Source organism: Micromonospora sp. KLBMP9576 (genome assembly GCF_050941805.1).
In the GTDB taxonomy this organism is placed as follows: domain Bacteria; phylum Actinomycetota; class Actinomycetes; order Mycobacteriales; family Micromonosporaceae; genus Micromonospora.
This window is the reverse complement of the sequence record NZ_CP194567.1, coordinates 6,137,501-6,195,171: the sequence shown is the minus strand read 5'-3', so window position 1 is coordinate 6,195,171 and position 57,671 is coordinate 6,137,501. Positions and strand designations below refer to the sequence as shown.

The window sequence follows — 57,671 nt, the reverse complement described above, 5'->3', positions numbered from 1 at the left end:
GCCTCCACCACCGCGTGCACCATCGCCGGTCTGCCTCGGCTGGCCCGGCGCAGGTGGCGGCTGAACGAGGGGTGGGGCCGCGCCTTCACCAGGTCGGTGACGACGCCGTCGATCTCCGGGCGGGAGAGGGGCCGCAGCGTGCGGACCCGGGCGAGGCCGTCCGCGCAGAGCCGCTCCAGCAGCGGACGGCCGGCGGCGGCCGGGGTCCGCACGGCGCAGATCAGGTACGCGGTGGATCGCGGCAGCAGGCGTACCGTCCGGTCGAGCACCGCGAGCGAACCCTCGTCGATCCACTGTGCGTCGTCGACGAGGACGCACAGGCCGGGATGTGCCGCCATGCCGGCGGCGAGCACCGCCACCTGCCGGTCGAGGCCCGGGCGACCGTCGCCTGCCGGATGGGGCGTGGCGAGGGCGCGGGAAAGCGGAAACCCGCCCGGCAGCGCGCTGATCTCTCCCGCGAGGCGGCTGGCCAGATGGAACGGCAGCCCGATCTCCGGCGGGGAGAGGCGCACCCCGACGACCGGCGTGCCCCGCTCCTCGGCCCTGGCACGCAGCCGGGCCAGCGCCGTGCTGCGCCCGATGCCGGCGGGTCCGGCGAGCACCGTGACCGGCACCGCCGGCACCCCGGGCAGCGGGACCGCCGGCGCTTCCACGGCCGCCGTCACCGGCCGACACCCCCGGTCGGCGGAAGCACGAGGTCCTCGACGGTCAGCCGGGTCAGCTCGGCGGCGCTGACGTTGGGCATGGTCGAGAGCCGCGACGCCTGCCGGTCCGCCATCCGCTCGAAGACCTTGCGGGCCTCGCGGCCGTTGCCGAACGTACCGTCCTTGGGGATCTCGTCGAAGTGCGCGAGCAGCGCCGCCGCCGCCGGTTCGTCGATGCGGTAGTCGTGGCGCTCGCAGTGGTTCTCCACGATGGTCACCAGCTCCGCCGGGCTGTAGTTGGCGAAGGTGATGGTCCGGCTGAAGCGGGACTCCAGGCCGGGGTTGGCGGCCAGGAAGCGTTCCATGTCGGCGGAGTAGCCGGCGGCGATCACCACGACGTCGTCGCGGTGGTCCTCCATCAGTTTCACCAGCGTGTCGATGGCCTCCCGCCCGAAATCCGGGCCGGTCCCGCCCCGGCTGCTGCTCAGCGTGTACGCCTCGTCGATGAAGAGCACCCCGCCGAGCGCGGACTTGAACGCCTCGGTGGTCTTGATCGCGGTGCCGCCGATGATCTGCGCGACGAGGTCGGCGCGGGCCACCTCGATGAGGTGGCCCTTGCGCAGCACCCCGAGCTCGGCCAGGATCGCCCCGTACAGCCGGGCCACAGTCGTCTTGCCGGTGCCGGGTGCGCCGGCGAAGACCAGGTGCCGGGCCATCGGCGGGGCGGAGAGCCCGGCCTCCTTGCGGCGCTGGGCCATCTTGTTGAGGTTGACCAGCGAGGTGACCTCCTGCTTGACGTCGTGCAGCCCCACCAGCGAGTGCAGTTCGCGCAGCGGGTCCGAGCCACGGGCGACGGCGATCCCCTGCCCACCGGACTGTGCGGCGGCGGGGGAGGGCTCGGGCGCGGCGGTGGCCACCACGCCGTACGCGTCGGGGAGGGCGTTGCGGGTGCTGGTCAGCCCCTCGACGCGGACCAGCGCGCCCGGTGTCGTCTGCCGCAGGCCGGCGCCCCGGTTCTCCCGTACGGTGCAGCCGCTGATCCGTACCGCCTCGCCCGTGTGCAGCTCGATCCCGTCACCGCCGTTGCCGGAGAACTCCGAGTCGGTGACGGTGCCGGAGGCCTCCGCGTCGAAGCGGCAGCCGGCCGCCTCGGCGTGGTGCACCCGGCAGCCGGCGAGGGAGATCTCCGCGCCGGCGACGGCGCGTACCCCCTCGGCGCCGGCGTGCGCGATCTCGCAGTCGGTGAGCGACACCATGCCGTCGCCGACGTGTACGCCGACACCTCCGCTGCCGTTCAGGCTGAGCCCGCTCAACGACGGCCGGGCCCCACCGCCGACCGACACGCCCACCGCCGCGCAGCGTTCGATGGTGACGTTCTCGAACCGCCCGCGTGCGCCGTCGAGCGCCTCGATCGCGGCCCCGTCGCAGCCGGCCACCTCCAGGCGACGGAAGAACGGGTCGGCGCCGCCGTCGAGGCGCACCCCGGCGCCGGTGCAGTCGGTCACCGTGAGGTCGGTGAACTCCGGTGTGCTCCGGTCGCCGACGCTCACGCCGGTGCCCGCGATCCGGTCGGCGGCGCACGCCTCCAGCCTGCCGCCGGCGCGGCCGGCGAACCGGTACCCGGAGCGGCGCGCGCCGCTCACCCGGCAGCGCCGCAGGGTGGGGGCGCACCGCTCGCCGGTGAACACCCCGTCGGCCCCGCTGCCGTCGACCGTGCACTCCTCGAGTGTCGCGGTCCCGGTGGTGGCCAGGTACACGCCGACGCCGTTGGTGTCGGTCACGGCGAGCCGGCGCACGGTGACCTGCGCCTGCTGCTCGGCGGCGAGCGCCGGCTTGCCGGCCTTGCTGATCTCGGTGTCCTCGATGGTGATCCGGCCGTGGCCGTTGAGGCAGATGCCGTTGCCCTTGGCCTGCCGGACGACGCACCTGCGGACCTGCAGCACCCCGTGCTCGGCCACGACCACTCCGGAGGTGCCTATCTCCTGGATGCGGCAGTCGTCGAGCACGCTGCCGGCCGCCGAGGTGACCACGACGCCGGCGCCCACCGTGTTGCGTACCTGGCTGGACCGCATGGTCAACGAGCCCGTGTCGCGGACGAAGACGGCCGCCCACGCCGCCGCGCCGAGTTCACACTCGGTGACGCTGAGCTGGCCGCTGACGAGGGCGAGGGCCGGGCTGTCCGGGTCGGTCGCCTCGATCGTCAGGCCGGACACGGCGGCGGACTCGGCGGCCAGGAAGAGCGGTACGCCGGTGGGCGGGGCGAGCGTCACCGTGCCCGGACCGTCCACGGCGGTGATCGTGACGATCTTGGTCAGTACGAGGTTCTCCGGGTAGTTCCCAGGGCGTACTGCGATCACCGCGCCGTCCGGGGCGGCGCTGATCGCCTCGGTCAGCGTCCGGTAGCCGGCACCCCCGGACTGGGTCACGGTGATCCTGTGCTGGTTCACGCTGGTGTTACCTTTCGAGTCGGGTGGGTCAGGAAGCCATGCCGAGCCCGGCCGGGGTGAATGGTGCTGCTCCGGCCGGCGAGGTGCCGGTCGGCGTTCCCGCCAGCGGTTGCCCGGACAGGCTCGCCGCGGCGAGTTCCACCCGGGAGCGGCAGCCGGTGCGGGCGAAGAGCCGGGTCAGGTGGTTCTCCACGGTCTTCTCGCTGACCCGTAACGCGACCGAGATCTGGCGATTCGTCCGGCCGTCCCGGATCAGCTCGATCACCCGCTGCTCCACCGGGGGTATCCCGGTGCGGTGCGGTGGCCGGGCACGCGGCACGGGCAGGCCGCGTTCCCGCATCAGCGCGGCGACCCGCGACCGCAGGAACGGGGCGGGCACGGCGCCGCAGGCCTCGTAGGCCTGACGCAGCCACGGCTGGGGCTCGGCCACCACCGCGCCGATCGCGAGGTACGTCTCGACCAGGGCGGGCCGGTGCCCACGCTCCCGGGTCAGCGCCACACCCGCGCGCGCCGCGACCGGGTCCCGACGCACCAGCGCGCGTACGAGCAGGCTGGTCTCTCGGGTGATCCACGGCTCGGCCCGGGAGCGGAGCGACTCGGCCCCGGTGAGCAGCCGGCCGGCCAGCACCGTGTCGCCGGCCCGCACGGCGAGCCCGGCCAGCCTCGGCAGGAGCTGCTCGACGCCGATCCGCCCGCTGCCGTCGGGCAGCCGGTCGAAGGCACGCCCGCCGTCGCGCAACGCACCCCGCACGTCCCCACCGGGGCGATCCGCCAGGCCGCACGCCACCCACGCCCGCAGCGCCCTGGTCGCCGGCCGCACCGGCACCGCCGCCAGGGCGGCGGCGGCCCGGCGGGTGTCGCCGAGCAGGGCGTGCGCCTCCGCCGCGAAGAGCCGGGCCAGGTCGGGCAGGACACCGTCGGGCCGGTCGGCGCCGCCAGCGGCGGCCGGCAGGACGACCTCCACCTCCACCTCCCGGGCCGCCGAGAGCACCGCGGGCAGGTCACCCGCCGCGAAGCTGTCCACCAGGCGCCGGTACGCCGCGAGCGGCCCGCGTGCCGGCGGACCGTAGCGGGGGCCGAGCACCAACTCGAACGCGGTGACGAGGTCGCCGACGGAGCCCGCCGCCAGCAACGCGTCGTCCAGCGGGCCCGCCGGTCGCCCCGGCCCGCCCCGCACCGACCACCGGACGGCGGCCAGCTCGGTCGGGTCGAGCAGCGGGTCACCGGCGGTACGACGCCCGCAATGCGCGGCGGGGGGATGGGCCTCGCCGAACCACCAGGCGTACGGATCGGCGGAGTCGGACCCCGGCGCCGGCACCCCGGTGTGGATCGCCGCGAACGCCCCGACCACGGCGAACTCCGGTGGGGCGGCCCGATCCGGTGGCACGGACGCGACCGCCTCGGCGAGTTCCCCGTACCGGCCGGCGCGGACCAGCAGGCGCAGCAGCCGTGCCCCGATCCGCTCGCGCTCGGGGCCGGCGCCGGCGTGCCACAGCGCTGCCCGCAGCCACCGGATCGTCCGTTCCGGCCCCGCGGCCTCGGACCGCCCGAGAGCCTCGGCGGCACCGGACGGCGAGGTGGTCGTCGCCGCGCCCTCGGCGTCCGGGGTCCGGCGCTCGGCCATCGCGGCGAGCCAGGCGGCGTGCCGGGGGTCGGGGGGCATCGCGCGGCCGGCCAGGGAGAGGTGGTCGGCGAGCGCCACGCTGTCCACGGCACCACCGAGACCGACGCGGCGCAGCAGCGCCGCCGCGAGGGCGCGGTGCAGCCGGGTGGTACCGCCCGGCCCGGCGTCCTCGACGATCCGCGCGGCGAGCGCGGCGCAGCGCGGGTGGAGCCGGCCGGCGTCGTCGACGACCAGCACGCCCGACTCGACGAGCCGGTCGGCTGCCCGCCCGTAGTCGTCGAGCCGGTCCCGGGTGGCCTCGGCGAGCACCGAGAGGTCCTCCACCGCCAGCGGCGCCACCGCCACGGCCGTGGCCAGGAAGAGCCCCGGCGCGCCGAGCGCACGGGCCCGGCCGACGAGCGGGTGGCCGGCGGGGAGCGCGATCGGGGTCCCCGCGCCGGTCAGGCACAGGTTCCCCCCGAGCACCGTCAGCCGACCCGCCCGCTCCAGGTCGGCCATGGTGGACAGGAGGGTACCGGGATCGCCGGACAACGGCCCGAGCGCCGCGCGCAGGGCCGGCAGCACCGCGCCGTCCGGCGGCGCGCCGCAGACCCGGGTCAGCATCGCCTCGACCGCGTCGTCCGGCAACGGCGGCAGGTCGACCACCAGGTCGGCGCGGGCCGCGAGTTGGAGGGCGGCCGGATGTGACCCGTCCCGGCAGGTCGCGACGACGAGGCAGCCGGGACGGGCGGCGGCACCGGCCGCGAGCGCCGGGGCGGCGAGGTCGTCCAGGTCGTCGAGGAGCAGGACCGCCGGCCCGGTGCGGCAGACGAGGTCGAAGGCGGCGCCGAGTTCCAGCACGAGTCGCGTCGCCGCGCCGGGACCGCCCGGAGCCTGCCCGAGCGCCCCGAGCGGACCGGCCAGCCGCGGCTCGCCGATCTCCTCGAACCGGTCCCGTACGGCGTCGGCCAGGCAGCGGAACCCGTACGGGTCGCCGGCACCCACGCCGCTGGCCCGGATCACCTGCACGCCGGCCCTGCGCCAACTGCGGGCGGCGGCCTCCAGCAGCGCCGACTTGCCGATCCCGGCCGGCCCGCGCACCAGCACCAGCCGGCCCCGCTCGGCGGTGTCGCACTGGGCGTCGTGCAGCGCCGCCAGCTCTGCCCGCCGTCCCGAGAAGGTGGTGCGCCGCCGCATCCGATCCCGCAGGTCCACGCCGCTCCCCAATCGCCCGTTCCGCCTCCACGACGAATCGGTCAGCCACGGCGTTCAGGTCGGCGTGCCGGAACCCGCGAGCGCCGCTCACGTATCCGTCGCACGGCGGGTGGAAGGGGTCAGAGCTGCCGGTACTTCCCGCTTTTCTTGATGACCAAGTCGCCGTTCGGGTGTACGTCGATGGTGTCGTCGGGGGCGTAGACGTCGACGTTCCAGTAGGGCCTGCTCCCGTCGGCGCGGGTGATCCCCCGGAGGGTCTCGGCGAACGGTTGTGCCACCTCGTTTCCACGTCGGGCGCCGAACTTGCAGGCGACCAGGACGATCGGGCCGTTGGGGTTGGCTGCCCGGGCGGCCTGGAACGCCTCGCTGTCATCCAGGATCTTGGCGAACACCTCGCCCCGGACCGCCACCGACATGGGCTTTCCGTCGCTGCCTTTTGTGGGGATCCGGACGCCTGCCCCCCTCGGGCTGCCGTGGGCGATGACGAAGACCGGCCTGACGCCCGGGCCCCACGGGGCGGGGGACCCGGCGGGGCGGTTCTTCTCGTTGAGCGCCCGGGAGAAGTTCGCCGGCGTCTGACTCGCGCCCCAGTTGCTGTGCCGCGCCTGGTCCCCGGGCTTTGACGGGAAGCTGACCCCGATGATCTGTTGGGTCTGACTCGGCCGCCCGGAGACCGTGAGACCGGGGAGGTTCGCCGTGATCGTGTGGGAGACCACGTCGGCGGAGTCGATCTGCCCGGCCCGGGAGTTTGAACTGTAGGCGTCGTAGTCGATGATCTCCTGGCTGTTGACTCCGCCCTCGTCGACCCATCGGAGCCTCGGGTTCGTGCCATCGCCGGACGTGCCGGGCTGCGTGGTGGGCCTGAGATCCTGAAGTTCGGTCCCGTCTCCGGTCTCGCCGGGCGCCGGCCGGCTCGTCGTGACCGGCCGCGCAGCGGGGCTGATGGTGCCGGCGTCGTGCTCGCTGGCGTCGCTTCCGGGGTCGGGCGGCGATCCGGCATCGTGCGCAGGGGCGGGTGCCGGTCCGGTGGCATCGTCCGCAGAGGCGGGTGTCGGCTCGCTGTGCCACCAGTACGACCCCCGCGGCGGCAGCACCGGCTTCTTCGGCACCTCGAACTCAAAATTGCGGATCAGGTCGGAACCAAGAGGCTCCCGGGCGGCCTGTCCCGGGCGCACGCGAACGAATCCGCCCTGGTCGGCTGCCGGCCCGGCGCCGTCGGGGTTCCGCGGCACGCCGAGGACGCGACCGCTGGGGGTCGTGTGGACGCTTCCGGTGGCAGCGACCACCGGCTTTCCGATCTCGTCGGAGATCTGTTGCGCGGCCGACGGCGCGTTGTCCGGACCTGGCCGTGCGACGTTCGAGCCGACGATCACGAGTACGCCAGCATTGCCGAACTGCTCGGCCAGGGGATTCTGCGATTTGAACAGGTCCCTGAACTGGGCGACCGTCATTTTCTCGCCCTCGTGCAGGAAGCGAAGGTCTCCATTGATGTCGAGCTCGGTCTTGACGTGCAAGACCTCAACGGGCCCTTCAGCTGGTGCCAGCGACCGGGTGAGCTTCGGGAAGGACATGGCCGCGTGCAGTTCCTCGGTCTGCTGCGCAAGCCGGCCACCGGGCTGGCGTTGGTCCGCCTCGGCGGTGGCGGCGTCCGCCTTCTTGTGGCTGGGCAGGTAGCGGCCGGCCGGGGTCGAGATGCCCTGCGGGTGGAATAGCCCGAGCCGGGCACTCGTCTGTGGGGAGAGCGCGAGAACGTAGAGATTCGGAACCTCGAAGCCCCGCTCGGTCGTGCGAGCGCCCTTCCACCGCAGTAGACCGCGGCGCCGGTGGGCCTCCGCCTCCACCACGACCTTCGCGTCGAACGCGACCCGCAGCCAGGGCGCTGTGCTCAGATAGCCGGTCGTCGGCCACTGCGACTTGAGTACCTGGGTCGACTGTTCGCTCGTGCTCTGGCTGGCTGCCACAGACCCGCCCGGATAGATGCCGAAGCCGAGCGTCAAATCCTGGCTGTCGGTTTCCCGGTACCGCTGTGACTGCTTGTGCTCCGTGGTGTGCGGTGCGCTGTATTCGTGCCAGCCGCTGAGGTCGTTGAGCACTCGCGGTTTGGTCAGTTCTACCCGGATCTTCGTCTTTCCTCGCCTGTCGGACATCGTGCCGCCGTCTGCGGCCAGGTTCATGTGCAACCCGTCGCTGACCAAGGAGTCCAGATTCCGCACGAAGACGGGATAGCTGATCATCTGCTCGAACGCGTCCCTGCTCCGCTGACCCATCGCGAACAGGCGACGCACCGAACTGCTCGGTCGTTGCACGCGCGGGTCCGGGCCCGGATTCCGCGACAGGAGCCTGGCGGGCCACCGGCTGATTCGTGGCCCGAGATCCGCGAACCATTGCGAGAAGGAACGGGACCAGTTGGCCGACTCGCCACTCAGCCAGCTCATTGCTTTCGCGCGGAGCTCGCTGAGCTGCTCCGGCTGCAAGCCGTAGGTGAAGGCGGCCCGCTCGCGCAGGTCCGCCGCGGTGATCAGCGGATTCGGGTCAGACGCAAAACCTTCCAGGTTCTTGCGGGTCATCTCCCGCACCGTGCGATCCGTGGGTGGCGTCGTCACATCTGCTCGGGCGAGGCTCTGTGGTACGACCACGTACTCGTCGACATCCCTGGTCACCGGCTTCATTGGCTTTTTCCTGCCGGTGCTCCACAGCACCAACAGGCGGAGCGGCGGCAGATATCGGGTGAGCGGGGAGGGCTCACGGACCAGGTGGCTTTCGGCGACGAACTCGCTTGTGGTGCGATATTGGGCGAGGGCGCCTGACTCGAAGAAGGTGTCTCGCAGGCCGTCGTTGACGGCGAGCGCCTGCCCCTCGGTGTCCGCGACGCCCCGCTTGAATTTCACTCCGGGACCGACGGCAGTGCCGGCCGTGCTCAAGGGGGTCTCGCCCGACGCGGCCGCGGACAACTCCTTCGCCCGTGTCTGATCGACAGAAGCCGACGTGGTCTTCGCCCCGAATGCGTACCGCGCATAGTTGGCCTTTGGGAAGACCTTTTCCCGCTGGTAGCCAGCTTGGCTCTTGTCCCGGTTGAGTGAGAGATTGATGACCAGGGTCTCGTGATAGAACGGCCGCGACCGGGTCGACACCAGCTTTATTCCTCCGATGACGGTGTCGCCGACGGAGGCGATCGTGTTGAGGTCGAGGGCTGCCTCCAGTCGCGCCCCTGGCTGATCAGGGACTTCCCCCCGCGTAAAGCGCTTCTTGCGCCAACTGGCGGGCATGGCCGCGGTCACCGCCTCAAGTGCGGGATTCGACTCTCCCGTCGTGCTGGGCATTTTGTTGGCGTGGGTGTCAGTTTTTCCACGCAGGTCGGATATCGCACTGCCGACAGGGGCCTCGGTCAGTCTCTCCTCGAATTTGTGCTCCAATCCGGAGCCTGCTTCGGGTTCCGCCGGGCGGTAGAATCCGAGCCCACCCGCGACCTTGGAAAAGGTCTCCTTCACGTGGTGGGATGAGCTGCCAAGAATGTTCTTACGCCGGGAGGAGACGTGAACCCGCCAGATCACGTCCGACGTCATGGGCTGATAGGGTTGAGTGATCTGCGTGAGGTGGCCGGTCTGGGCACTGAGGCTCTGGCCCGTGCCGCGGCGCCGATCCCAGGCGCCACCCACGTCGCCCTCAAAATTTGCCGAGTGGTCACCGAACGTGGGGCCCACAGAAACTGCCCCACCGGCGCCCGTCGACTTTGTCTTTCCTGCGCTGTAGGAGATGCCAGGGCCGCCCTCGTTCACCTTCATCTTCATGAACTCGGCGGGATCGCCTTCTTCCCGGCGCCGCAGCGGGAAGGCCTCCAGTCTCACCTCGTAGTGGGTGTCGAAGAACAGCCCCTTCACCGTATCGACATGCTCCACGCTGGACGCACCACGCACGAACGCCGCACTGAGTTGTGAGACGTCGGTGGCGACGCTCGCCAGCCGGGTGGCCCGAACCGTTGTCATCTTCTTTCTGCGGAGTGCGCCGATGATCCGATCCATCCGGGTCGCGGTCATCTTCCTGATGCGGCCGGCCGACGGAGGGAAGATCAGGTTTTTACGCCCGTCCACGGCGAGGAGCTTCTTCTTGACGTCCTGGTAGAGGTCGTCTGTGCCCAGCACGTCGAGCACCAGGTCGGCATCGCGGATCGGGTCGTGGCCGCCTGCGTCAGCCGGCTTCCGCAACTCAGCTGTGACAGATTTCGGGTCGAGCCCGCTGCTGGCTCTGCCTACGACCGCACCATCCTCCCGGGTGGGCGCGGATGTCGCGCTCCCGGCCTGCGCCGGCCCGGTTTGGCTTGGCCGGGTCGTGTGCTCGGGGACCACCAACCGCGCCTTTGCCGGCAGCTGCGTCGTTTTCGGCTTCTCAAGGCGCGAGCGCCACCTCCACTTCCCGTGCCGGGGCCCACTCCACAGCGTCCGGGCAATCAATGCCGCCCTGTTCACCCAACCCCGCCGGAAGTCGACATCCACCTCGAGTTGCAGGTCCAGGCCGTAGTCGAAATACCTGGCCGGCCCGTCGTGGAGCATGGCCTGCAACTGGAAGCCGGTCCGGCCGACGCGGGTGGCCTCGTCCACCGAGTAACCGACTTCACCGCGGGCCGATACGCCGATTTTGGCCTTTCTGAAGGGAAGCTTGAAGAGGAGCCCTGCCCTGATGCCCAGCTTTGCCTTCGAGCTCACCTTGTCCTCGGCGGCGGAGTTGGCCCAGCCGGCCGGCAGGATCTCGACTTTGGCCTTTGCTATCCGTCCCTGGCCGGACGGCGCCGGCTTTCGGTCGCCCCGCACGGTGAACGTCACATATTCGGTGCCGCCATCGCCGTGGAACGTCTCGACCCAGCGGTAACCTCCCGGGCTCAGCACCTGGGCGCCGTGATTGATCAAAGCCTCTCGGCTCGCCTTCGCGCTGATCCGGCGGCGCAGGCTCGCCTCGTCAAGCGGGTTGCGTCTGCGTGGACCGTCCAGTTCACCCTCGGCTTCGCCGAGCATTTTGATGAGCTGGGGCATCACGTGCTCTGCGCCGGCAAGCCGTTCCAGCGCCGCCTGGCCCATGCTCTGGCCGGCGGCCAGCGCCGCCGGGGGGTCCCGCTTCTCTGCCTCAAGCTTCTTCTGTTCGACCGCCTCCTTCCCGTCTTCGGGCGACAGATCGTGGTCCTGCATGAGCAATATGTCGCTCAGGTCGCCATCCGGATTGTCGATCGCATCCTGGAGGAGCCTCTCGAAACGGTCCTGCTGCTGAATCGGTATTCGGACAAATACGTCCACCGTCTCGGCCGGCGCGTCCTTGGGGGTGCCCTTGGTCGCGATATCCGCCGTGACCTTCACCGTGAGCCGGTAGCGGCGGCTCTTTCCGTTGTAGACCAGGCCGCGGATGTCACCACCGCCCAGGTTGCTGTGGGTGCCGCGGGAGAAGGAGTGGTCGCCCGTAAGAACGACAGCGCCAGTGAACCCGCCGCCGAGTTTGGTCTCATCGTCGAGTGGATCGCCCAATTGAAAGGTCGCCTCGGGATCGATGGAAAGGCCGGCGCCGCCCGACTCCGTGCTGTCGTTGTGGGTGCTCACAAACCGCTGGATCTCCTCCTTGAGCGGGACCTCGGCGACGTCCAGGCCCTGGGCGCCGAGAATCTTGCCACTCAGGGAAATGTGGAACGCCGAGCCGCCCTTTCCGATTCGTGGCGAGGTGGCGGTCGAACCCATGACTTCCTGGAACATCCGCAAGAAAGTGGGTTCGCTGAGCCACCAGGAGGCCCGGTTTTCGCGGTGCGTGGGCAGTGGGTGCCTGCCGTCGTCGTCGAGGACCGCCCGGACCTTCTTCTGGAGGCGGTCCAAGCCGGCGACCGATTCGGGGATGGTGAAGACGTGCCCGAGCGCCCCCGTCAGCTTGTCGATGCTGCCCTCGGTCGGCGTGGCCGCGGAATGGGTTGTCTTTCCGTGCGGCGGCAAGGGCGTGGAAACCTCCGACTGCACCCCGCCGCGATCGTCATCCTCCCGCCGCGGCGCCAGTTCGGCCGGGAACTCGACCCGGACGGCCCCTGTCATCTCCTTCGGTTCTGATGACGACCTTTCAGGCTTCAGCTCCCGGCGCTTCCGGCGCTGCCAGGCCCGTGGGTGCGGCCTGACCAGCTCGGACACCTCAATGCTCATCCGGGATTCTTCGACATCGAAGTAGACCGGCAGTCCGGAAATATCCAGATAGCGCTTCGTCGCCGACACCACGTCATTGCCGAGCCCATAGATGCGGTTGCTGGTACCGAACGCGCTGGCTCTGATGCCGCCGTTGAAATTGTTGCCCAGGTCGGCTTCCCCTGACTTTCCGGCCACCGCCAGCTTCCGCTGGTTGTTGACGCTCCGCCGCGTGAGCTCCTGGACCTCGTGGTCCGCGTTGACCAGGATGTGCCACTCCTGGCCTGGCGGCACCCGTACGCCGTCGACGGCTCGCACATAACCGACCCTATTAGGCTTGAGCTCAAGTTTGAGCGTCACCTCGTAGCGGCGTGTCCGCTCCTCCGGCCCATTGAACGGCCACCTGTCACGGACAGCATTTGTCGCACGCCTTCCGAACGGCAGTGGCCGCCCGTCCGCTGATCTCTTCCGCTCCGGGAGCACCTCGAAGGCCAACTTCTGGCCACTCTCGGACGTCATCTGCTGGACGAACTGCCGGGGATCGTACGTGCGGAGGTGTTCGATGACCTGCTCGCGCAGCGGATCACCTAGGCGGCTCTGCTCGTCGCCGAGCAGGGACACTGCCAGGTCGGCGATCGAGGTGGGATCCGTGAGTGATTTTCCGGCGAAAGTCAGGTACCGGCCGTGGTGGCCCAGCGCGAACCGGGACACATCCGGAAAGTGCGGGTCGCTGTCGGCGAACCCCGGCGGCGGCTTGCGGGGGAAGTCGTTCATCGCCGCCCACAGGTCCGGATCCTCGTCCTGGTCCGCTGACGGCGGCGACTCCGCAAGGGCCGACGACGACGGCCGCCCAGCATCCGACGCCGGCGGGTGGCCGGAATAGACCGGTCGAGCGGGCACCGCTGTCGGGACTCCCGAAGTGTCGGGGAGCCGGTCGGTGGAAGCGACCTCCGGCCGGTCATCGCCCGTTGGAGTCGACAATTCGCGGGCGGGGGGAACCGGCGGCTGCACCTGGGTCGGTTCCGGCCCGGCGGGTGCATCGGCGAGCCGCGACGGGACCCCATCGCCGATCGGGACGTCAGCCCGGGCATCGCCATGATCGCGGGAACCGGGCTCGGGGGCGGCCTGCGTGGGCTGCTCGTCGGTTTGGGGTGCGGCCTGCGTCGGCTGCTCGTCGGTGTCAGGCGCGGACGTGGCACCCACCGCGGCTGTCGGTGGGTCCGCCGGCTCGGCGCTGACGGTCGCCGGTCGATCCGAGGGCCCACCGGTCGGCAGGTCCATGGGCGCCGTGGCCGCCGGCGCTTCTTGGACCACCCCGTCCGACAGTCCGCCCGGATTCAGCCCGACGCGCTGCGGTGGCCGACCGCCGACCGGTCGCCGATCCCGCGGGGCGACGTGGATGTCGGCGGCCATCGGATAGAACTTGAGGTCCGACGGGTCGGGCGGCAGTTGGCCCACCGACCCGTCGTACGCGTTGATCAACGCGACGCCGCTGCGTCCCTTGACCGCCAGGTACAGGTGGCCGGTAGCGTTGTTCTCCGTCGCCACGCGCAGGAAACCCTGGTGTAGCGGCCCGGCGTCGGCCATGGCCCGTGCCACGGCCGCGTAGTCCGGGACCGGCGTGTCGTTGTACTCCGACAGCCAGGACAACACCCGGTCGAGTTGGGCGGCGTCCCGCGCCGGCCCGGGGCGCGTCAGCCGGGTCCCGGCACCGGCGAAGTGCTCGAACAACGCCAAGGCCGAGTCGACACAGGCCGTGAGGTAGTCCTCCCGGCCCGGGTGCGGGTTGACCATCGGCAGGTCCGTGCCCAGCGTCTCCAGATCACGGACGAACTCGTCACGGGACAACCCTCTGTGCGCGACCGGATCGGCCAGCCCGTCGAGGGCCGGGTCCAACGGCACGAACCGCACCTCGTACGGCCGGGCCGGCAGGGTGGCCTGGCCACCGGTCTCGGCGTTGACGAACGCGACCTCGCCGTTGCCGGGATGGTGCACGACCGTCAGCACCGGCGGCGCGTCGGGACCGGCACGCGTCACCAGCACACCGGTGGCGCCCTCCGGTGCGTCCGCCACCGCCCGTTCGACCCGGTCGTAGCTGCTCACCTCGGGGTTCAACCGGTTGCCCGCGATGGCGGGACCAGAGCCGACCGGCCCGCCGGACACGGTCGGCACCTGGCCGGCAGCCGCCACCGCCTGAGCGAACCGCAACGACGGCCCCGTGGTACGCCCACCGCTGATCTCCGCGACCAGATGACCGGCTGCCGCCGCCCGTCGGTCAGCCGCCGGCACCCCGTCGGGCGCCCACGACGAGGACAGATCCGCGTAGAGGCGACGTACCGTCTCGCCGGAAACGCCACGAGCGACCTGCTGGCCCCCGCTGCCCGCGGTGGGCTCCGCCCGCCCTCCCGCCACGGCCCTGTCGGGATCGCCGTACCGCGACTCGCCGTCCAGGGCATCGCCAGTCAGCGACCCCCCGTCGGTGGACCGCGCGTCCCACGCCTGCTCGGCCGTACCCCGATCGTGCGAGACCGGCCCGTCGGTGGCACCATCCACCACCGAACCCACGTCGACCGGCCGCCCAACCTCCGACGACGCCGAACCGTTGGACCCGGCCACCGGGGCACCGTCGCGACCGCCGGTCTGGGGGCCACCCGACACCGTGTTGGGCTGCTGCCCACCGGACTGGCCGGCCGTGCCTGCCACCGGAGCACCGTTGGCGCCACCAGCGCCCGCGACACCACCGACCGTCCCGACCACGGACCTCGCGGCCGCGTTGGCCGGCCCCCCGGCCTGGTTCCCGGACGTGGACTGCTGGCCGGCCCCGCCCCGGTCCGCCGTACCGCCCTGACTACCGGTCCCGCTGGTTCCGCTGGTTCCGCTGGTTCCGCTGGTTCCGCTGGTTCCGCTGGTTCCGCTGGTCCCGCTGGTTCCGCTGGTCCCGCCGGTTCCGCTGGTCCCGCCCCCGGTTGCGTCCGAGCCGGCCCGGCCTACGCCGTCCGCCTTCGAGCCATCGGTGCCCTGCCCGTTTCCGGCGGCCCCATCGGCACCCTGCCAGGTCGCAGAATCGACCCTCGACAGGGAACGGTTCGCCCCTCCCGCACTGCCATCGGTGTACGCGTCGCTGCGCGGCTCACCACCGGTGTACGTGCCACTGTTCCCCGTGCCGTTCCCGTTCTCGGTGTCGCTGCTGTTTCCGTTTCCGGTGTGCGTCCCGGTGCTGTTCTGGTTCCCGGTGTACGTCCCGGTGCTGTTCTCACTCCCGGTGTCGTTACCGGTGCCGTTCCCGGTGTACGTGCCGTTCCCGTTTCCGGTGTACGTGCCGTTCCCGGTTCCGGTGTACGTGCCGTTCCCGGTTCCGGTGTCGCTGCTGTTTCCGTTTCCGGTGTGCGTCCCGGTGCTGTTCTGGTTCCCGGTGTACGTCCCGGTGCTGTTCTCACTCCCGGTGTCGTTACCGGTGCCGTTCCCGGTGTACGTGCCGTTCCCGTTTCCGGTGTACGTGCCGTTCCCGGTTCCGGTGTCGCTGCTGTTTCCGTTTCCGGTGTGCGTCCCGGTGCCGTTCTGGTTCCTGGTGTCGTTTCCGGTGTCGCTGCTGTTTCCGTTTCCGGTGTGCGTCCCGGTGCCGTTCTGGTTCCTGGTGTCGTTTCCGGTGTCGCTGCCGTTCCCGTTTCCGGTGTACGTGCCGCTTCCGTTGTCGGTGTCGGTGGAGCTGCCACTGCTACCGCTGCCGCCGACCGCGCCGGTGCCCTCGACGTCAACGTCGACGTCGGACGAGTCGTCACCGACGAGCGTCGACGACTCGGATCCCCAGTCGCCGTCCTCCCCGCCGACGGTCTTCACGTGCTTCGAGAAGGCATCGCGCTCTTCGCCCGACCCGGAGTCCTCCGACCCACTACCGCCGGCAACGGCGCCGCCGTCCGGCCCGGACGCGACGTTGGCGAGTTTGGGCAGCGTCGTCAGGTTCAGGTCCTTGAGCGACAGGGACGACGGGCTGTTGCTCTCGTACATGCCGCCGATGAAGCCGCTGGTGAACGTGAACGGGTTTGCCTCCACCTCCAACCCGGCCGCCGCCTGTCCCAACATCTCGCCGGGCACCTCGGCGGCACCCTGACCAGTGCCCTTGGCGATGATCGTCGGTGCCCGGAACCTCCAGTCCTTGATGAAGAGTGTTCCGTCGTCACCGACGCGATCGACTCGCGCCCACTTCCTGGCCGCCGCGTCCGCCGCCGCCTGCACGCCGAAGTTGGCGGCCCCAGAGAATCCGGCAGCGACCACCGACACGATCGCGGCGTCCGCGATACCTTCCCAGTCGATTCCCTCGCGGCTGCCGGAACTGTTCTGCCCGGCCTGGATCAACAGCTTCAGGAGGGGCTCCTCGGCCAATTCCTGCGCGACCTCGACAAAGATCTGCCGCATGATCGCCCAGATGATGGCGCGGAATCCCGCCACCACGGCCGGCACCGCCAACGCTCCGAACAGCGAGGCGAACAGCCAGGCCAACTGGATCGCCAGCAGGGCCACCTGGATGACGAGCATGATCTTGGTTTCCTGAAGTTCGGCACCGCCGTTCTTCGTGGCGACCCGGACCTTCTCCGCGCCCTCGCGCAGCAACTCCAGGTTCTCGACGAAGAGCTGCAGATTTGCCCGTAGGCCCTCGGCGAACTCCCCCGACGCGACGTCGGCAACCTTGCCCTGCTCCGCCCGCAGCCCGTCGATGGCGCCATCCAGGGTGGCGACCAGGCCGGCCCACTCGTCGGCATGATTCCACATCCCCGACTCGCTGCCAGTCGGCCAACGCTCCCCGATGACGACCTCGAGGATCGCGTTCAGCGGATCCGGAATCTGAAAGTCCATGCAGCTGTTCCCCTAGCGGTTAGGGCACGAATCCCTCAGAGTTGCGGTTGTCGAGTTCGACAAAGTCGTTCACGGCGGCCAGGCCCGTGTCGGCAAATTCGCCAAGAAGCCCCGCGTGCTGCCCGACGCCATCGAGCACCTCTCCCACCAGAGGCTCGTTGTTTTCGGCGAACCTCTTGCCGACCTTGTCGTTTCCCCAGGGCGCGGGCACCGTGTCCCGGACCAGCTTCACCTGGCCCAGCCCGCCCCGCAGGTCGGCACCGATCTCCTCCACGTTGCGAAACAACCGGCGTAGGCCGTCCGGATCGATCCTGGTCTCATCGGGCATCGGGCGCGCCTCCCTTGCCCTCGGTCGCCTGCATCATCCGGGGCAGATCCAGCACCGAGCTGAGCATCGAGCCGGCCATCTCGCTCAGATCCACCTTGCCGGCGGCCAGGTCGCCGAACGACATCCCCGGCAGGGCTTCCCGCCCCGCCATTTCGCTGATCTTGGCGAACGCCTGCCCCCGGCCACGCTGCAACGTCTCCAGCAGCAGGCTCGCCAGTTCGGCCGGCGCCATCGTCCGGTATCGGGTGTTGTTGAACACCATCCGCACCAATTCGCCCCGGCCGTCGAACGTCGCCGTCATCACCTTGTTCGCCGACTCGACGGTGGTGGTGGCCTCGTTCATCCGGCGCTGGAACTCCACCAGCTTGCTCTGCTCCTCGGCGAGCATGGCGAAGGCCTGCTCCAAACTGGCCCTACTCGATCCCGACGACTGCTCAGCCATTTCCGTTTCCCCTCGGCTTCTTCTCGGTCTCGCGTGTCATCGGGGCCTGTTCGAGCTCGCGCAGGAAGGAGTCGAGGCGTTCCCGGTCGACGCTCGGCTCCGCTGCCGGCCGTCGACGCCCCAACACCTGCCAGCCGCCGTTCTCGTCGCCCCACACCCCCCGCTCGCCCTGGGCGCCTGCACCAGCACGCCGCTGCTGCACCGTCGACTCGGTCTGCCCGCCCATTGCGCCCATGCCGCCACCCATGCCCATCGGCATCATCGGCATCATCGGGAAGCCGCCGCCACCGCCACCACCACCTGCGGGGGGTGCGACCGGCTCGTTCGCCCGGGCGACCGTCACGGTCGGGCTCACCGGGCGGAACACCTCGTCCGTCTCGGCCCCCGGGCCGGCAGCCAGCGTCACCCGCGACGCGTCGTCGCGCGCAAGGCGCGACAGTTGCGTGTGGTTCGCGTCGATCTCTCGCGGTGGCTGCTGGCCCCCGAGGTGCACACCGACATCCCGGTACGCCTCCGCCAGCCCGTGCAGCACCATCCCGGCCTGCTGGTCGTGCTCCACCGGCGCTCCCGCCCCCGCGTCCCGCTGCGCCCGGATCTCGTGGATCCGGGCCTGCCCGGCGGAGAGGGCGGCAGCAGCGACACGCAGGAGTCGCCCGCCGTCCGCCTCGTCGAGGGCGTGCAGCAGCGATCTCGTACGGAGGGACAGGTCACGGCCGGCGGCGATGGCCACCCCGGCGTCCCGCCACGCCTCTTCGAGTTCCACCCACGCCCGGTCGAGCCCGGCCAGGAGGTCGTCCAGCGCGTGCCGGGCCTGCTCCAGAAGATCCGCGGCGTGGTAGAGGTCGGCCGGTGAACCGATGACGAGCGCGGCTTGGATCTGGTCAAACGTCTGCGGTTGCCCGGCCTGGGGGACGAAGGCGCCCACGGGTCACGACCGGCCCACTGCGGAGCTGGGCGCGACGCCCGACTCCTCGTCCCACGCGCCTTCCTCACCGACGAGCCAGGTGTTGCGATCCCGGTCGCGATCGTTTCCTCCCGCGCCGGCGCCACCCATCGGTGGCGACATCGGCATCCCGGACGTGCCGTTCGGGTTGCTCGGGAGGACGGGCTGCCCTGGTGTCGTGTCGCCCATGACCACGGCGTTCTGGCGGATCGGTGCGAGTTCGAGGGGCGCGGGACTGCCGGTGCTCGACGTACCGCCGACACCACCGCCGCCCAAGCCGCCACCGCCAGGACCGCCACCGCCGCCACCGCCGCGACCGCCGTCGACCTCGGCGATCCTCGCGCCGTCCTCGCCCGGACCGCCGCTCGACGAACCGGTGAGGAAGTCGGTGATGCTGGAGTGGTCGCCATCCTCTTCGATCAGTTCGTCGAGGGAGTCGACCGCCGCCTCCCTGGCGTCGGTGAGCGCCGCCACTCGGGCCTCCCGCTCCGCCTCGGTCCGGCCCTCGCCGGTGCCGGCGCGTTCGTCCTCGATGAGTTCGTCGATCGAGTCGGTGAGCGCCTCCCTCGCCTCTACCAGGCTGTTGTCGCGGGTCTCCTCGTCGCTCGATCCGCCATCGGTCCCGCCCGTACCGTCTCCGCCCACGGCCTCGTCGCCCATGAGGTCCTCGATGGCCTGGTCCGCGGCCTCCTGCGCGTCCTTGAGCGCGTCGTCCCTGGCCTCCGCGAGCTCACCGGTGCCGGGCTGGTCCGCGTCGGTGCCGCCGAGGTCACCGATCGAGTCCCGGGACGCCTTACGCGCCTCGGCCAGGGCGTCGTCCGCCGCGCCGCCGTCCGGCCCCTCCAGGAGATCCTCGATCGCCTTGTCGGCGGCCTGCTGCGCCTCCTCGAGTGCCTTGTCCCGAGCCTGTTCGGGGGTGACGTTCCCGGCGTCGGTGCCCGTCAGGTCCTCGATCGCCTGGTCCGCGGCCTCCTGCGCCTTCTCCAGCGCGTCCCGGCGTGCCTGGTCGGTCTCGGGATCACCGGTCGGCTCGCCGAGGAGATCCTCGATCGCCTCGTTCGTGGCTTCCCGCGCATCCTCCAGCGCGTCGTCGCGGGACGCGTCGGCCGGGTCCGCGGACGATGTCGGTGGCAGTCCCGGTGCGCCGCCGCTGCCGCCGCCCGCCAGGTCCTCGATGGCGTCGTTCGCGGCCTCCTGCGCGTCCTCCAGGGCCTTCTTCCGCGCCACCCCCTCGGCCGGGTCGGTCGACTCCACAGGGGTTTCCCGCAGGCCGTCAAGCGCGTCGCTGACCGCGTTCTGGGCATCATCGAGCGCCTTCTGCCGGCTCGCGTCCGCCGCCGGGTCACCGGTGCCGCCGCCCGTGCCGCCACCCTTCGGACCACCGGTGCCGCCGCCCTGCGGACCACCCGTGCCGCCGCCTGTGCCGCCGCCCTGCGGATCACCCGTGCCGCCCGCCAGGTCCTCGATGGCGTCGTTCGCGGCCTGCTTCGCGTCCCGTAGGGCCTTGTCGCGTTGCTCGTTGCCGCCGCCCCCGGCACTGCTCCGCTTGGCGCCGGTGCCTAGGTCGGGCATGGTGGGAGGAGCCGCCCCGCTCCCGCTGGGCGTGGAACCGCTGCTCCCGTCGGGCGTGGAACCGCTGCTCCCGTCGGTTCCGGAGCCATCCTCACCGGCTCCGGTGCCGCCCGTCAGGTCCTCGATGGCGTCGCTCGCGGCCTGCTGGGCCTCGTCCAACGCCTCGTCATAGGCCGGATCACCGGTCTTGAGATCCTCGATGGCGTCGTCCGCGGCCTGCTTCGCGTCGTCGAGGGCCTTGTTCCGGGCTTCGCTGTCAGGATCGCCCGACCCGCCCTCGCCACCGGTGCCGCCGCCAGTCTTCCCGCCGTCATCCACGCGAGCCTTGGATCCCCGGGAATCGCCGGAACCGCCGCCGGAACCACCGCTGGAACCGGAACCCGTGCCGTCTTCGCCGCCCGCGTCGTCCTCACTCGTGCCGAAGTCCGGCACTTCGGTAACGGCCTCCTCGTCCTCGCCGCCCGAGTCCTCGTCCTCGTCCTCGTCGGAGTCGCCGCTGCCGCCGGTCTCCTCGTCATCGTCCGAGTCGTCGCTGCCGCTGCCACTGCCGCCCGATCCCTCGTCCGAGTCGTCGTCGCCGCGAGACTCCTCGTCGCTGTCGGAGTCGTCGTCGCTGCCGGACCCGCCGCCGCTGCCGGAACCGGTGGGACTGTCGATCGGAGTCAGCAGCGAGATATCCAACGACGTGAACTTGTCGCCCTTCTGCTTGTATTCGCCATCCGCTTGTAGGACGAGCCGCGCCCGGAGCTTGGACAGGATCCAGCGCTCGCTGTACTGGTAGGCGGCTTCCTGTGCCTGCGCCATCGCGGTTTGGTATTCGCTCGACCCGCGCTGGCTCAGAGAAAACGCGCTATCGACGACCGCCGTGGCGTAGTCACGCATTTGGTCCGCGAGGTAGTGGCCCGCGTTCACGATGCGCCAGAAGTCACCGCGAAAGGCGTTGATAGCGTGGCCGACGTCGCTGATGTTCTGCAGATAGTCGCCGGTCAGGACCGCCAGGACGCCCTGGCGGCTCTGCGCGATCAGCTTGACGACGTGATCCTGGAAGGCGTCGCCAGCGACTCCGGTGAATTCGCCTTCCAGGGTTTTCGCAATCGCCGCCAGCTCAGTCAGGTATTCCTCGAGGAGGCGTTTCGCCTCGACCCACTTTCCGTGGGCCTCGTACCATTTTCCCCCAGGGTCCTCGCTGAGGACGACCAGGTCGCTGACGTCCGGTATGAGTTGTGTCCAGAGCTGGTACCTGGCAAACGTCTGGCCCAGCGGCGCTTCCGCCATGAAGGACCCGACTTCATCTGATGCCACAACTCACCCCACAGATCGAAGACCCGGACAGCCGGCAGGGCGCCGGGCGGCACACCTGCCTCCCGGCGTCAACCACCGCACGGCTGGTGTCAGAAACCGCCTGCCGAGCGCTGGTCCTGCTGCTTCATGTCGGCCGCCCGCTCGTCCAACTCGACCGAGAGCTTGGCGACGACGTCATTGAGGTCACCGAAGTTCGTCCGGATCCGCTCGGCCGCCTGGCGGTACTGGTCGGCCGCGTCGCCCTGCCAGTTGTCCAGGGCGGTGCCGGTCTCGCGGGCGAGGCTCTCGATGAGTCCCTCGATGGCCCGGTTGATCGACTGCATTTCCGAAATACCTTGTGCGATGGCGCCGTAGTCGTACTTGATGTCGGACATCCCGGCCTCCTTTCAAGTCGTTGCTCTGGTGGGTGTTCGGTGCTCAGAGGTCGGCAAGGATGCCGGTGCTCGTGAGCCCGCCGGCGTTGTCGCTGTCCTGGCTCTGGATGCTGCTGGCGGAGCGGTCCACCTGCTCGGCCATGACGTTCAGGTCCCTGGTGATGTTGGTCAGCTCCTGCGACCAGGTGTTCCGGGCCTCGATCAGGGCCTTCATCATCGCGCCCGTGCAGTGGTCGTCCATCGCGTCGACCGCGCTCTCGAAGCGGGACCGCTCCTTCTCGATGTCGGCGCCCGTGTCGCGGTGGTTCTGTGCGATCAGGTGCGCGACATCGACAGCGATATTCGTGGGCATCTCACCCCTCCTTGGCTGAACGGGCCATCATGTCCGTGCCAGATGTGTAATCGATCCGCGGCGGGTCGGGGGCGGGGCGGCGACCCAGGGGTCGCCGCTTCGGGGGATATCCCCCGTCAACCCCCCCAGGTCCTGGACACCAGCGCGGCGGCCGGGTCCAGCACCGCGCCGGTGGGCAACAGGTCGAGCAACTCCACGGGCACGTCGACCGGAGCGACCGCGGCGTACCCCAACGCCTCGACGCCGCCCGGCGGCGTCGGGTACTTCACGCCGTACTCGGTGACGAGGAAGAGCCCGCGACCCGGGCCGTACGGGTTGCGGGCCAGCACACCGGTTCCGGCGTCGACCAGGATCCGGTCCACAGTGCCCGTCGCCGGGGCGGCCCTCGGCACCGGCACGGCCCGGCGCGCGGCGTCCGCCCGCACGCGGGCGAGCGTGACCGTGATGGCCGCGCCGCTGGGCTGGTACCGCACGCACGCCAGCGCGGCGCGGTCGCTGACCGGACGCGGCGGTTCGGGGGGGTACCCGGTCACCAACTCGCCGCTGGCCGACATCGGCGCTGTCGTCAGCTCGTCCGGGCGGACCGGCAGGGGGCCGACCGGCACGCCGGGGTAGGCCGCGCCGATGCCCGGGTCGGCGAGCGCCAGTGTCGCGGCGGTCCGGGGGAGCCGGACCAGCCCGTCGGCGCGGACCAGGTACATCTCGCTGGTGCCGCGTACCGGGTCGCGCGCCTCGTACACCTGCCCGATGCGGCTGACCCGGTCGCCGACGCGAGGGCCGGGGCGGCCCCGGCCGGGAACGGCCGGAAACACCAGGTCCTGCCCGGCCGGTATCGGGTTGAGCCAGGCCGGCGTCACCCGGACCGGCTCGACGCCGGCGTATCCGAGGGCCACCGCGGCCGGCGGTGACAGGCGGTGCCGGCGACCCTGCCAGACCACGTGCTGCTGACCGTCCACCGCCGAGACCAGGAAGCCCTCGCTCTGATCCACGGGGGAGGCGGAGACGGCATCCCCGAGGAGGAGCACGGTGCCGGGCCGGCCGGCCGGGTCGGGCGGCTGGGCGCAGACCGTCCAGGCGCCGGTCGCCAACCTCTTGGCGTCCGGTAGCGCGTCCGGCGCGTCCGCGATGCCGATGGGCGCGCCGATCGGGACGCCACGCAACGAGTTGCGGGACACGTTGACCAGCCGCGCCGCCTCGCCGTTGCCGAGCACCAGCCGGGCCGAGGCGTAGTTGAGCACCGGGCGCAACTGGTCGTCCAGCAGCAGGTACCGCGCGCCGGTCTCCTTCACCAGGATCACCACGCCGGGCTGCCGCCACGAGCTGTCGCCGCCGGGACGGAAGACCCCGTAGATGGCGAAACCACCGGTGATCACCAGGGCGAGCAGGATGCCGATGACGTACCCGAGCAGGGGTCGCCGGTTCGGCGGATCGTACGGGTCCGGGCGGCCCTGGGCGAGCGCCGAGTTGAGCCGACCGACCAGGTAGAAGTAGGCGTGGACCTGATCCCGGCGGGATTCCATCTGTTCGCCTTCCCGTCAGCTGACCCAGGCCCGGACCAGCTGGTAGACGCCGAGCACCGCGCCGAGCACGGGCAGCAGCGCCACGGCGGTGATGATCTCCAGGATGTCCACCGCCCGTCCCCAGTACGGGCGCAGACGCCGCCCCGGCAGCGTGGCGGCCGCGGTCATCAGCACGCCGGCGAGCGCGGCGCCCGCGGGCACCACCACCGCCGTACGGGCCAGGTCCGACCGGTCCACCGAGTAGCGGACGAGGTCGAAGAGGACGAGGGCGACGGCCGGGCTCATGGTCGCCCAGCGCGCCACCGTGCCCGTCAGGTGACGGGCGCGCATGAAGAGCAGCAGCGCGGCGACACCCGCCAGGACCATCGGCCACCGCCCACCAGGCGCGACGAGCACCCCCGCCAGGACCGTCTGGGCCGTGGCCAGGCCGACCGCCAGGGCGGCGAGGTAGGCCACGCTGGCCCTGCCGCGATCGACCACCAGCTGGTGCGGAACGGGATCGATGTTCTCGCCGAGCTGTTCGGGCTTGCCGGGCAGCAGCGGCAGTTCCAGCCCGCCGAGCTTGAACGCGGCCGACGGCAGCAGCAGCATGACCACCAGCGAGCCGGCCAGGCCGCAGGCGGCCGCGGACTGCGACGTGAGCGTGTTCGTCGCGACGAGCACGGCGGGCACGGCCAGGCAGACCGCGCAGACCAGCGCCGCCGAGAAGAGCAGCCACGAGTCGGCGACGAGGGCGAGACCCATGGCGAGCGTGATCAGCACGGCGAGGAGGGCCATCGAGACGGCGACCCCGGGTGCGGCGTAGGGCGCGAGGGCCTGCGCGCCGAGCCAACCGGCCAGACCGGCGTACCCCGTCGCCAGGGCGGCCAGCAACGTGCCGGTCTGGGCATCGGCCGCGGCACGGCTCACCAGACCGGCGGCGCCGAGCAGCGCGACGGCCAGCACCGCGGCGACCGTGGCCCGGGCCGCCACCGGCCCACCCAGCGCGAGCAGGACGGCGCCGGTGGCGAGCAGCAGACCACCGAAGATCATCAGCATCCACCGGCTGAGTGCCACGGTCCAGCGGTACGGGTTGGTGCGCGCCTGTTCCCCGACGCCGTCGACCAGGTCGTCGAAGTCGATGGGGGGCAGTTCCTCAGCCCTCGGCCGCAGGTGCAGCGCATCGCCGTCGAGCAGGTTCAGCTCGGCGGCGGTGCGCTCCTCGTCCAGCGGTGGTTCGCCGAGGCGCTGCACCACCCATCCGTCGTGCGCCGCGCCCCGGTCGGGGGCCTCCGGGTCGAGCTGCACGAGCACGGCGGGAAGCACGTCGGTGAGCGGCACCTCTCCGGGCAGCGCGAGGTCGACGGCGCGCGTGCCGAGCACGAACCTCAGTCGCACCGGGGCGGCGATCCGTTGCCGGGTCAGCGGCTCCATCGTTGACCGGCTTCCTGTGTGGTGGATGCGTGCCGTCGGCCGGCCCGGAGACCGCGGCAAGGCACGCCCCGGTCGGAGGCTGCCCCCACCGCGACGCCGGATGCCGTGCCCGGGATTCGAGCTTCTCCGGATGGCGGCGTCGGCCTAGGGCTTGAATTCACTGGGCTCGTTGCTGCGGTCCAGGCGCGTCGGGACGACGTCCTGGCCGCCCTCATCCACGCCGAAGGGCACCTTGCTGAAGTCGAGCGGATCGGGGAGGCCCTCGATTTTCCTGCTGCCCCAGTCCTCGGGATCGCGGACGGCGCCGAACGCATCGTCGTCCAGGATCACCCGGTCCCCCACGATCTTCGCCCCGGTGTCGCCCGTCTCCGCATCGTCACCGGAGTCGAAGTCGGGTGGGGTCTCCGACTTCTTCACCTCGAATTCCGCGTCCGACATGTCCGTCACGGCCTTCTTGGCCTCCCTGTCGAAGGTGGCCACCGCGTCGGCGTTGGTTTCGTCGACGTCCTCGAAATTGTCGGCGATCGCCTTCAGTCCGTCCGCGATCTCGGTGCAGGCGAGCTGCAGGTGGCGCACGTGCTCAACAATGGCGTTGGCGCGGTCCTCGTAAACGAATTCCAGCCACTTGGCCATGTCGAACGAGCCGGCGTTCGGCGGCGACTCTTTCAACTGCCTGAATGCGGGCGCCCCCGCATCCACCAAGTCTCCGATTTCCTTCGCGGCCTTTCGCAGCCCCGCCGGATTGATCTTTGTTTCCGCCACAGCCGCCCCCTGCTATCGTGGGTGTCCGCACCTTCCTGCCAGGGCCCCGCATCCGCCTTCCACAGCGACACCGCGACCCGCCGCGACGATAGGCACAGGCGCTTTCCAGGACACGGCCGATCGACACGACAGCCGCCGGTCCGAGGGAAACCCCCCAGCAAAGGAGCGAGGCCGTGGGCACGGTGCTGTTCACCCGAAAGCCGCGCAGGGCCGGGCCGGAACCCCCGGTCGAGGAGATCACCCTCCAGGAGCCGCCGGCCATCCCCGAACCGGCGGAACGGGGCATCAGCGCCGTGCTGATGCTCGCGCCGATGGCGATCGCCTCACTCGCCATGGTGCTGATGTTCCTGCGCCCCAACGCCGGCACGCTCGCCTACGTCGGCGTCGGGCTGATGGTGCTCTCCGCGGCCACGATGCTCATCGTGCCGATGATCCGCAATGCCGGGCAGCACAAGCACCGGCTCAACGGCGAGCGCCGCGACTACCTGCGCTACCTCGGGCAGATCCGGCGCAAGGTGCGCGGCGCCATCACCGAGGAGCGCCGCGCCGCCCGCTGGCAGCACCCGGACCCGGCCGGGCTCTGGTCGGTCGCCCTGAGCCAGCGGCTCTGGGAGCGACGCACCACGCACCCCGACTTCGGCGAGGTCCGGATCGGACTGGGCGCCCGCCGCTCCACGGTACGGCTGGTGCCCCCGCAGGGCACCCCGCTGGAGGAGCTCGAACCGCTGGCCGCGCACGCGCTGCGCCGTTTCCTGCGGGCGTACTCGACGCTGCCCGAGGCGCCCATCGCCGTCTACCTACGCGGGTTCGCCCGGATCGGCTTCCAGGGCGACACCGACACCGTGCGGGCGTTGCTCCGAGCGGTACTCGCCCAGGTGGTGGTCGCCCACTCGCCGCAGGAGTTGCGGGTGGTGATCGCCAGCGACAAGCCGGAGTGGGCGTGGGCGAAGTGGTTGCCGCACGTGCAGGACGACAGCGCTCCCGACGTGACCGGCACCCGCCGGCTCTTCGCCGCCGACGCGAACGAACTCGAGGAGGTGCTCGCCGCCCTCGGCGTCCCCGACCGGCCCGGCTTCGAGCCCGACACCCCGGTCACCTCCGTCGAGCCGTACGTCGTGCTGCTGCTCGACGGGCCGCACCTGCCGGCGGAGCACCGGCTGGGCGGGGTGGGGTACCGCAACCTCGTCACGCTCGACGTGGCGGCGGGCCTGGGCTGGAGGTCCCGCCCGTCGACCCTGCTGATCGAGGCGACCGGGCAGCAGTTGCGCACGGTGACGTTCGACCACGCGGGCGAGGTGACCAGCAACCCGCTGTGCCGCCCGGACCGGCTCGGCCCGGTGGCCGCGGCGGCGCTGACCCGCTCGATCGCCCGGTACCGCGTCGGCCAGGGCACGGACACCGAGGAGCCGCTGGCCGCCGACTACGACCTGGCCCGGCTGCTGCGCCTCGGTGACCTGTCCGCGTTCGACCCGACGGCGTACCGCGCCGGGCGGGGCGCGGCCCAGCGGCTGCGGGTGCCGATCGGGATGTCCGCCGACGGGACCGCGATCGAACTGGACATCAAGGAGGCGGCTGAGGGCGGGATGGGACCGCACGGCATGCTGATCGGCGCCACCGGGTCCGGCAAGAGCGAACTGCTGCGGACGCTGGTGCTGGCCCTCGCCGCCCGGCACTCCTCCGAGGAGCTCAACCTCGTCCTGGTGGACTTCAAGGGAGGCGCGGCGTTCCTCGGCTTCGAGCGGCTGCCGCACACCTCGGCGGTGATCACCAACCTGGCCGACGAGCTGGAACTCGTCGACCGCATGCAGGACGCGCTCACCGGTGAGCTCAACCGCCGGCAGGAGCACCTGCGCGCCACCGGCTACCCGTCGCGCCGCGAGTACGAGCGGGCCCGCGCCGAGGGCGCCCGGATGGAACCCATGCCGGCGCTGTTCATCGTGGTCGACGAGTTCAGCGAGATGCTCAGCAGCAAACCGGCGTTCATCGACGTCTTCGCGATGATCGGCCGGCTGGGGCGCAGCCTCGGGGTGCACCTGCTGCTGGCCAGCCAGCGGCTCGACGACGGGCGCATCCACAGCATCGAGACGCACCTGTCGTACCGGATCGGCCTGCGCACGTTCTCCTCGATGGAGAGCCGCAGCGTGATCGGTGTGCCGGACGCGTACGAGCTGCCCAACGCGCCCGGCCACGGCTACCTGCGGCCGGACACCCAGACCCTGCTCCGCTTCAGGGGCGCCTACTGCTCGGGGCCGTACCAACCACCGAGCCAGCGTCGGCGCAGCACGGCGGGAGCGGGGCTGCTCCCGTTCGGCACCGTCAACGTGAGCCCCGAGCAGCCGGTCGACCCCGACCCCCAGCCCGAGGAGCCCCAGGAGAAGCCGCCGGTGCTCGCCGACGTGCTGCTTGAGGCGCTCCGCGGCGACGGTCCGGCGGCGCACCAGGTGTGGTTGCCGCCGCTGACGGAGAGCGCGACCCTGGAGAAGCTGCTGCCCCCGCTGGTCGACCACCCGACGTTCGGCCTGCGCCCGGTCGGCGAGTACGACGCCGGCACCCTCACCGTCCCGGTCGGCCTGGTCGACCTGCCGGCGTTGCAGCGGCGTGAGCTGCTGCTGGCCAACCTCGCCGGCAGCACCGGCAACGTCGGGGTGGTCGGCGGTCCGCAGTCCGGCAAGAGCACCCTGCTGCGTACGCTGATCTGCTCCCTCGCGCTCACCCACACCGCCGCCGAGGTGCAGATCTACTGCCTGGACTTCGGCGGCGGCGCCCTCGCGTCCCTGGCCCGGTTGCCGCAGGTGGGCAGCGTCGCGGGGCGGCTCGACCGGGACCGGGTCGCCCGCACGGTGCTGGAGATGACGAACCTGATGGTCCGCCGGGAACAGATCTTCGCCGAACACGGGATCGACTCGATGCCGAGCTACCGCCGGGCCCGCCGGGCCGGCAAGCTGCGGGACGTCGACCCGTACGGTGACGTGTTCCTCTTCGTGGACGGCTGGTACACGGTCCGCCAGGACTTCACCGAGCTGGAGGATCGCTTCGGCGAGCTGGCGTCGCGCGGCCTGAGCTTCGGCATCCACCTGGTGATCTCCGGCGGACGCTGGTCGGAGATGCGGCCGTGGTTGCGTGACGTGCTCGGCACCCGCTTCGAGCTCCGGCTCGGTGACCCGGTCGAATCCGAGGTCAACAGCCGGGTGGCGGCGACCGTCCCGGCCGTCCCGGGACGCGGCATCACCACCGACCGTCAGCACTTCCTGACCGCGCTGCCGCGCATCGACGGGCACTCGGGCACCGATGACCTGGCCGAGGCCACGGCCGAACTGGTCGAGGCGTTGGACGTGCCGGCCACACCCCGCGCCCCCCGGGTGCGGCTGTTGCCGGAGCGGCTGCCAGTCGCCGAGCTGCCGGCGGCGACCGCACCGTCACCCTCGGCAGAGATCCGCGTCCCGCTCGGCCTCGACGACGCGCGGCTGGAGCCGCTGTGGCACGACTTCGACGCCAGCCCGCACCTGCTGATCTTCGGCGACACGGAGACCGGCAAGACGAACCTGCTGCTGCACATCGCGCGCGCCATCGCCGCCCACCACACGCCCGCGCAGGCGCGGGTGGTCCTCGGCGACTTCCGGCGCGAGCTGCACGACGCGATCCCGCAGGAGCACCAGATCGGGTACTCGATGTCAGCGGAGCGCCTCGCGGCGACGCTGGCCGAGGCGGGAACGGTGCTGACCAAGCGCCTGCCCGGTCCGGACATCCCGCCGAGCCGGCTGCCCCGCCGCGACTGGTGGACCGGCGGGCGGCTGTTCGTCCTCGTCGACGACTTCGAGCTCATCGAGAGCGGCCGGGAGAATCCGCTCCAGCCGCTGCTGCCGCTGCTGCCGCACGGCGCCGACATCGGGCTCCACCTGATCATCGCCCGGAGCACCGCCGGCGCCGGCCGGGCCATGTCCAACCCGGTCATCCGCCGGGCCTGGGAGCTGGGCGCGCCGGCGATGCTCCTGTCCTGCCCGCGGGAGGAGGGCGCGTTCCTCGGCACGGTCAAGCCCCGCAGCCTCCCGACGGGGCGCGGCCAGTACATCAACCGTCGCCGGCAGGTACGGCTCGTCCAGACGCCCGAGGTCACCACGGCATAGCGGCCACCGCCTCCCGGCGGGACGGCGGTGGGCTCAGGAGCGGCGTGCCCGATCCGCCGGCCCGGCCCGCGCGGGCCGCCAGCGACGCCGGTTTCCGGCCGGCAGGAGGGCGGCGAGCAGGGCGACGAGGCCGATGGCGACCACGGTGACGCCGGCGGCGAGCGCCGCCAGCCGCGGCCCCGTCGGGTCGGGCGGGGGAAGGTCCGGCCGGCGGGCCGGCGGCGGCACCACCGCGACGGCGTCGCCGCCCTCCTCGGCGAGCACCGTGGCGACCGCGGCGGCCGGGTTGACCACCCCCCAGCCGAAGCCGGGGTCCGGCAGGACGGCGGCCGGATGGTCGGCGGTGGCGAGCAGCCGCGCCCGCACCTGCGCCGCGGTCAGCCCCGGCCGGTACGACCGGACGAGCGCCGCCGTGCCGGCCACGAACGGTACGGCGTAACTGGTGCCGCTGCCCTGCCAGTGGCCCGGGCCGCCGGGCCCGACGCTGGTCACGTCCACGCCCGGCGCGACCAGCCCGAGATGCTTGCCGGTCTGGGAGAAGTCGGCGAGCGCGCCGGTGGAGTCGATGGCGCCGACGGCGATCACCGTGGGCAGCGCGGCCGGATACGCGACGATCTTGTTCTGGTCGGCGCCGTTGGCGGCTGCCGCGACGACCACGACATCCTGCCTCTCGGCGTACTCGATGGCGCTGACCAGGCTCGGCTCCGGCACCGGCGTGCTGGCCGAGATGTTGACGACCTTGGCGCCCGCGTCCACGGCGGCGCGCACGCCGTCGGCGAGCCGGGACGCGGTGCCGTCCTCCATGCTGTTGGTCACCCGGATCGGCAGGATCCGCGCGTCGGGGGCGACGCCCGCGAAGCCGCTCCCCGCCACCGGTGCCGCACCGATGATGCCGGCCACGAAGGTGCCGTGACCGAAGCAGTCGTTGTCGGCGCGGGGCCGGCCGGCGGCGGTCAGGTCGGCACCCCGCAGCACCCGGCCACGCAACTGCGGAATGCCCGCGTCGACACCGGTGTCCACGACGCCGACCAGCACACCCTCGCCCCTGGAGAGCGGCCAGGCCCGCTCGATGCCGAGCCGCTGCTGGCCCCACGACACCCCGGTCTCGGTGCTCGTCGGCGCCTGGCGGCACGTGCCGTCCTCGGCGGCCGGGGGAGTCGGTGCCGCCGTCACCGCGACCAACGCGATCGCCGCGACGGCCGCCCGGTGGGTGGGGCGTCCCCGGCCCGTGTCCCTCACGAGTACGCCACCGCCGTCCCGGCGAGCCCCAACCCCGGGCCGGCGAGCCGCGCCACGAGGTCGCCGTCCTCGATCGCGTGCCGGGTCTGGTTCTGCCGCTGGGCGAGCGCCCGCACGAGCCGGCCGAGGGCGACCCGGTCCACCTCGTCGAGCCCGGCCGAGCCGGGGCGCTCGCCCGGGAGCACCTCCCGCAGCAGTATCGCGGTGGAGGGCAACGCGGCACCGTCGCCGCGTCCCGGCTTGGAACTGCGCACATCGAGCACCTTGAACCGGGTGCCGCAGAGGAACGTCGCCTCCTCGAGCGGCCGTTCGGGCGGCGCGAGCACCGATGTCTGGCAGGCGGTACGGGACCAGATCAGCAGGTCCACGTCGGCGCCGGGCACCGCGACGTCCAGCCGGGCGCTGACGCTGTGGAAGGCCGGCTCGGTCAGCAGGGCACCGACGGGGTAGCTCCGCTCGACCGGCTCGGTCAGCCTGGCCTGGCAGAGCACCGCGCGGCGGTGCCGCGGCAACCGCCGCATCCCGGAGACCAGGCAGGGCAGGTACCCGCCGAGGTCGGGGGTCCGGCCGGCCCGGAGGGCGGCGTTGAGCCGTACCCCGCCCCACCCGGTGTGGCCGAGGTAGACGCAGACGGCGGCGTAGTCGGCCCTGGCGCCCGGCGAGTCGTCCCGCAGCGCGGGCCAGGTCGAGAGGGCCGTGTTCACGACCCCCAACGTCTCGGTGTACGCGGGGCCGAGGGCCGCCACGAACTCGCGCTGCTCGGCTGCGGTACTGGCCCGGTCCTCCATCAGCACGGCCGCCGGCGCGGCCGGTCTCGGCGTGGCGTAGGGCACCGCCCGGGGGGCACGGCGCGGCCTTTCGGGCTCGGCGGGCGGGTGCCCGGGTGCCGGCTCCGCCCGGCTGACCACCTGCGTGACGCTCGCCGGTGCAGGCCCGACCGGCGGCGGCGCGGTGGCGCGCGCTGCCGGGGCGGGCGGCTTGGTGGTGGACGGTGCCGTGTCGGGCGGCGCGGTGGTGGATGGGGCGGTGGCGTGCGGTGCCGGAGCGGGCGGCGCGGTGTCGGGCGGCGCGGCGGTGTCGGTCGGTGCGGTGGGCGCCGCCATGGGCTCGTCCACCGGCGGCCCGGCGACCGTCACCACCGGCGTCGCAGAGACCGTGACGATGCTCCGATACCCGCCGGCCGCCGACGCTGCCCCGCTGGGCGGGGCATCGAGACCGGCGCTCGCGGCCGGCGGCGTGGCGGTCCCGGTCGACGACGTCTGCGGCGCGGGGGTCCCGGCCACCGGCGTCTGCGGTGCGGGGGTCCCGGTCGACGGCGTCTGCGGCGTGGCGGTCCCGGCCACCGGCGTCTGCGGCGTGGGGGTCCGTGCCATCGGCGTCCGCGCGGGGGTACCGGCCGGCCGGGCGGCGGGCGCGGCGGTCGGGTCCCCGAAGTCCCAGCCGGCGTCCTCGGCCAGTTCGGCGATGACGTCCCGTTGCGCCCGGGTGGCGTCGCCGGCGATCCGCAGCCGCAGCGTGCCGGAACGTTCGGCGGCCCCGCCCGCGACGAGCCGCCGCACCGCCGTCACCAGCGCCGCCGGCACGGGGAGCCCCGCCGTGCCGACGGTCATCGTCGACGCCTGCGGGTCGACGGCAGCCAGCGCGTCAGAGGCGTACGAGTCACGCGGGCGAAGCAGGATGCCGGCGGGCACCACCTCCGCGACCACCGCCCCGTCGTCCCCCAGCCACCAGAGCCGGGCGTCCCGCCGCGACCAGCCCGTCACCAGCACGGACGGCACCCGCTCGGCCGACGCGCCGTCCGGCAGCGACTCCTTCTCGGTGGCCGGATAGCGGTGGGTGAGGAGGTCACCCGGGCCGTCCGGGTGGAACTGCCGCCACCCGGCCGCGCCGGTGGCCGGGCCCGCGTACAGGCCGCCGCCGGGGAGGAGGGTGAACGGGCCGTCCGCCGCGACGATGTCCACACCGGAGGCCAGGCAGAGGGTGGCCAGCCGGGCGGAGTCGGCGCCCTTGGTGCCGCTGAGGGCAGGATGGCCCAGCCAGACCCGCCGGGCGTGTGGCCGGGTGGCGCGCGCCGCCTCGCGGATCGCCCGCACGACGACCTTCTTGGCCGTCGGGTGGGCGCCGGCCCGGGACGACACCAGCACCAACGCTTCCCCCGCCGGCCCCGCCGCCGTCCGCAGCGTGCGCCAGTAGTCGTACGGCGGGTCGGCGGGATGCGTGACGAGCACCACGGCACCGTGCCGCTCGACGATCAGGTCATCGGAGAGGGCGGGCCGCGCCAACGTCGGCCGCCGGCTGCGGCGCAGCGACAACCTGCCCATGCCAGCAGCATGCCGGGGCGCGCGGGGCGGTGGCCACGCCCCGGTCGCAACCGGAACGAGACTGGGGGATTCCCCTCACGCGAGCCCGGGACGACCGGGGCCGACCCTCGCCGATCCGGTGTTGAGCCGGGCGGCCTGGCGCATCAGGTGGTCCCGTTCGGCGAGGTTGGGTGCCTTCCGGGCCGCCTCGGCGTACAGCCGTGCCGCCGTCGGCAGGTCGCCGTCGCGCTCGTGCAGGTGCGCCGACACCGCGGCGTGGCGGGGCACCGAGTCGTCCAGTGCCGCGAGCGCGGCCAGCCCGGCGCGCGGCCCGTCGGCCTCGCCGACGGCCACCGCGCGGTTGAGCCGGACGATCGGGCTGTCGGTCAGGCGGACGAGTTCGTCGTACCACTCGATGACCTGCACCCAGTCGGTCTCCCCTGCGGTGGGCGCGTCGGCGTGCAGCGCCGCGACGGCGGCCTGGGCCTGGAACTCGCCCAGCCGGTCGCGGACGAGGGCCGCCTGGAGGATCTCGACGCCCTCGGCGATCGAGGCGGTGTCCCACCGGGCGCGGTCCTGCTCGGCGAGCGGCACCAGGCTGCCGTCGGGCCTGGTCCGGGTGGGCCGCCGGGCGTGGTGCAGCAGCATGAGGGCGAGCAGCCCCGCCACCTCGGGATGGTCGATCGCGGCCGCGAGCTGCCGGGTGAGCCGGATGGCCTCGGCGGCGAGGTCGACGTCGCCGGAGTAGCCCTCGTTGAAGACCAGATAGAGGACGCGTAGCACGGTGGCGACGTCGCCGGGCTGGTCGAACCGCACGCCGGAGACGGTGCGTTTGGCGCGGCTGATGCGCTGCGCCATGGTCGCCTCGGGCACCAGGTACGCCTCGGCGATCTGGCGGCTGGTCAGCCCGCCGACGGCGCGCAGCGTGAGCGCGACCGCCGACGACGGCGTCAGCGACGGATGGGCGCACAGGAAGTAGAGCTGGAGAGTGTCGTCCACCTCGGGCGCGGGGCCGGGATCCGACTCCTCGTCGACGAGGTGTTCACGCCGGCGGCGGGCGGCGTCCGCCCGGGTGGCGTCGAGGAACCGGCGCCAGGCGACGGTGACCAGCCAGCCCTTCGCATCCCGCGGCGGGTCGACCGGCCACACCCGGACCGCCTCGACCAGCGCGTCCTGCACGGCGTCCTCGGCCGCCGCGAAGTCGGCGCCGCGGCGGACGAGGACCCCGAGCACACCCGGCGTGAGGCTCCCGAGCAGGGCCTCGTTCACCGGGTCACTCCGTGATGGTGGGCGGCGCGGTCAGGAACGGGCGCACCTCGAGCCACTCGTGGATCGGCATCCCGCCCGCCCCGGGGGCCGCCGACAGCTCGGCGGCCAGCTCGAGGGCGCGCTCGTAGCTGTCCACGTCGATCGCCATCCAGCCGGCGATGAGGTCCTTGGTCTCCGCGAACGGGCCGTCGGTGACCGGCGGGCGGCCCGCACCGTCGTAGCGCACGAACGTTCCCTCGGGAGCGAGCGCCTGACCGTCCACGTACTCCCCGGTGCCCTCGAGCCGGACCGCGAAGTCGTGCATGTACCGGAGGTGCGCCGAGATCTCCTCCGGCGTCCACCGGTCCATGGGCACGTCGTTGACCGGTGCCGGGGCGCCGCGGTAGTGCTTGAGCAGCAGGTACTTGGCCATCGTGTTTCCCCTCAAATGCTGGTGTGACCATCTTGGTCGTTCAGCGCTGGGACGGTGCCGGTCCCGGCTTCTCGACATCGCCGACGAAAATTATCCGGCGGTGCGTGCACGCCGTCCTGCCCGACCTGGAAGAACGCGGTCTGCTGGACGTGCGTCCCTTGGTAGGTACTCCGTACGTCCCCAGACCTCCTGGTCGGTCCGGAGATAGGATGAATCCACCAAATCATCTCAAACCAGGCGAAGCGGAGTGCCCTGCGGTGACGTCACCGCGGGAGTCCGTACGACCCGTCGAAAGGGCGGTCAAGGTGGCAACTGGGCTCCCGGTCGGCACCGCCGCGCGACGACAGTCGCGTTGGCGGGCGCTGGCGTCCTGGCAGAAGGCCGCCCTCGCGCTCGTCGTCCTGCTCGGCGTGCTCTGCGCCGGCCTCGCCACGCTCGGTTTCGGCCTGAGGCACAGGTACGAGAGTCGGGTCCAGCGCGAGGACATCCTCGGCCAGGGCACCGGCGACCGCGACGAGCAGCGGTGGGAGGCGGGCCCGCTCAACCTCCTGCTGCTCGGTTCCGACTCGCGCGACGGCGAGCCGGACCAGGGCGTCAACTCCGGGCAGCGGTCGGACACCATCATGCTCGTGCACATCGACGCCACGCGGGAAGCGGCGACGGTGGTCTCGATTCCCCGGGACAGCTACGTGCACGTTCCGGCGGCCGGGCGGGCCTGGGCCGGTGGGCTGAACAAGATCAATTCCGCCTTCGCGTTCGGGGGTGCCGCGCTGGCCGCCGAGACCGTCGCCAGACTCACAGGTCTGCCGCTCGACGGCGTGCTCGTGGCCAACTTCGCCGCCGTACGCAGGATGGTCGACGCCGTCGGCGGGGTGAACGTGTGCCTGCCCTACGACGTCGGGTCCTCGACCAGCGGGACGAAGTGGTCGGCCGGCTGCCACGACCTGGACGGCAGGGCCGCCAACGACCTCATGCGGCAGCGGCACGGGGTCCCCGGGGGCGACTTCGGGCGCATCCACGACCAGCAGCTCGTCGTCCGGGCGCTCGCCGAGAAGGTGACCAGCACCGACCTGCTCACCAACCCCACCCGCCTCGACCGGCTGCTGACCACGGCGGCGGAGTCCCTGGTGGTCGACCGCGACCTGGACCTCGGTGACCTGGTGCTGGCCCTGCGTCGGCTGCGACCGGGGGCGGTGCGGTTCGCGACCGTACCGTTCAGCTCCCCCCCCCCCCCCCCCCCCCACCCCCCCCCCCCCCCCCCCCCCCCCCCCCCCCCCCCCCCCCCCCCCCCCCACCCCCCCCCCCCCCCCCCCCCCTCGACGCGGCTGCTGACCACGGCGGCGGAGTCCCTGGTGGTCGACCGCGACCTGGACCTCGGTGACCTGGTGCTGGCCCTGCGTCGGCTGCGACCGGGGGCGGTGCGGTTCGCGACCGTACCGTTCAGCGACCCCGGCCTCCAGACCCCCGTCGGCTCCGCCGTCCAGCTCGACGAGGCCCGCGCCCCGGCGCTCTTCGCGGCCCTGCGCGAGGACGCCGTGGCCGAGTGGCTGGCGGCCAACCCGCAGTCCCCGCCGCGCAACTGAGCGCACCCGGCCGCCGGGACCAGCCACGCGGGCCGGACATACGACGGCGGGTGCGGATCAGAGGGCCACTGCCGCAGCAGCAGCGCGGCGTACCCGGCGGCCAGCAGCAGGACGTGCACGGCGAAGTGGCCGCGTACGCCACCGCCGCCGAGCAGGGTGCCGAGCACCGCGCCGCCGACCATGCCGACGGGCAGTACGGCCCACGGCCAGACCGGCGGCCTCGGATCTCTCGCGCACCTCGCCTGATCTCCTTCGTCCCCGGGCAGGCACCTCGGGGTCGATGCCAGCAGCAAGCATGGCGTCCGGAAGGCCACCGCACCCCAGGAACGGGATTAACGGGCATTGTTCGCAGAAGCACCTTTACCTGCGAACAGGTGACTTTTGTTAATAAAGTCCACACGGAGGGTGGGTCCCTCGGTTAACGTCTCCTCGCCAAGAGGGCTGAGAGAACCGGGGCCCACCCGCTCGTCCCAAGGAGCTTCACGATGGACGTGCCAGACCTTCCCGCGGAGGGCAAGCCGCCGCACGACTGCGGCCCCCGGCGCATCCTCGTGACCGGGGGTGCCGGCTTCATCGGCAGTCACGTGGTCGCACGGCTGATGTTGATGGGCAGCCAGGTCCGGGTGCTCGACAACTTCTCCACCGGTCGGACCGAGAACCTGGCAGAGGCCGCGTTGGGCGGGATGCCGGGGTTCGACATCGTGGCGGGCGACATCCGCACCCCCGAGGGAGTGGAGATCATCGGTCACTGGAAACCCGACGTGGTGGTCCACCTGGCCGCCCAGGCCGGCGCCCCGGAGGGCGACCCGGCTCCCCTCTACGACGCCGACCTGAACGTCTTCGGCACCGTCAACGTGCTCGACGCCTGCGTACGCAACGGCGTCGGGCTGTTCGTCTACGCCGCCAGCAGCGCCATCTTCGGCGACGTGCCCAGGACCGAGCTGCCGATCGCGGAGGGCTACGGGACAGCCCCGACCGGCCCGCACGGCATCAGCAAGGCCGCCGCGGTCCGCTACGTCGACTGGTACGGGCGCCACCACGGCCTGGCGTACACGTCGATGGTGTTCAGCAACGTCTACGGGCCGCGCCAGAGCGGCACCGACTGCGGCGTGGTGACGCTGATGGCCGACGCGTTGCTCGACGGGCGCCCTGTGACGATCACCGACGACGGCGAACAGACCCGCGACTTCGTGTACGTCGGCGATGTCGCCGAGGCGGTGGCCGTCGCCTGCCACCACGAGGGCGTCGGCATGTTGCACGTCTCGTCCGGACGGCAGACGACCATCAACGAGGTGTACCGGGCCGTCCGCGAGGCCACCGGCGCGACCGTCAGCCCCCACTACCGGCCGTCGCCGGAGCTGAGCGGGATCCGGCACATGGCCCTGGACAACAGCAGGGCCAGGGCCATGCTCGGTTGGCAGCCGACGGTCGGCCTCAGCGAAGGGGTGCGCATGACGGTGCGCGACGTGCGCCGTCGCAAGGCCGGCAGGCTGGTCCTGCCGCCGCCCCAGGCCCCTGCCCGGGTGCTCACCGACCACTGACGGGAGTCGCCGGGTCCGGGTGGCCGTACCGCCGGCGCCGCGCCGCGCTCCACCAGTCCCGCCGTGCGCGGTACCACTCGACGGTGGCCGTCAGCCCCTCGTCGAACGGCACCCGGGGGGCGTAGCCGAGTTCCGCGCTGATCCTGCCGATGTCGAGTGCGTAGCGCAGGTCGTGGCCCTTGCGGTCCGGCACGTGCACGACGCTGTCCCAGCCGGCCCCGCACGCCCGCAGCAGCCGTCCGGTCAGCTCCCGGTTGGTCAGCTCGGTGCCACCACCGATGTTGTACACCTCGCCCGCCCGCCCCGCCGCGAGCGCGAGCACCACCCCGCGGACGTGGTCGTCGACGTGCAGCCAGTCGCGCACGTTGCGGCCGTCGCCGTACAGGGGGACCGGGCGGCCGTCGAGCAGGTTGGTGACGAAGAGCGGGACGATCTTCTCGGGGAACTGGTACGGGCCGTAGGTGTTGGAGCCGCGGGTGACAGTGACCGGCAGGCCGTGGGTCCGGTGGTAGGCGAGCGCCAACAGGTCCGCGCCGGCCTTGCTGGCCGAGTACGGCGAGTTCGGCAGCAGCGGCGACGTCTCCGACCAGGCGCCCTCGGCGATGGAACCGTAGACCTCGTCGGTGGAGACGTGCACGAACCTGTCGACCCGGTGCCGCGACGCCGACTCCAGAAGCTGGAGCGTGCCCATGACATTCGTGCGCCCGAATACGGGACCCGACTCGATGGACCGGTCGACGTGCGTCTCGGCGGCGAAATGGACGATCGCGTCGTGTCCGGCGACGAGCCGCTCGACCGTACCGGGGTCGCAGACGTCGCCCTCGACGAAACGCAGCCGACTGTTTCCGGCGACGGACGCCAGGTTGGCCGGGTTGCCGGAATAGGTGAGGGAATCCAGCACCGTGATGTCGGCGCCGACCAGCTCGACGTGCTCGTCGGCGATGACCGTACGCACGAAGTGGGAGCCGATGAACCCGGCGCCCCCGGTAACCAGAATGTTCATCGGAACAGAATAGGCGGGGCCTCCGGACGCGTTTCCGAAATTCCTGTCCGTGATTCTCTACAAGCGCGCCTGCGGCAATTCGGTGCGGTCCGGCGGGCGGCAGCGGTGGGGTTTTCCGTCGATGTCTCGATCTGCACATCCGGGGCTACGGCTGGCTGTGGTCCTCGCCGGTTCGAGCTGAGTCGTTGGGTGACATCGGGCGGTGCCGGCGCTGTCCGGGGGTGCTGTGGCGCCGGGGACCGCTGAGTCGTTCACGACATCAGCTCGGAAGCGTCTCGGGTGCGGGCCTCCGCCGGTCGGTACCGGGCGGGTCCTGGCCACCCGAACCAACGACCGGCGTGCGGCCGCCGGCCGGGGACACGCCGTCACGTCGCGGCCGGCACCGGCTGGTCGAACTGGGTGCGGTACAGCTCGGCGTACCGGCCGTCGCGGGCCAGCAGGTCCGGGTGCCGGCCGCGTTCCACGATCCGGCCCTGCTCCAGCACCAGGATCTGGTCGGCCGAACGGATCGTGGAGAGCCGGTGCGCGATGACCACGCTGGTCCGGCCGGCCAGGGCCTCGCCCAGCGCCGCCTGCACGGCGGCCTCGGACGTCGAGTCGAGGTGTGCGGTGGCCTCGTCGAGGATCACCACGCGCGGGCGGCTGAGCAGCAGCCGGGCGATCGTGAGCCGCTGTCGTTCACCGCCCGAGAAGCGGTACCCGCGCTCGCCGACGACCGTCTCCAGGCCGTCCGGCAGCGAGCGGATCAGGTCGGCCAACCGCGCCCGGCGCAGCACGTCCCACAGGTCGTCCTCGCTCGCGTCCGGCCGGGCGTAGCAGAGGTTGGCGCGAATCGTGTCGTGCAGCAGGTGACCGTCCTGGGTGACCACCCCCAGGGCGCCGAAGACCGAGCCGGCCGTCAGGTCACGCACGTCGAGGCCGGAGAGCCGGACGGCGCCCCCCTCCACGTCGTAGAGGCGGGGCAGGAGCTGCGCGATCGTGGACTTGCCCGCGCCCGACGAGCCCACCAGGGCGACCAGCTGACCGGGCTCGGCGCGGAACGAGATCCCGTGCAGCACCTCCTCGCCCGCGCGGGGGTCGAGCTTCGCCACGTCCTCCAGCGACGCCAACGAGACCTGCTCCGCCGACGGGTAGCCGAACCGGACGTCGTCGAACTCGACCGCCACCGGACCGTCGGGCAGTGGCCGGGCATCCGGCCTGTCCTCGATCATCGGCTTGAGGTCCAGGATCTCGAAGACCCGCTCGAAGCTGACCAGGGCGCTCATGATCTCCACCCGGGCGCTGGCCAGCGACGTCAGCGGCGCGTACAGGCGGGACAGCAGCAGGGCGAGCGCGACGACCGCGCCGGCGTCGAGTTGGCCGCGCAGGGCGTACACGCCGCCCAGGCCGTACACCAGGGCGAGCGCGAGGGAACCGACGACCGTGAGGGCCGTGATGAAGACCGTCTGCAACATGGCCGTGCGGACGCCGATGTCGCGCACCCGCCGCGCGTGGACGGCGAACTCGGCGGACTCCTCCGCCGGTCGGCCGTAGAGCTTGACCAGGGTGGCGCCGGGCGCGGAGAACCTCTCGGTCATCCGGGTGCTCATCGCCGCGTTGAGGCCGGCGGCCTCCCGTTGGAGCCGGGCCAGCTTGCGGCCCATCCGCCGGGCGGGCAGGACGAAGACGGGCAGCAGCACCAGCGCCAGCAGGGTGATCTGCCACGAGAAGGTCAGCATCACCGCGAGCGTGAGGACCAGCGTCACGGCGTTGCCGACCACGCCGGAGAGCGTGTCGCTGAACGCCTGCTGCGCGCCGATCACGTCGTTGTTGAGCCGCGAGACCAGGGCGCCCGTGCGGGTCCGGGTGAAGAACGCGACAGGCATCCGCTGCACGTGGTCGAAGACGGCGGTACGCAGGTCGACGATCAGCCCCTCGCCGATCCGGGCCGACTGGTAGCGGGTGAGCAGCCCCAGCCCGGCCTCGGCGAGCGCGATCAGGGCGATCGCCACGGCGAGCCGCACCACCGTGGACGTGTCGGTGCCGGAGACGATCGTGTCGACCACCCGCCCGGCCAGCACGGGTGCGGCCACGGTCAGCACGGCGGCGAGCACGCTGCCCGTCAGGAACCACGCGAGCAGGCGGCGGTGCGGGCGCGCGAAGCCACCGATCCGCCTGAGGGTCGCCCTGTCGAAGGGGCGCTTGTCACGCTGGTGCATCGCGTGGTGCAGGGACATCCATGCGGTGACTTCCATGCTCATGCCGCGAACCTAGGACCTCGAGCGTGGTTGAGGTCAAGCATCCGGGCGTGCCGCCGGCCGCGGCGGCGCGCGATGTCGGCCCGCCGCGATACCCTGCGTGCTGATTTCCTTACGCTGTCGTCGTGCGAGGAGGAACCCATGGTGCGACGTGAACCGGTCGCGGCACCGTCCTTCGCCAGCGAGGGCACCAGGCCGGTGCCCTGGTCGCGGGCGCGGGAGCGGCTGGCGGAGGCGGAGGAGTTCTTCCTGTGCACCGTCCGGCCCGACGGCCGGCCGCACGCCGTGCCGCTGCTGGCCGTGTGGCTCGACGACGCCATGTACTTCTGCTCCAGCGGGTCCGCGCACAAGGTCGACAATCTGGCGGCCAACCCGCACTGCGTCCTCACCATCGGCGGGCCCGACCTCGACCTTTCGCTCGAAGGGGTGGCGACGCGGGTCACCGAGCCGGCCCTCCTCAAGCGCGTCGCCCAGACCTACGGCGACAAGTACGGCTGGGAGGTGACCCCGGTCGGCGAGGGGATCGACGGCGACGGGATCGGTCCGTCGCCGTACCTCGTCTTCGAGGTGGCTCCCACCAAGGTCATCGGCATGGACAAGGGGTCCGGCTTCAGCGCCACCCGGTGGCGCTTCGACTGACCACGTCCGTCGTGGGCCTCGGCGGCGTCTCCGGGCACGGGCACCGGCCCGCCGTCGAGGGCGCGGTCGTCGAGGGCGCGGCCGTGGGGTTGATATCGTTCGCCGTGCCGGCCCACCTGGCCGGCGCGACCTCCGCTGCGCGTGTCCCCGACGCCCCCGGGCGCGGTCGTCGTCGACCGGAAGCGACCGGGGCAGTCGAGAGCCGAGGCGATGATGACGACCTTCAGTTGGTCGGAGCTTCGGCGCGCACCCGTCCACGAGGACGACCACCTGCTGGCGCTCAACAAGCCGCCGGGCATCTCCGTGATGGGCGAGCGGCACACCGAGTCCCTGACCGACCTGGCCGCCGCCGCCGGTGAGCCGGTGCACTGGGTGCACCGCATCGACAAGGTGACCTCGGGCCTGCTGCTGCTGGCCAGGACGCCGGCAGCGCACGCGTCGCTGACCCGGCAGTTCGCCGACCGGGGTGCCGACAAGCGCTACCTGGCCTGGGTCGAGGGGGTGGGGCTGCCCGACCGCGGCACCATCGACCTGCCGCTGCGGCCGGGCCGCAAGGGCACCGTCCGGATCGCCGGGGAACGCGACGCCATCAGCTACGACGCCGACCGCCGCCGCTTCGAGCTGCCGGAGTCGGCCGTCGACGCGACCAAGCCCCGCTACGAGTCGCGTACGGACTTCGCGACGGCCCTGGTCAGCGGGGACCGTACGCTCCTGGTGCTCAAGCCGGTCACCGGTCGGCGGCACCAGATCCGGGTCCACCTGGCGTGGCTGGGCCACCCGGTCGTCGGAGACCCGCTGTTCCACCGTGGGCAGGCGGAGCGGCGCACGTACCTGCACTCGTGGGCGTGCGAGATCACCTGCGACTGGCGTGACGAGCCGCGGACACGGTTCTGGGCCCCGCCCGGCGGGGAGTTCCTCGACGTCTTCGCCGACGGCAGCGAGCCCCGGCTCGACGAGGCCCTCGAGGCGCTGTCCGCCTGACCGGCGCGAACCGCCGCCGACCGTTGCACGCGGCGCGGAACCGGCCGCGCGGCCCCCAGCCGTGATCCGCCGGTGGCGGCGGCCGGAAGTTCCAGCCGAGGTGGGCCGTAGGTGTCGTTTCCGGCGAATCCGGTCCCTTGTTCCCCCTCGGCATAGCGGCGCGCCGGGCCCGACCATTAGGCTCGGTTGCTGAGCGGGGCCGTCGGACATCGTCTCTACTCGATGTCGGGTTGCGAGTTTTGGCTGGTTGCGGCACCGAAGGGTAGGACGGAGTGACCCGAGACGGCGAGCCAGGGGCCGACTTCGCCGAACGCGAGGACAACAGACGCGTGGCGTACGAGGTGACCGGCGCGCCCGACGGCTTCCCCGTCTTCCTGCTCCACGGCACGCCCGGCAGCCGCCGCGGCCCGAAGCCCCGCGGCATCGTCCTCTACCGCATGGGCGTGCGGCTGATCGCCTACGACCGACCCGGCTACGGCGACTCCGAACGCCGCGAGGACCGCGACGTCGCCGACGCCGCCCGCGACGTCGAGGCGATCGCCGATCACCTGGGCCTGGAGCGGTTCGCCGTCGTCGGCCGTTCCGGCGGTGGCCCGCACGCCCTCGCCTGCGCGGCCGACGCCCGGCTGCGCGGCCGGGTGACCCGGGTGGCGGTGCTGGTCAGTCTCGCCCCGTGGAACGCCATCGAGCTGGACTGGGTCGGCGGCATGAACAACGGAAACGTCCGCGGGTTCGGCGTCGGCAGCCCCGACACGGCCGCCGTCGTCGAGGAGATCCGCCAGCGCGCCGCGCGGGCCGCCGCGGACCCGCGGCTGCTCCTGGCGGACCTGCGGACGGAGATGAGCACGGCGGACCGCCGGGCGGTCAACGACCCGGCGCTGCGCCGCCTCATCACCGACACCTACGCGGAGGCGCTCCGCTCCGGCCCCTACGGGTGGATCGACGACGTGCTGGCGTTCCGCCGCCACTGGGCGTTCGACCTCGGGGCGATCGACACCTCGGCGACGCCGGTGCGGCTGTGGCACGGCGCCGACGACAACTTCGCCCCGGTCAGCCACGGCCGCTGGTTGGCCGCGCAGATACCCGGTGCCGAGATGGACGTGCGGCCCGGGGCGGCGCACTTCGACGCCGTCGAGGAGCTGCCGCGCATCCTGCGCTGGCTCGTCGACCCCGACGTGACGCTCAGCGCCGACCTGCTGATCGGCGCGCGGCCCGGTCAGTAGGGGTGCGGGTCGAGTACCCGGCGCACGTACCGCCCGTCGCGTAGCACCACCACGCTGGGATGGTGCTGCCCGATCCGGTTGGCGAGCCGGTCGGCGAGGCGCATCCGGCCGATGCTCACCCGGCCGCCGGACAGCGCCTGGTTGGCGGTCTCCAGGTTGCCCCGGCTGCGCAGCGTGTCCGGGTGCTCCGGCCCGAGCACCTCGGTGAGTTGCTCCACCACGGCCCGCAGCCGGTCGCGGCCCTGCTCCTGATCGCCGGCGAGGATGCCGAAGACCGCCACGTTGTTGGCGGCGGCCATGGTGAACGGGTGGCGGTCACCGAGCGTGGCGCGCATGCCCGCCGCCGCCAGCTCGGTGAGCGACCGGCCGGTGTCGGTGTCGCCGGCGTCCCACCGCGCGACGCCGAGGTTGATCCGGCAGACCAGCGAGTACGGGTGCTCGGCGCCGAACACCCGGGCGAACATCCGCTCCACCTCGTCCAGCTCCGTGAGGGCCTGCGCGCTCTGCCCCTGCAACATCAGGTTGGCCGTCCGGCTGAGCCAGCTGAACAGGGTGTCCGGACTGGCCGGCCCGAGGGAGGCCAGCAGCCGCTGGTAGGTCTCGTCGAGCAACTGGGCGGCCTCGGCGATCTCCCCGGTGCTGCGCAGCGACACGGCCAGGTTGGCCTGCGCGGTGAGCACGTCACGGGAGTGGTCGCCGAAGACGGCCCGCAAGCCCGTCACCACCTCGCGCAGCAGCGCCACGGAGCCCTCGTAGTTGCCGGTCTCGCGCAGGTCGCGGGCGAGGTTGTTGGCCGAGGCCAGGGTGTTGGGATGCTCGGGGCCGAGGACGACACGCAGCCGGCGGTGGGTGGCGTCGTCGCCGTCGAGGGCCCGGTCGAACATCCCCATCAGCCGGTAGGACGCGGCCAGGTTGTTCGCGGCGGTCAGGGTCCGCCGGTGGTCCTCGCCGAAGACCTCGACCGACGCGGCGTACGTCCGCAGGTCGCGTTCCAGGGCCTCCGGGTAGCGGCCCAGGGTCCGCAGGTCGGCCCCGTATCCGCCGGCGGTCATCAGGGTGTAGGGGTGGCTTCCGCCGATCAGTTCCTCCTGCTGGCGCAGGGTGTCCTCGTCCAGCCGGTGGGCCTCGGCGAACTGGCCGAGGCGGCGCAGCAGGTTGGCCAGGTTGAACCGCAGGTGCAGCAGTTGGACGCGCAGCTTGCGGTGCTCCGGCCCGTCCGGCGGCAACTGGGCCAGCCGCGCCGACCAGACGTTGTCGGTCTCCCGCGCGTAGCGCTCGCCCTGCTCGTAGCCGCCGTTGACGTAGATGTAGCGGACCCGGTCGATGACCAGCTGCCGGACGTCGTCGTCCTCGCAGGAGATGGCGTCGGAGCCGTCGAGGTGCGGCCAGAGCACCCGGAACCGCTGCTGGTTGGCCGGGTCCTCCACCTCGCCGGGCGGGCGCGACCCCGCGAGGATCTGGTGCACCTCGTGTTTGGCGATGACCAGCTCGTCGTCGGACATCCGGGCCCGCAGGGCGGTCTGCAACAGCCGGTGCACCTGCACCCGGTGGGCGTGCGGGTCCAGTTTGATCAGGGCGAGCTTGTTCATCCGCTGCACCAGCGCCGCGGCGATGTCGCGTTCGGACACCCGGTCGGCGACCCGGGCCGCGACCATCGGATCGTGCGCGGCGACGACCCGCGCCACCTGGTCGCCGTAGAGCAGGTCGAGGGAGATCTCCGGGGCGAGCACTGAGGCGAGCTGGAGCAGGCGGTACGCCCCCGGCGAGCCCTCCCGCAGCCGTTGCAGCGGGAGGTCCCAGACCTCCGTCTGCAGGCCGGTGCGGCGCAGGCCGGTCAGGTATTCGTCGATCGGCGTGCCGGTGTCGGCCAGCCACGCCCCGACGGTCGCGACGAAGATCGGCACGTTCTCCACAGCGTCGGCGACCTGCTCGGCCTCGGCCACGCTCAGCACATGTTCGCCCAGCCGGGCACGCAGGTGCGACACGCTCTCCGCCCGTTCGAACGCCTCCACGTCCACCGCCCGGGCCAGGTCGCCCCAGTCCGGGTTGCGGGTGGTGACGAGCACGTGGCCGTTGCCCTGCGGCAGGTACGGCCGGACGTGCTCGTACTGGTCGGCGTTGTCGAAGATGAGCAGCCAGTGCGGTGGCGGGCTGCCGTCGGCGCGGCGCTCGGTCTGCCCCAACCGCTGCCGCAGGGCCCGGTTGGTCTCCGGGATCGTCGTCTGGCTCGGCAGGCCCAGCTCCTCGCTGAGCTCCGTCATGATCACGTCGACGAACTGCGGCGGGTCGGCGGCGACCCACCAGATGATGTCGTAGGCGCCCCGGAACCGGTGGGCGTACTCGATGGCGAGCTGCGTCTTGCCGAGGCCGGGGCCGCCGCGCAGCGCGACCGGCGCGCCACCGTCGCCCGACGCCTTCAGCTCCTCCCGGAGCCTGCGCAGCAGTTCCTCGCGCCCCGTGAAACGGGCGTTGCGGGCCGGCGCGTTGAAGATCGAGGCACGTATCCCCGGGAAGCGGGCGGGGCGCACGCCGGTCGCGCCCACCGTGCGGCCCACCAGCTTCAGCAGGTTGGCGGCCGCGTCCTCCGCGGTGAGGTCGTGCACGGCCGTCCAGCTTCCGACGGGGACGTCCGGCACGGGCGGGATGTCGTCGACGTGCACGGCCAGCCAGTTCGGTGCGGCCCGGTCCCGGTGGCCGTCGTGCAGGGCGCGTCGGGCCGCCAGGTAGGCCCGGGAGACCAGCCGGACCTCGCGGAAGGCCCGGCCCGCCGGCTCGGGCGCCGGCCCGTCCAGGTCGGCGGTGACGACCCGCAGGTCGGCGGAGTTGAGGACGGCCTGCGCCCACTCCGCCCAGACCTGGTCCTCGGGCACGTGCCGGAGCACGATCAGCTCGTCCACCACCGTCGGCTTGCGCTCGAAGCGCTGCACCGTCCGGCGGCGCAACTGGTCGTCCATCCGGGGCAGTCCCGTGATCCGGCCGTTGGTGACGTGGCTGGTCAGCGTCTCGTACGCGGACAGCAGGGTGGTCCGGCCGCCCGGTTCGTCGCCGAACGTCGCAAGCGTCTCCTCATAGGCGTAGTACGCGCGGTAGGGCACCTCGACGGTCAGCCAGTAGGCCTGCCGCTCGGCGTCGGTCATGCCGCCCGGCAGCCCGGCGAAGCGCTGCATGGCCAGGGACCGGCCGGCGTCCCGCTTGATCTTCTCCCCGTCGTCGACCCGCATCGGCACGGGCAGTACGCGACGCGCCCGCCGCCCCTCGTAGTCGCGGACCCGGGCGGCCACCGCGGCGGCGCCCTCGATGCCCTGGTCACTGAGGGTGAAGCAGTCGACCAGGACGTCGGGCAGGTGGATGGTGCAGATCTCGGCGACGTCGCTGATCCCGGTGCGGCTGTCGATCAACGCGTAGTCGTAGTGCCGCTTCATGTCCTCGCGCAGCGCGTCGAAGAACTGCGCGCCGCCGAGCCGGTTGTAGAAGTTGTCCCAGTTCAGGCCGGTCACGCTGGTCGCGTAGTCGGGGTTGTGCCGGCCGGCCAGGAGCAGGTCGAGGCTGCCTCCGCCGGGGAACTCCCAACCCACCGAGAACGCGTACCGGTGGACGCGAGCGTACTCCCGGTGCCAGTCGGCGGGCCGGGGGGTGGCGGCGTCGTCCTCGCGCTGGCGGGCGTTCTCCCACTCGTAGTCGAGGATCAGGTCCATCACGCCCCCGGTGGTGGAGACCTGTTCGGGATCGAGGAACGGGGCGTAGAACCGGTGCAGACCGGGAGATTCCAGGTCCCAGTCGGCGACGAGCACCCGCTGACCGTTCGCGGCGAGGATCCACGCGGTGTTGGCCAGCGCCATCGTGCGGCCCGTACCACCCTTGTAGGAGTAGAAGGTGACGACCTGGCCTTCGCGCGACGACGTCATCGCTCGTCCTTCCCTCGCATCGTGTCGAACGACCGCACCGGCGGCAGACCCGCGCCGGAGTCCGGCGGCCGGGCCGGTCGCAGGCTCGGCCTCGGGACGGCCGGCCCGGCCGGCGGATCCACCGGACCGTGCCGGAGGAACTGCTTGCGGGCCTCTGTCACCAGCAGCGGCGCGTAGCGCTCGAACTCGTCGATCGCGCGCGCCGGCAGGATCCGGGGGAACCCCGCGTCCTGCAACGTACCGGCGATCGACTCGGGTGCCGACACACCGCGTGCGTGGCCGGTGGCGATGACCAACGGCACGACCCAACGGGGCAGGCCGTCCAGGGCGGCCCTGGCGGCGGCGGCGCCGGTGGCGGCGTCCACCAGCACGACGGTGGGACTCTCCGGCGCCAGGACCCGCGCCGCCGGCAGGTCGACGACCCGGGTGGGCAGGCCGAGCCGCTCGGCGGTCGCGGCGACGTAGTCGGCCACCGCCAGCTCGTGCTGCCCGGCGTACGGCCGCCACGGGGCGTGGTCGGTGAGGGCGGTCACCACCAGCGCCGGGCCGTCGCCCTCGGCGACGGGGTGGCTGGCCAGCGGGGCCGCCCGGGAACGGGCCAACGGCTGGCTCTCGGTCACCGTGACGATCCGCTCCGCCAGCGCCGCGAGCACGCTCTCGTACTGGCGGCGGTAGGCGCTGAGTTTGCAGAGGGCGCGCAGCCCGTTCTCCGCGTAGTCGGCTCGGTCGTCGGCGTCGGGGACCAGGTCGAGCGCCTGCGTCGTCTCCGGCCGGTCGCCCCAGGACGGCAGCGGCAGCCACAGCACCGGCAACAGGTGCCGCTCGGCCTGCGCCGGGGCCAGGCGGGTCAACCGGCTGCGGAACGACTCGCGTTCCCCCAGCGCCCACGCGTTGCGGAAGTAGTTGGGCGAGTGCAGCGGCACGAAGACGTGCGCGAGGCTGAGCGCCTCGGTGAGCGTCTGCCGGAAGTCGGCCCCCGGGCTCACCTGGCCGTCGAAGAAGCCGGCGTCGCGGCCCCCGCCCCTCGTGGCGACGCGCTGCACGGCCGCGCAGAGGTCCTGGAAGAACCGGCTGACCCAGTATTCGGTGTCCGGCCGCGGCGCGACCGACAGCGGCACCGAATGGGCGTAGCTGAGGAAGAAGTAGGTTTCCCGACGGGCGGCGACACGGGCCGGCGGGTGGTCAGGCCACGTCATGCCCGCCCTCCTCGAACGTGGTGCGCAACTGCCGCACGTCGGTCGGGACCTGCGCCCGCACCCAGTGCGTCTGGTACGCGCGGGCGATCCGCTGCGCCAGCCGCCAGACCACCGCGTCGTAGGCGTCCTTGCCGTTCTTGCCGAGACTGAGCAGGCCGTAGATGCCCTCGTCGTGGTACTGCGGGGCGATGTCCGGTGGCAACCGGGTCGGGGTGAACATCTGCCGCCGGGACACGGCCGCCGGCACCCGCCGACGGTCGACCACCGACCAGTTGACCGGAATGACCGGCGTGTCTCCGGCGGACGGCTCGGCGCCCGGCCGGTGCCGCACCTCCCGGCGCGTGAACGCGTCCCACTCCCGGGCGCACCAGGCGCTGTTCAGGTACTGCGGCGAGATCAACGGGATGAAGACCTGGCACTGGCCGGCGGCGTGGGCCAGATCGTCCGTCCACACCTGCCCCCCGTCGAGCATCCGGTCCAGGAAACCGGCGGTGCGTCCCGGGCCGAGGCCCAGCAACTCGACGACGTGGTCGGACAGGTCGACGAAGAGCTGGAAGACCTTCTGGTTGGTGTCGCGTGGGGGTGCCGCCACCCGGTTCTTCGTGCGGGCGTAGCTGAGAAAGAACACGGGGGCGCTCTCGTCCTCCGCGTACGCTTCCTCTGCCACCTACGGCTCCCGACCCGTGCAGCGAACCCGAGTCGCCCACAGTATCGACCACCGCCAACCCGGCGCTGCCCCGTTCGTCACCGGCGGTGCTCATCCATCCACCCTCGAGCGAAGTCGACGGCCACCCGCAGGGCCACGAGCCGGCAGTCGGCGTCGCCGACCCGCCCGGTGCGCACCGGCCCGGCGTCGGTCAGGGCCCGGCCGATCAGCGCGAAGTCCGCGTCGTGCACGTCCGGGGCCCGGAAGTCGCGCCGGACCCGCCGCCCCGCGCGGTCGAGCACATAGCAGCGGTACGCCCGGTCGGCCGGCGGCCGGCGCAACCGGTACTCGGCCAGGTGGAACGCCGTGCAGACCGACCAGTCGACGCCGATCAGCAGCACCACGGCGTCGGCGGCGTAGAGCGCGCCGAGGGGCGAGCGCTCACCGAGGTGGCAGTCCAGGTCGTGGACCGCGGTCAGCCGGGCCGCGGCGGGGCCGAGGGCCGCGAACGAGGTCTGCGGATGCCGGCTGCGCGTCGCACCCGGCTGCCGGCGTACGTGTTCGGCGAAGACGCCCATGCCCTCGGCGGGGCTGCGCCGCGGGTCGAACGGCGCGATGGCCGCCTCCGCCGCCGCGACCTCGGCGGCGGTCATGCCCGCGGTCGCGGCCCGGAACCGCCGCGACGTCGTGGAGTTGCCGGCCGTCTGGGCCGGTACGACCACAGTGCCCGACGCGCCCAGCACGTCCCGCAGCGCGGCCAGCAGCACACCGGGGCCGCCCGCCACCCGCCCGAGGCGGGACAGGGCGCAGTGCACCAGCACGGTGCCGCCCGGCGGCAGCCCCAGCGCGCGCAGGTCCGCCGTCAGCGTGCCGCGCCGCAGCAGGCCGGCGGTCACGACCACCCGTCCATCGTGGCGCGCATCCCCCGGACGAAGCGCTCGCCGGCACCGGTCAGGACGCCGAGGCCGAGCAGGTCGTCGACGGCCCCCTCGGTCCATCGCCGGTAGCGACGGAAGTGGCCAGCGGCGGCCGGGCCGGGCCGCCGGCGCCACACGTCGGCGACCGCCAGGTGGGCGTAGACGCCGTGCAGCACGCCCTCCACCGGGCGCGGGTCGTCCCGCCACGGCACACTCAGCCGGCGGGTGTCGTCGCGGTCGAACAGGTCACAGACGTCCAGCACGGCGGCGAGCTTGAGGTGCTGCACCTCGTGCACCAGCAGCACGGCGAGGGTGGCGTCGTCGGGTACGGCGGTGACGGCCACCGCGCCGAAGGCGGCCCCGGCGGCGGCGCTGCGGAACCGGCCGGTCGGCTCCGGGCGCAGCGGCACGAGGGCCCGCAGCAGGGTGCGGACCCCCGCCGCGTACTCGGCGGCCTCGGCGTCGACGCGCCGCACCGCCCGCTGCACCTGCCGCGTCCAGCGCAGCGCGGCGGCACCGGTCAGCCGAGGTTGCACCGGCACGTCGTAGCAGTCCCGGTGCGGGTCGGTGTCCTCCAGCAGCAACCGGCCCCCGTCGAACCGGGCGGTACGCACCGGCCGCCACCCGTCCGGACCGTCCTCCCGGGCCGGGTCGCCGTCGCGGCCCGCGCCGACGCCCACCCGCCGGCCGGCGAGCCGGACGTCCCCGTCGTCGGTGCCGAGCCGGACGACGCCCCGCTCGGCGCCGACGGCGAGCGCGCCGAGGGTCGGCAGGCTGACGACCCCGTCGCGCACCGGTACGGGCAGGTCGATCCGCACCCGGGCCCGCACGGCGGCGGACGCCGCCACGCAGGCCAGGTAGGACAACTCCGCCGCCCCGTCGCGGCACCGCCGGGCCCAGCGGCGCACGAACGGGTGACTCAGCACGTCGCGGACGGCTTCGGGGTGCCCGTCGTCCAGGCGCACCAGCAGCCGCCAACCGTCGGCCGCCACCGGGTCGCCGGCGGCCCGCTCGCTGAGCGCCACCAGCAGGGCGCGCACCAGCGCCAGGTGCACGGCGGCCAGTTGCCCGGCCGAGGCCGCCGTGCCCGCGCCGGTGGCGAGGTCGTCGAGGACGTCGGGGCTGAGCGAGTCGGCGGGGTGGGCGGGCTCCTCGGCGGGCGGGGCCGTCGTCACCACCCGCACGAGCCTCAGCAGGTCGGGGCAGTAGGCGGACGGGTTGTCGAAGCCGTTGCCGGACCGGAACCGGTGGGCGTAGAGCCCGCCGCCGCAGTGCGCGACCACCGGGCACGCGCGGCAGGTCGCGCAGAGGCCGGCGAGACCGGTCTGCCGTACGGCGATCGCCGGATGGGCCGCGGCGTCGTCCACCGAGTGGCGGAAGACGTCCAGGCCGGTGGCGGCGGCGCCGTCGAAGGCGGACTTGAGCGAGTCGACCTGTTCGAAGGTGCCGTCGGTCTCGACGACGACCAGGTCGGCCGGGCCGAGGCCGACCGCCTCGCTGCGGCTGCCGTGCCCGGACGCGCTGGCCAGCAGGGACTCCAGCAGGCGGATCGGCACCGGCCGCCCGTCGGCCAGCCAGCGCCGGTGCACGGCCAGCAGCCAGTCGGCGTACGGCGTGGCGAGGCCGTCGGGCCGGCCGGGCGGGTTGTCCCAGTTGGCGTGCGGCAGCAGGAAGTCGACGTGCGGCGGCTCCTCGGCGAGCAGCGCCTCGTACACCCGGATCGGGTCGTTGGCGAGGTCGACGGTGCAGAGGATGCCCGCGTAGCTGGTGCGGTAGGCGGGTCTGCGCAGCAGCGCCAGCGCCCGCAGCACGTGGCGGTGGCTGCTCGCCCCGTTGGCGTGGCGGCGGTGCCGGTCGTTGGCGGCGCGGTCACCGTCGAGCGAGATCCCCACCTTGACGTCATGGGCGACCAGCACGTCGCACGTCGCCGGGGTCAGCAGCACACCGTTGGACTGCATCCGCAGGTCGAGCCGGGCCACCGGGCCGATGACGCGTCGCAGCGTGGCGGCGGTCGCGTCGAGGCGGGCGGCGCCGGCGAGCAGGGGCTCACCCCCGTGCAGCACCACCCGCACGACGTCGAGGCGGTGTGCCGCCGCGTGCTCCGCGATCCGCCGCGCGACGGCCGCCACGGTGGCGGGGGCCATCACCCGGGGCTGGCGGCGCCAGGACTGATCGGGGTGTTCGTAGACGTAGCAGTGGTCGCAGGCGAGGTCGCAGCGGCTCACCAGCTTGAGTACGTACTGCGTCAGCGGGGCGACGGGTCCGGCCGGCGGCCGACCCGGCCCGGCGGGCTCAGATCGCAGAGATGAAGGCCGCGACATCGACACGGGCCGGACGATCCTCCCTGCGGCTGGTGACCCTGGCGACCGAGCGGGCCCGGTCGAGGGAGATCCGGCCGAGCGGGGTGCGCCGGAGGTCGTCCAGTGGCGGCGAAGCCGGATCGGGCTGGCATACGGTGCGATCCACGTCGGTGCCCCCATTTGGGTAGGGAGTGGACGAACGGCCGCCCGCCACGATGGCCCCGGCGGCTATCGACGATGCTATATGGCACGGCCAGTGATGTCACGGCTGCGCAGCGCCATCCTGCTCGATCATCCTGGCCATCCAGCCCTCGTTGGAGAGCGAGATGATCCGCTCCGCCTCGGCGACGAACGCGGCGTCGTCGGCCCAGCCCGGACCGGCCTCGCGGGCCGTCCTCAGCCGGGCCAGCTGATCGGCGGTGCGGGCGTACTCGATCTGCTGGTGCTCGTACTGCTGGGCGGCCCCGTAGCCGATCAGCGCCGTGGTGACGGCCGCCGCGACACCGATCCAGGCGGTGAGCCCGAGGCCGTCGCCGAGCACCCCGACCGTCGCGGAGACGAGGGCGGTGGCGATCGTGAGCCCCGTCGCCGTGTACCGCACCCGCCGGGCGGCACGGGCCGTCCGGCGGGCCGCCGGCAGGTAGTACTCGTCGATCTGCCGCCGCACCCGCTGCGTCACGTACGTGGACACGTCGGAGACCGCCGGCAGCGGCCGGGCCTGCGCCGGCGCGTCCAGGGTGCGGCCGACCAGGTCACCGACGTCGTCCATGAGCACGTCCAACCGGCCGAGCAGCACGGCGTCCCGGTCCGCCCCAGCGAACGGGGCGACCCCCGCGAGATAGCGGTAGGTGTCCGCCTTCAGCGCCTCGGAGACCGAGCGGAGCCGCGTCCAGGCGTACACCGCGTCCCGGGAGGCCCACCGGGACGCCAGCGGCACCAGGAGCAGCGCCGCGGCGGCGACGATCGCGAGCGCCCGGCCCGCGCCGGGTCGGGCCGGGCCGAGCTGGTTGGCGAGCGTGCCGCACACGGCGGCGGCCACGGTGAGCGCGGTGACGGCCAGGCGCGCACGGGTGATCACCCGCTTGGCCTCACCGGCCGCCCGCGACCAGGCCGCCTGCCGCTGCCAGACCGTCGTCACCGCCGCCGGGACATCGAAGTACGCCACGACCGGATGGTAGGACGACCGCGCCCGCGTCGGGGGGCACGCCGACCAGCGGCCGGGCGGCGGCCGTCAGCGGGGCAGAAAGCCGTCGTACGCCTCGTCGTACCAGTCGGCCTCGTTGTGCCGGCGGATCACGCCGTGGACCCGGGTCAGCATCAGCCAGTCGTCGTTGAACACCAGCGCCGCGTCCTCGGTCCGGTTGGCGAGCACCCGGCCCACGGTCCGCACCATGTGGGGTCTGCCCAGCTCGGCGAGCGCGTCCTTACGCATGTGGAAGCCGACGTCGACGTGGGTTTCCGGCTCCCAGGTCCATCGGACGTCGTCGGCCTCCGCCTCGTAATATCCGTCGCCGCCCGATGTGATGCTGACGACGAACCCGCACTCCTCGTCGAGATTGGCGCTGAGGAGGCGGTTGCCGGCGGGCGTCGGTGTCTCGGTGGCACCCGGAGCGACGAGCTCGGCCACCCGCTCCAGCGGGATGTCGCCCGCGAGCGTGAGTCGATAGGTGATGGACATGTGTTCGGCCTTCCTCAGTCCAGCCGGACGATCTGCACGATCGTGCCGCTCCGTGTGACCGCCACCAGTTCCTTCAACGCGGGCACCGGCCAGTCGTCGAACTGCTTCTGCAGGGCGGCGGGGTCTCCGCCCCAGTCGTGCAGGTTCAGCATCACGCGCTGGGTCTGCGCGTCCGTGACCTTTCTCCTGACCGCGCTCCCGATGGCTCGGACTGAGGTGGTGGGAGCGGGAGCGTAGCAATCGAAGACGTGTCCCTCGATGAGGTAATCCGGTGACCTCTTCGGGTCGATGACGTCGCCGGTGTCCAGTCGCGCCCGCGCGATCTCCTGTTTGGTGGGGTTCTGGTGCACCCGGTAGCCACGGTCGGCGATCCTGTCGGCGCCCTCGTTCTCCAGCTCCAGGCTGCGGCGTTCCGTCGGCCTCTCCTTGCTCGGGATCGGGGTGCGCCGCCCGGCCGGCGCGCCGCCGGGGGTGCCGGTGGCGGGCCTGGTCCAGGGCGCCAGAGCGTCGGCACCGCCCCGGGTGGGTGCGGTGGGCGCGGGGTCCGCGGTGGTGGGGCTGGTCGGCGTGGTGCCGCCAGCCCCGGTCAGTTTCCCGCCGATCCCAGCTGGCGTGCCTCGGCGACGGCCGTCTCGACCGTCTGCCGGGCGGTGGTGGTGCGGGCGACGATGAGCGTCAGGACCTGCTTGATGCTCTCCAGGGACTGCACCAGCGGTCCGGGTTGGCCGCCGTGCAGGACCGTGGTGACGAGTTGCCGGGTCTGGTCGACCTGGGCGATGGTGGCGGCGGCGGTGTCGTGGATGCCGTCGATCGTGTGCTGTACGGGTGCGAGGCCGGTGATCGTCTCGTGCGCGCTGGCCCCCTGCGGGACGGCCGAGGTGGTCTTGGTGGCCTCGCCGATCGTCGTCGCGAGACCGCCCAGGCCGCCGCGGATGGTCGAGATGGCGTCGCGTATCCGGGCGAGGCCGGCCGCCACGGCGGCGAAACCGGCGCCGGCGGCGCGCAGGGCCGCCTCCTGCGTCTGGTTGTCGGCGGCGGCGGCGAGGGTCTGCGCGCGGTCGACGCCGGTCGTCAACGCGCGCAGTTCTCCGGTGATCTTCTCGATGTGCGACACGCGCGGACTTCCCCGATCGACGACAGTGTGGTGCTCGAAGCTGAACCTAGCGACAACTGCCCGGGGCCACCAGAGCGTGCGGGCGTCGCCCGGCCACAGCGTGCGGGCGTCGCCCGGCCGGAGGGGCCGGGCGGGCCGCCGCGACCGCCGGCGAGAATCCGGCCCGGGTGCCGGGGGCGCCCCCGGCACCCGGGCCGGTCGTACGGTTCAGGCCGGCGCGGCCGTGGCCTTGCGGTGCCGCTCGGCCCGCCGGCGCACCTGGGCGTACGCGCTGGTCAGCCCCATCGCCCGGCGGACCTCGACGAGCGTCTGCCGCACCTCGCGACGGGTGCGTTCCGTGCCCTCGAAGATCAGTTGGTCGACCAGTCCGGGCTCGGCCTCGATTCCGGCCCGGCGCTCCCGGATCGGGTCCAGGAACCGGTTGAGCGCGACGGCGAGTTTCTCCTTCACCTCCACGTCCCCGACCCGCCCGGCCCGGTAGCGCTCCTTCAGTTCGTCGACCTGCGCCCGGTCGGGATTGAAGATGTCGTGGTACGCGAAGACCGGGTTCCCCTCGACGGTGCCGGGCACGTCGGCGCGGATCCGGTTCGGGTCGGTGTACATGCCCAGCACCGCGCGGCGGACCGTCGCCGGGTCGGCGGAGAGCGCGATCGCGTTGCCCAGGCTCTTGCTCATCTTCGCCCGGCCGTCCGTGCCGACCAGGGTCGGCGTCTCGGACGCGATCGTCTCGGGTACGGGGAACACCTCCCCGTAGAGGTGGTTGAAGCGCCGGGCGATCTCCCGCGTCACCTCCACGTGCGCCGCGTTGTCCTTGCCGACCGGGACGACCTGCCCCTTCACGCAGAGGATGTCGGCGGCCTGGAGCACCGGATACCCGAGCAGGCCGTACGGCATCTCCTCCTTGCCGGCGTCGCGCGCCATGTCCTTGAGGGACGGGACGCGTTCCAGCCGGGGCACCGTGACCAGGTTCTGGAAGAGGGTGTTCAGGTCGCCGACCTCGGGGATGGCCGACTGGAGGTAGAAGGTCGCCCGCGCCGGGTCGACGCCGGCGGCCAGGATGTCGGTGACCATCTCCCGGGCATTGCCCGCGACCCGCTCGATGTCCTCACGGGTGTTGCGGGTGGTGAGCATGTGCAGGTCGGCGATGATGAAGAAGCTCTCGTAGCGCTGGTGCAGCCGCACCCGGTTGGCGATGCTGCCGACGTAGTGGCCGAGGTGCAGCCGCCCGGTGGGGCGGTCCCCGGTGAGCATCCGTGGAACGGGCATGGTGGTACGCCTTTCGTGCCTGGTGGACGAGGTGTGCGCGGGCGCGCGCCAACCGGGGGGGGTGTCACCCCGGGTCGGATCGGGGTCGGCTCAGAGAGCCGACCGCCATCGCGCGCCGTCGCGGAACCGCAGTCCACCGGCACGAAGTACGTCGATGATCCGCTCGCGGCCGTCGCCGCAGCGGATCGGG

At 72.6% G+C, this 57,671-nt stretch carries 36 protein-coding genes (2 of these 36 running past the window's edge); 6 read left to right on the top strand and 30 right to left on the bottom strand.

Translation table 11 applies throughout. The features are described from left to right. The 13 genes from ACQ452_RS27535 to ACQ452_RS27475 form a co-directional block, all read right to left on the bottom strand. A protein-coding gene (locus tag ACQ452_RS27535; RefSeq protein ID WP_433388611.1) for an AAA family ATPase crosses the window boundary here: on the bottom strand, positions 1-665 show its start. 1,999 nt of this gene lie to the left of the window's left edge; the window shows 665 of its 2,664 coding nt (coding positions 1-665); its start codon is at positions 663-665; its stop codon lies off the left edge, out of view. Next, entirely contained in the window at positions 662-3,091 is a 2,430-nt protein-coding gene (locus ACQ452_RS27530) for a right-handed parallel beta-helix repeat-containing protein (RefSeq protein WP_433388609.1), read from the bottom strand. Before ACQ452_RS27530 ends, ACQ452_RS27535 begins: the two co-directional genes overlap by 4 nt. Positions 3,092-3,119: 28 nt before the next feature. After that, positions 3,120-5,909 carry an AAA family ATPase gene (locus ACQ452_RS27525; RefSeq protein WP_433388607.1) on the bottom strand — a complete coding sequence of 930 codons (2,790 nt, stop codon included), beginning with the start codon at positions 5,907-5,909 and terminating at the stop codon, positions 3,120-3,122. 119 nt (positions 5,910-6,028) lie between these two features. Continuing rightward, complete coding sequence (locus ACQ452_RS27520; protein ID WP_433388605.1) at positions 6,029-16,900, bottom strand: hypothetical protein; 10,872 nt, start codon at positions 16,898-16,900, stop codon at positions 6,029-6,031. Between the two features lie 19 nt (positions 16,901-16,919). Further along, positions 16,920-17,228 carry a hypothetical protein gene (locus tag ACQ452_RS27515; protein WP_433388603.1) on the bottom strand — a complete coding sequence of 103 codons (309 nt, stop codon included), beginning with the start codon at positions 17,226-17,228 and terminating at the stop codon, positions 16,920-16,922. Continuing rightward, entirely contained in the window at positions 17,218-17,670 is a 453-nt protein-coding gene (locus ACQ452_RS27510; protein WP_433388601.1) for a YbaB/EbfC family nucleoid-associated protein, read from the bottom strand. The genes ACQ452_RS27515 and ACQ452_RS27510 overlap by 11 nt, the downstream gene beginning before the upstream one ends. Then, complete coding sequence (locus tag ACQ452_RS27505) at positions 17,663-18,595, bottom strand: hypothetical protein (protein ID WP_433388600.1); 933 nt, start codon at positions 18,593-18,595, stop codon at positions 17,663-17,665. Before ACQ452_RS27505 ends, ACQ452_RS27510 begins: the two co-directional genes overlap by 8 nt. Positions 18,596-18,598: 3 nt before the next feature. Next, positions 18,599-21,460, bottom strand: coding sequence for a hypothetical protein (locus tag ACQ452_RS27500; protein WP_433388599.1), 2,862 nt, complete (start codon positions 21,458-21,460; stop codon positions 18,599-18,601). Positions 21,461-21,576: 116 nt separating this feature from the next. After that, positions 21,577-21,861 (bottom strand): WXG100 family type VII secretion target, encoded by a 285-nt coding sequence (locus tag ACQ452_RS27495; RefSeq protein ID WP_433388597.1) that lies wholly within the window; start codon positions 21,859-21,861, stop codon positions 21,577-21,579. Between the two features lie 43 nt (positions 21,862-21,904). Further along, positions 21,905-22,213, bottom strand: coding sequence for a hypothetical protein (locus ACQ452_RS27490; protein ID WP_433388595.1), 309 nt, complete (start codon positions 22,211-22,213; stop codon positions 21,905-21,907). 116 nt (positions 22,214-22,329) lie between these two features. Further along, positions 22,330-23,733, bottom strand: a complete 1,404-nt coding sequence (gene eccB, locus ACQ452_RS27485) for a type VII secretion protein EccB (protein ID WP_433388594.1) — start codon at positions 23,731-23,733, stop codon at positions 22,330-22,332. Positions 23,734-23,748: 15 nt separating this feature from the next. Continuing rightward, positions 23,749-25,146, bottom strand: a complete 1,398-nt coding sequence (gene eccD, locus ACQ452_RS27480) for a type VII secretion integral membrane protein EccD (protein ID WP_433388592.1) — start codon at positions 25,144-25,146, stop codon at positions 23,749-23,751. A 144-nt stretch (positions 25,147-25,290) separates the two neighbouring features. Continuing rightward, the gene (locus ACQ452_RS27475) at positions 25,291-25,908 is read right to left on the bottom strand and encodes a hypothetical protein (protein WP_433388591.1); all 618 of its coding nucleotides are present in this window, start codon (positions 25,906-25,908) and stop codon (positions 25,291-25,293) included. A gap of 173 nt (positions 25,909-26,081) precedes the next feature. Between ACQ452_RS27475 and eccCa the strand changes: the two genes are divergently transcribed. Continuing rightward, positions 26,082-30,032, top strand: coding sequence for a type VII secretion protein EccCa (eccCa, locus tag ACQ452_RS27470; protein ID WP_433388589.1), 3,951 nt, complete (start codon positions 26,082-26,084; stop codon positions 30,030-30,032). Between the two features lie 33 nt (positions 30,033-30,065). On the opposite strand, the gene mycP is transcribed toward eccCa, so the two are convergent. From mycP to ACQ452_RS27450, 4 genes are all read right to left on the bottom strand, one after another. Continuing rightward, positions 30,066-31,271 (bottom strand): type VII secretion-associated serine protease mycosin, encoded by a 1,206-nt coding sequence (mycP, locus tag ACQ452_RS27465; RefSeq protein ID WP_433388587.1) that lies wholly within the window; start codon positions 31,269-31,271, stop codon positions 30,066-30,068. Next, positions 31,268-33,592, bottom strand: coding sequence for a hypothetical protein (locus tag ACQ452_RS27460; RefSeq protein ID WP_433388585.1), 2,325 nt, complete (start codon positions 33,590-33,592; stop codon positions 31,268-31,270). Before ACQ452_RS27460 ends, mycP begins: the two co-directional genes overlap by 4 nt. Before the next feature lie 75 nt (positions 33,593-33,667). Further along, positions 33,668-34,840 carry an RNA polymerase sigma factor gene (locus ACQ452_RS27455; RefSeq protein ID WP_433388583.1) on the bottom strand — a complete coding sequence of 391 codons (1,173 nt, stop codon included), beginning with the start codon at positions 34,838-34,840 and terminating at the stop codon, positions 33,668-33,670. Positions 34,841-34,844: 4 nt separating this feature from the next. Further along, a complete protein-coding gene (locus tag ACQ452_RS27450; RefSeq protein ID WP_433388581.1) occupies positions 34,845-35,252 on the bottom strand; it encodes a YciI family protein in 408 nt (135 codons plus the stop codon). Positions 35,253-35,557: 305 nt separating this feature from the next. On the opposite strand from ACQ452_RS27450, the gene ACQ452_RS27445 reads away from it, so the two are divergent. Together ACQ452_RS27445 and ACQ452_RS27440 are read left to right on the top strand one after the other, a co-directional pair. Beyond that, positions 35,558-36,835 carry an LCP family protein gene (locus ACQ452_RS27445; RefSeq protein WP_433388579.1) on the top strand — a complete coding sequence of 426 codons (1,278 nt, stop codon included), beginning with the start codon at positions 35,558-35,560 and terminating at the stop codon, positions 36,833-36,835. Positions 36,836-37,320: 485 nt separating this feature from the next. Continuing rightward, positions 37,321-38,376, top strand: coding sequence for an NAD-dependent epimerase/dehydratase family protein (locus ACQ452_RS27440; RefSeq protein ID WP_433388577.1), 1,056 nt, complete (start codon positions 37,321-37,323; stop codon positions 38,374-38,376). Here ACQ452_RS27440 and rfbB read toward each other — a convergent pair. Further along, positions 38,363-39,379, bottom strand: coding sequence for a dTDP-glucose 4,6-dehydratase (gene rfbB, locus ACQ452_RS27435; RefSeq protein WP_433388575.1), 1,017 nt, complete (start codon positions 39,377-39,379; stop codon positions 38,363-38,365). The two genes, ACQ452_RS27440 and rfbB, sit on opposite strands and share 14 nt — an antisense overlap. A gap of 365 nt (positions 39,380-39,744) precedes the next feature. Beyond that, complete coding sequence (locus tag ACQ452_RS27430) at positions 39,745-41,619, bottom strand: ABC transporter ATP-binding protein (protein ID WP_433388573.1); 1,875 nt, start codon at positions 41,617-41,619, stop codon at positions 39,745-39,747. Positions 41,620-41,757: 138 nt separating this feature from the next. Between ACQ452_RS27430 and ACQ452_RS27425 the strand changes: the two genes are divergently transcribed. The 3 genes from ACQ452_RS27425 (at position 41,758) to ACQ452_RS27415 (ending at position 44,459) form a co-directional block, all read left to right on the top strand. After that, on the top strand, positions 41,758-42,255 hold the full coding sequence (locus tag ACQ452_RS27425) for a pyridoxamine 5'-phosphate oxidase family protein (RefSeq protein WP_433388571.1): 498 nt from the start codon (positions 41,758-41,760) through the stop codon (positions 42,253-42,255). A gap of 213 nt (positions 42,256-42,468) precedes the next feature. Beyond that, positions 42,469-43,236, top strand: coding sequence for an RluA family pseudouridine synthase (locus ACQ452_RS27420; RefSeq protein WP_433388569.1), 768 nt, complete (start codon positions 42,469-42,471; stop codon positions 43,234-43,236). A 272-nt stretch (positions 43,237-43,508) separates the two neighbouring features. Next, positions 43,509-44,459 carry an alpha/beta fold hydrolase gene (locus tag ACQ452_RS27415; protein WP_433388568.1) on the top strand — a complete coding sequence of 317 codons (951 nt, stop codon included), beginning with the start codon at positions 43,509-43,511 and terminating at the stop codon, positions 44,457-44,459. Here the strand turns inward: ACQ452_RS27415 and fxsT are convergent. From fxsT to ACQ452_RS27360, 11 genes are all read right to left on the bottom strand, one after another. After that, complete coding sequence (gene fxsT, locus ACQ452_RS27410; protein WP_433388566.1) at positions 44,453-48,364, bottom strand: FxSxx-COOH system tetratricopeptide repeat protein; 3,912 nt, start codon at positions 48,362-48,364, stop codon at positions 44,453-44,455. The two genes, ACQ452_RS27415 and fxsT, sit on opposite strands and share 7 nt — an antisense overlap. Further along, positions 48,361-49,560, bottom strand: a complete 1,200-nt coding sequence (locus ACQ452_RS27405; RefSeq protein WP_433388564.1) for a TIR-like protein FxsC — start codon at positions 49,558-49,560, stop codon at positions 48,361-48,363. Before ACQ452_RS27405 ends, fxsT begins: the two co-directional genes overlap by 4 nt. After that, entirely contained in the window at positions 49,547-50,227 is a 681-nt protein-coding gene (locus ACQ452_RS27400; protein WP_433388562.1) for a TIR-like protein FxsC, read from the bottom strand. The genes ACQ452_RS27405 and ACQ452_RS27400 overlap by 14 nt, the downstream gene beginning before the upstream one ends. A gap of 77 nt (positions 50,228-50,304) precedes the next feature. After that, a complete protein-coding gene (locus tag ACQ452_RS27395) occupies positions 50,305-51,102 on the bottom strand; it encodes an aminoglycoside N(3)-acetyltransferase (RefSeq protein ID WP_433394451.1) in 798 nt (265 codons plus the stop codon). Beyond that, on the bottom strand, positions 51,099-53,444 hold the full coding sequence (locus tag ACQ452_RS27390) for an FxsB family cyclophane-forming radical SAM/SPASM peptide maturase (protein ID WP_433394449.1): 2,346 nt from the start codon (positions 53,442-53,444) through the stop codon (positions 51,099-51,101). Before ACQ452_RS27390 ends, ACQ452_RS27395 begins: the two co-directional genes overlap by 4 nt. Before the next feature lie 241 nt (positions 53,445-53,685). Continuing rightward, positions 53,686-54,588 carry a DUF4231 domain-containing protein gene (locus tag ACQ452_RS27385; RefSeq protein WP_433388561.1) on the bottom strand — a complete coding sequence of 301 codons (903 nt, stop codon included), beginning with the start codon at positions 54,586-54,588 and terminating at the stop codon, positions 53,686-53,688. 66 nt (positions 54,589-54,654) lie between these two features. Then, entirely contained in the window at positions 54,655-55,101 is a 447-nt protein-coding gene (locus tag ACQ452_RS27380) for a SitI3 family protein (protein ID WP_433388559.1), read from the bottom strand. A gap of 14 nt (positions 55,102-55,115) precedes the next feature. Further along, a complete protein-coding gene (locus tag ACQ452_RS27375; protein ID WP_433394447.1) occupies positions 55,116-55,538 on the bottom strand; it encodes a hypothetical protein in 423 nt (140 codons plus the stop codon). Between the two features lie 149 nt (positions 55,539-55,687). Next, positions 55,688-56,215 (bottom strand): DUF6244 family protein, encoded by a 528-nt coding sequence (locus ACQ452_RS27370; RefSeq protein ID WP_433388557.1) that lies wholly within the window; start codon positions 56,213-56,215, stop codon positions 55,688-55,690. Between the two features lie 207 nt (positions 56,216-56,422). After that, a complete protein-coding gene (trpS, locus tag ACQ452_RS27365) occupies positions 56,423-57,481 on the bottom strand; it encodes a tryptophan--tRNA ligase (protein WP_433388555.1) in 1,059 nt (352 codons plus the stop codon). A 90-nt stretch (positions 57,482-57,571) separates the two neighbouring features. Continuing rightward, positions 57,572-57,671 carry the 3' portion of a hypothetical protein gene (locus ACQ452_RS27360; protein ID WP_433388553.1) on the bottom strand. 77 nt of this gene lie beyond the right edge of the window, so only the last 100 of its 177 coding nucleotides appear in the window; its start codon lies off the right edge, out of view; the stop codon is at positions 57,572-57,574.

Coding starts and splice junctions, on each gene's coding strand:
- ACQ452_RS27515 (WP_433388603.1), bottom strand. CDS start 17,228: ATGCCCGATGAGACCAGGATCGATCCGGACGGCCTACGCCGGTTGTTT.
- ACQ452_RS27520 (WP_433388605.1), bottom strand. CDS start 16,900: ATGGACTTTCAGATTCCGGATCCGCTGAACGCGATCCTCGAGGTCGTC.
- ACQ452_RS27510 (WP_433388601.1), bottom strand. CDS start 17,670: ATGGCTGAGCAGTCGTCGGGATCGAGTAGGGCCAGTTTGGAGCAGGCC.
- ACQ452_RS27440 (WP_433388577.1), top strand. CDS start 37,321: ATGGACGTGCCAGACCTTCCCGCGGAGGGCAAGCCGCCGCACGACTGC.
- eccD (WP_433388592.1), bottom strand. CDS start 25,146: ATGGAGCCGCTGACCCGGCAACGGATCGCCGCCCCGGTGCGACTGAGG.
- trpS (WP_433388555.1), bottom strand. CDS start 57,481: ATGCCCGTTCCACGGATGCTCACCGGGGACCGCCCCACCGGGCGGCTG.
- ACQ452_RS27495 (WP_433388597.1), bottom strand. CDS start 21,861: ATGTCCGACATCAAGTACGACTACGGCGCCATCGCACAAGGTATTTCG.
- ACQ452_RS27380 (WP_433388559.1), bottom strand. CDS start 55,101: ATGTCCATCACCTATCGACTCACGCTCGCGGGCGACATCCCGCTGGAG.
- ACQ452_RS27450 (WP_433388581.1), bottom strand. CDS start 35,252: ATGGCCAAGTACCTGCTGCTCAAGCACTACCGCGGCGCCCCGGCACCG.
- eccB (WP_433388594.1), bottom strand. CDS start 23,733: ATGGAATCCCGCCGGGATCAGGTCCACGCCTACTTCTACCTGGTCGGT.
- ACQ452_RS27420 (WP_433388569.1), top strand. CDS start 42,469: ATGACGACCTTCAGTTGGTCGGAGCTTCGGCGCGCACCCGTCCACGAG.
- rfbB (WP_433388575.1), bottom strand. CDS start 39,379: ATGAACATTCTGGTTACCGGGGGCGCCGGGTTCATCGGCTCCCACTTC.
- ACQ452_RS27490 (WP_433388595.1), bottom strand. CDS start 22,213: ATGCCCACGAATATCGCTGTCGATGTCGCGCACCTGATCGCACAGAAC.
- fxsT (WP_433388566.1), bottom strand. CDS start 48,364: ATGACGTCGTCGCGCGAAGGCCAGGTCGTCACCTTCTACTCCTACAAG.
- ACQ452_RS27405 (WP_433388564.1), bottom strand. CDS start 49,560: ATGACGTGGCCTGACCACCCGCCGGCCCGTGTCGCCGCCCGTCGGGAA.
- ACQ452_RS27390 (WP_433394449.1), bottom strand. CDS start 53,444: ATGTCGCGGCCTTCATCTCTGCGATCTGAGCCCGCCGGGCCGGGTCGG.
- ACQ452_RS27425 (WP_433388571.1), top strand. CDS start 41,758: ATGGTGCGACGTGAACCGGTCGCGGCACCGTCCTTCGCCAGCGAGGGC.
- ACQ452_RS27430 (WP_433388573.1), bottom strand. CDS start 41,619: ATGAGCATGGAAGTCACCGCATGGATGTCCCTGCACCACGCGATGCAC.
- ACQ452_RS27460 (WP_433388585.1), bottom strand. CDS start 33,592: ATGGGCAGGTTGTCGCTGCGCCGCAGCCGGCGGCCGACGTTGGCGCGG.
- ACQ452_RS27500 (WP_433388599.1), bottom strand. CDS start 21,460: ATGGCGGAAGCGCCGCTGGGCCAGACGTTTGCCAGGTACCAGCTCTGG.